The organism is Bordetella sp. MIP270_01_BMS (genome assembly GCF_054958705.1).
Genome location: NZ_CM143297.1, coordinates 4134682 through 4192352, shown reverse-complemented (window position 1 = coordinate 4192352; position 57671 = coordinate 4134682). Strand labels below are relative to the sequence as shown.

General features: G+C 64.9%; 48 protein-coding genes, 1 tRNA gene and 1 other RNA gene (2 of these 50 only partly in view). 15 read left to right on the top strand and 35 right to left on the bottom strand.

Features of this window, described 5'->3' with window-relative positions; genetic code table 11:
• Together ACV17W_RS19680 and ACV17W_RS19675 are read right to left on the bottom strand one after the other, a co-directional pair.
• Window positions 1–10: the beginning of an alpha-ketoacid dehydrogenase subunit beta gene (locus ACV17W_RS19680; protein ID WP_462594048.1), read on the bottom strand. 1034 nt of this gene lie to the left of the window's left edge; the window shows 10 of its 1044 coding nt (coding positions 1–10); its start codon is at window positions 8–10; its stop codon lies beyond the left edge, outside the window.
• Between the two features lie 2 nt (window positions 11–12).
• Window positions 13–1245, bottom strand: a complete 1233-nt coding sequence (locus ACV17W_RS19675) for a thiamine pyrophosphate-dependent enzyme (protein WP_462594046.1) — start codon at window positions 1243–1245, stop codon at window positions 13–15.
• A gap of 236 nt (window positions 1246–1481) precedes the next feature.
• Here ACV17W_RS19675 and ACV17W_RS19670 point away from each other — a divergent pair, with 236 nt between their 5' ends.
• Complete coding sequence (locus tag ACV17W_RS19670; RefSeq protein WP_462594044.1) at window positions 1482–1865, top strand: RNA-binding S4 domain-containing protein; 384 nt, start codon at window positions 1482–1484, stop codon at window positions 1863–1865.
• A gap of 29 nt (window positions 1866–1894) precedes the next feature.
• On the opposite strand, the gene ACV17W_RS19665 is transcribed toward ACV17W_RS19670, so the two are convergent.
• Together ACV17W_RS19665 and ACV17W_RS19660 are read right to left on the bottom strand one after the other, a co-directional pair.
• Window positions 1895–2602 (bottom strand): class I SAM-dependent methyltransferase, encoded by a 708-nt coding sequence (locus tag ACV17W_RS19665; RefSeq protein WP_462594043.1) that lies wholly within the window; start codon window positions 2600–2602, stop codon window positions 1895–1897.
• A gap of 100 nt (window positions 2603–2702) precedes the next feature.
• On the bottom strand, window positions 2703–3203 hold the full coding sequence (locus ACV17W_RS19660; RefSeq protein WP_462596591.1) for an MgtC/SapB family protein: 501 nt from the start codon (window positions 3201–3203) through the stop codon (window positions 2703–2705).
• Window positions 3204–3389: 186 nt separating this feature from the next.
• Between ACV17W_RS19660 and ACV17W_RS19655 the strand changes: the two genes are divergently transcribed.
• The 5 genes from ACV17W_RS19655 (at window position 3390) to ACV17W_RS19635 (ending at window position 8164) form a co-directional block, all read left to right on the top strand.
• A tRNA-Pro gene (locus ACV17W_RS19655) sits at window positions 3390–3466 on the top strand.
• Window positions 3467–3636: 170 nt separating this feature from the next.
• A complete protein-coding gene (locus ACV17W_RS19650; RefSeq protein WP_462594041.1) occupies window positions 3637–4470 on the top strand; it encodes a response regulator transcription factor in 834 nt (277 codons plus the stop codon).
• Window positions 4467–6365 carry a sensor histidine kinase gene (locus tag ACV17W_RS19645; RefSeq protein ID WP_462594040.1) on the top strand — a complete coding sequence of 633 codons (1899 nt, stop codon included), beginning with the start codon at window positions 4467–4469 and terminating at the stop codon, window positions 6363–6365. Before ACV17W_RS19650 ends, ACV17W_RS19645 begins: the two co-directional genes overlap by 4 nt.
• A 129-nt stretch (window positions 6366–6494) precedes the next feature.
• Window positions 6495–7229 carry a GGDEF domain-containing protein gene (locus ACV17W_RS19640; protein WP_462594039.1) on the top strand — a complete coding sequence of 245 codons (735 nt, stop codon included), beginning with the start codon at window positions 6495–6497 and terminating at the stop codon, window positions 7227–7229.
• Complete coding sequence (locus tag ACV17W_RS19635; protein WP_462594038.1) at window positions 7229–8164, top strand: AMP-binding protein; 936 nt, start codon at window positions 7229–7231, stop codon at window positions 8162–8164. The genes ACV17W_RS19640 and ACV17W_RS19635 overlap by 1 nt, the downstream gene beginning before the upstream one ends.
• Before the next feature lie 41 nt (window positions 8165–8205).
• Here the strand turns inward: ACV17W_RS19635 and pgaD are convergent, their stop codons facing one another.
• The 4 genes from pgaD to pgaA are packed head-to-tail and all read right to left on the bottom strand — an operon-like array spanning window position 8206 to window position 14480.
• A complete protein-coding gene (gene pgaD / locus ACV17W_RS19630; RefSeq protein ID WP_462594037.1) occupies window positions 8206–8655 on the bottom strand; it encodes a poly-beta-1,6-N-acetyl-D-glucosamine biosynthesis protein PgaD in 450 nt (149 codons plus the stop codon).
• Complete coding sequence (gene pgaC / locus ACV17W_RS19625) at window positions 8652–9986, bottom strand: poly-beta-1,6-N-acetyl-D-glucosamine synthase (RefSeq protein ID WP_462594036.1); 1335 nt, start codon at window positions 9984–9986, stop codon at window positions 8652–8654. The genes pgaD and pgaC overlap by 4 nt, the downstream gene beginning before the upstream one ends.
• Window positions 9983–12004: a poly-beta-1,6-N-acetyl-D-glucosamine N-deacetylase PgaB gene (gene pgaB, locus ACV17W_RS19620; protein WP_462594035.1), complete on the bottom strand. Its 2022-nt coding sequence runs from the start codon at window positions 12002–12004 to the stop codon at window positions 9983–9985. Before pgaB ends, pgaC begins: the two co-directional genes overlap by 4 nt.
• Window positions 12005–12014: 10 nt before the next feature.
• A complete protein-coding gene (pgaA, locus tag ACV17W_RS19615; protein ID WP_462594034.1) occupies window positions 12015–14480 on the bottom strand; it encodes a poly-beta-1,6 N-acetyl-D-glucosamine export porin PgaA in 2466 nt (821 codons plus the stop codon).
• Between the two features lie 316 nt (window positions 14481–14796).
• Here pgaA and ACV17W_RS19610 point away from each other — a divergent pair, with 316 nt between their 5' ends.
• The 3 genes from ACV17W_RS19610 (at window position 14797) to ACV17W_RS19600 (ending at window position 17715) form a co-directional block, all read left to right on the top strand.
• Window positions 14797–15771, top strand: a complete 975-nt coding sequence (locus ACV17W_RS19610; RefSeq protein WP_462594033.1) for a Bug family tripartite tricarboxylate transporter substrate binding protein — start codon at window positions 14797–14799, stop codon at window positions 15769–15771.
• On the top strand, window positions 15768–16970 hold the full coding sequence (locus tag ACV17W_RS19605) for a metal-dependent hydrolase family protein (RefSeq protein ID WP_462594032.1): 1203 nt from the start codon (window positions 15768–15770) through the stop codon (window positions 16968–16970). The genes ACV17W_RS19610 and ACV17W_RS19605 overlap by 4 nt, the downstream gene beginning before the upstream one ends.
• Before the next feature lie 145 nt (window positions 16971–17115).
• Entirely contained in the window at window positions 17116–17715 is a 600-nt protein-coding gene (locus ACV17W_RS19600; RefSeq protein ID WP_462594031.1) for a nitroreductase family protein, read from the top strand.
• A gap of 26 nt (window positions 17716–17741) precedes the next feature.
• Here ACV17W_RS19600 and ACV17W_RS19595 read toward each other — a convergent pair whose 3' ends face one another.
• Window positions 17742–18752: a helix-turn-helix transcriptional regulator gene (locus tag ACV17W_RS19595; protein WP_462594030.1), complete on the bottom strand. Its 1011-nt coding sequence runs from the start codon at window positions 18750–18752 to the stop codon at window positions 17742–17744.
• 171 nt (window positions 18753–18923) lie between these two features.
• On the opposite strand from ACV17W_RS19595, the gene ACV17W_RS19590 reads away from it, so the two are divergent.
• Both ACV17W_RS19590 and ACV17W_RS19585 read left to right on the top strand, forming a co-directional pair.
• Window positions 18924–21143, top strand: coding sequence for a TonB-dependent siderophore receptor (locus tag ACV17W_RS19590; protein WP_462594029.1), 2220 nt, complete (start codon window positions 18924–18926; stop codon window positions 21141–21143).
• Entirely contained in the window at window positions 21143–22120 is a 978-nt protein-coding gene (locus ACV17W_RS19585; protein ID WP_462594028.1) for an alpha/beta hydrolase, read from the top strand. Before ACV17W_RS19590 ends, ACV17W_RS19585 begins: the two co-directional genes overlap by 1 nt.
• Here ACV17W_RS19585 and pstB read toward each other — a convergent pair.
• The 5 genes from pstB to ppk1 all read right to left on the bottom strand — a co-directional run bounded on the left by pstB (window position 22096) and on the right by ppk1 (window position 28152).
• Window positions 22096–22863, bottom strand: a complete 768-nt coding sequence (gene pstB / locus ACV17W_RS19580) for a phosphate ABC transporter ATP-binding protein PstB (RefSeq protein WP_462594027.1) — start codon at window positions 22861–22863, stop codon at window positions 22096–22098. The two genes, ACV17W_RS19585 and pstB, sit on opposite strands and share 25 nt — an antisense overlap.
• A gap of 40 nt (window positions 22864–22903) precedes the next feature.
• Complete coding sequence (gene pstA / locus ACV17W_RS19575) at window positions 22904–23761, bottom strand: phosphate ABC transporter permease PstA (protein ID WP_462594026.1); 858 nt, start codon at window positions 23759–23761, stop codon at window positions 22904–22906.
• Window positions 23762–23781: 20 nt separating this feature from the next.
• Window positions 23782–24798 carry a phosphate ABC transporter permease subunit PstC gene (pstC, locus tag ACV17W_RS19570; RefSeq protein ID WP_462594025.1) on the bottom strand — a complete coding sequence of 339 codons (1017 nt, stop codon included), beginning with the start codon at window positions 24796–24798 and terminating at the stop codon, window positions 23782–23784.
• A gap of 104 nt (window positions 24799–24902) precedes the next feature.
• Entirely contained in the window at window positions 24903–25943 is a 1041-nt protein-coding gene (pstS, locus tag ACV17W_RS19565) for a phosphate ABC transporter substrate-binding protein PstS (protein WP_462594024.1), read from the bottom strand.
• A 136-nt stretch (window positions 25944–26079) separates the two neighbouring features.
• Window positions 26080–28152: a polyphosphate kinase 1 gene (gene ppk1 / locus ACV17W_RS19560; protein WP_462594023.1), complete on the bottom strand. Its 2073-nt coding sequence runs from the start codon at window positions 28150–28152 to the stop codon at window positions 26080–26082.
• Between the two features lie 177 nt (window positions 28153–28329).
• On the opposite strand from ppk1, the gene ppx reads away from it, so the two are divergent.
• Window positions 28330–29817, top strand: coding sequence for an exopolyphosphatase (ppx, locus tag ACV17W_RS19555; protein WP_462594022.1), 1488 nt, complete (start codon window positions 28330–28332; stop codon window positions 29815–29817).
• Window positions 29818–29866: 49 nt separating this feature from the next.
• On the opposite strand, the gene ACV17W_RS19550 is transcribed toward ppx, so the two are convergent.
• The 5 genes from ACV17W_RS19550 to ACV17W_RS19530 all read right to left on the bottom strand — a co-directional run bounded on the left by ACV17W_RS19550 (window position 29867) and on the right by ACV17W_RS19530 (window position 35945).
• Entirely contained in the window at window positions 29867–30667 is an 801-nt protein-coding gene (locus tag ACV17W_RS19550) for a GNAT family N-acetyltransferase (protein WP_462594021.1), read from the bottom strand.
• A 366-nt stretch (window positions 30668–31033) separates the two neighbouring features.
• Complete coding sequence (gene glmM / locus ACV17W_RS19545; protein ID WP_462594020.1) at window positions 31034–32377, bottom strand: phosphoglucosamine mutase; 1344 nt, start codon at window positions 32375–32377, stop codon at window positions 31034–31036.
• The gene (gene folP / locus ACV17W_RS19540) at window positions 32374–33216 is read right to left on the bottom strand and encodes a dihydropteroate synthase (protein WP_462594019.1); all 843 of its coding nucleotides are present in this window, start codon (window positions 33214–33216) and stop codon (window positions 32374–32376) included. Before folP ends, glmM begins: the two co-directional genes overlap by 4 nt.
• Before the next feature lie 16 nt (window positions 33217–33232).
• Window positions 33233–35119 carry an ATP-dependent zinc metalloprotease FtsH gene (gene ftsH / locus ACV17W_RS19535; RefSeq protein WP_462594018.1) on the bottom strand — a complete coding sequence of 629 codons (1887 nt, stop codon included), beginning with the start codon at window positions 35117–35119 and terminating at the stop codon, window positions 33233–33235.
• 193 nt (window positions 35120–35312) lie between these two features.
• Complete coding sequence (locus tag ACV17W_RS19530) at window positions 35313–35945, bottom strand: RlmE family RNA methyltransferase (RefSeq protein ID WP_462594017.1); 633 nt, start codon at window positions 35943–35945, stop codon at window positions 35313–35315.
• An 18-nt stretch (window positions 35946–35963) separates the two neighbouring features.
• Here ACV17W_RS19530 and ACV17W_RS19525 point away from each other — a divergent pair, with 18 nt between their 5' ends.
• Window positions 35964–36575: a YhbY family RNA-binding protein gene (locus tag ACV17W_RS19525; RefSeq protein ID WP_462594016.1), complete on the top strand. Its 612-nt coding sequence runs from the start codon at window positions 35964–35966 to the stop codon at window positions 36573–36575.
• 57 nt (window positions 36576–36632) lie between these two features.
• Here the strand turns inward: ACV17W_RS19525 and ACV17W_RS19520 are convergent, their stop codons facing one another.
• From ACV17W_RS19520 to ACV17W_RS19510, 3 genes are all read right to left on the bottom strand, one after another.
• Window positions 36633–36953: a hypothetical protein gene (locus ACV17W_RS19520; RefSeq protein WP_462594015.1), complete on the bottom strand. Its 321-nt coding sequence runs from the start codon at window positions 36951–36953 to the stop codon at window positions 36633–36635.
• A 31-nt stretch (window positions 36954–36984) separates the two neighbouring features.
• Entirely contained in the window at window positions 36985–37461 is a 477-nt protein-coding gene (greA, locus tag ACV17W_RS19515; RefSeq protein WP_462594014.1) for a transcription elongation factor GreA, read from the bottom strand.
• Window positions 37462–38187: 726 nt separating this feature from the next.
• Complete coding sequence (locus ACV17W_RS19510) at window positions 38188–39510, bottom strand: solute carrier family 23 protein (RefSeq protein ID WP_462594013.1); 1323 nt, start codon at window positions 39508–39510, stop codon at window positions 38188–38190.
• 234 nt (window positions 39511–39744) lie between these two features.
• Here ACV17W_RS19510 and ACV17W_RS19505 point away from each other — a divergent pair, with 234 nt between their 5' ends.
• Window positions 39745–40383, top strand: a complete 639-nt coding sequence (locus tag ACV17W_RS19505; protein WP_462594012.1) for a histidine phosphatase family protein — start codon at window positions 39745–39747, stop codon at window positions 40381–40383.
• A 100-nt stretch (window positions 40384–40483) separates the two neighbouring features.
• Here ACV17W_RS19505 and ACV17W_RS19500 read toward each other — a convergent pair whose 3' ends face one another.
• The 3 genes from ACV17W_RS19500 to carA all read right to left on the bottom strand — a co-directional run bounded on the left by ACV17W_RS19500 (window position 40484) and on the right by carA (window position 45890).
• A complete protein-coding gene (locus tag ACV17W_RS19500) occupies window positions 40484–41242 on the bottom strand; it encodes an SDR family oxidoreductase (protein ID WP_462594011.1) in 759 nt (252 codons plus the stop codon).
• Window positions 41243–41482: 240 nt separating this feature from the next.
• The gene (carB, locus tag ACV17W_RS19495) at window positions 41483–44725 is read right to left on the bottom strand and encodes a carbamoyl-phosphate synthase large subunit (protein ID WP_462594010.1); all 3243 of its coding nucleotides are present in this window, start codon (window positions 44723–44725) and stop codon (window positions 41483–41485) included.
• Window positions 44726–44735: 10 nt separating this feature from the next.
• Window positions 44736–45890 (bottom strand): glutamine-hydrolyzing carbamoyl-phosphate synthase small subunit, encoded by a 1155-nt coding sequence (gene carA, locus ACV17W_RS19490; protein ID WP_462594009.1) that lies wholly within the window; start codon window positions 45888–45890, stop codon window positions 44736–44738.
• A 177-nt stretch (window positions 45891–46067) separates the two neighbouring features.
• On the opposite strand from carA, the gene tal reads away from it, so the two are divergent.
• Entirely contained in the window at window positions 46068–47021 is a 954-nt protein-coding gene (gene tal / locus ACV17W_RS19485) for a transaldolase (protein WP_462594008.1), read from the top strand.
• A gap of 91 nt (window positions 47022–47112) precedes the next feature.
• On the opposite strand, the gene ACV17W_RS19480 is transcribed toward tal, so the two are convergent.
• The 10 genes from ACV17W_RS19480 to ACV17W_RS19435 form a co-directional block, all read right to left on the bottom strand.
• Complete coding sequence (locus tag ACV17W_RS19480) at window positions 47113–47640, bottom strand: carboxymuconolactone decarboxylase family protein (RefSeq protein WP_462594007.1); 528 nt, start codon at window positions 47638–47640, stop codon at window positions 47113–47115.
• Window positions 47641–47687: 47 nt separating this feature from the next.
• Window positions 47688–48476, bottom strand: coding sequence for an ABC transporter permease (locus ACV17W_RS19475; protein WP_462594006.1), 789 nt, complete (start codon window positions 48474–48476; stop codon window positions 47688–47690).
• A gap of 102 nt (window positions 48477–48578) precedes the next feature.
• Entirely contained in the window at window positions 48579–49388 is an 810-nt protein-coding gene (locus tag ACV17W_RS19470; protein ID WP_462594005.1) for an ABC transporter ATP-binding protein, read from the bottom strand.
• On the bottom strand, window positions 49381–50421 hold the full coding sequence (locus ACV17W_RS19465; RefSeq protein WP_462594003.1) for an ABC transporter substrate-binding protein: 1041 nt from the start codon (window positions 50419–50421) through the stop codon (window positions 49381–49383). The genes ACV17W_RS19470 and ACV17W_RS19465 overlap by 8 nt, the downstream gene beginning before the upstream one ends.
• Window positions 50422–50478: 57 nt before the next feature.
• A complete protein-coding gene (locus ACV17W_RS19460) occupies window positions 50479–51774 on the bottom strand; it encodes a CaiB/BaiF CoA transferase family protein (protein WP_462594002.1) in 1296 nt (431 codons plus the stop codon).
• 22 nt (window positions 51775–51796) lie between these two features.
• Complete coding sequence (gene recR, locus ACV17W_RS19455) at window positions 51797–52405, bottom strand: recombination mediator RecR (RefSeq protein WP_462594001.1); 609 nt, start codon at window positions 52403–52405, stop codon at window positions 51797–51799.
• Window positions 52406–52423: 18 nt separating this feature from the next.
• Complete coding sequence (locus ACV17W_RS19450; RefSeq protein WP_462594000.1) at window positions 52424–52750, bottom strand: YbaB/EbfC family nucleoid-associated protein; 327 nt, start codon at window positions 52748–52750, stop codon at window positions 52424–52426.
• A 63-nt stretch (window positions 52751–52813) separates the two neighbouring features.
• On the bottom strand, window positions 52814–55288 hold the full coding sequence (gene dnaX, locus ACV17W_RS19445; RefSeq protein WP_462593999.1) for a DNA polymerase III subunit gamma/tau: 2475 nt from the start codon (window positions 55286–55288) through the stop codon (window positions 52814–52816).
• A gap of 128 nt (window positions 55289–55416) precedes the next feature.
• Window positions 55417–55514: signal recognition particle sRNA small type (gene ffs, locus ACV17W_RS19440), an RNA gene on the bottom strand.
• Window positions 55515–55678: 164 nt separating this feature from the next.
• Window positions 55679–57671, bottom strand: the 3' portion of a protein-coding gene (locus ACV17W_RS19435) for a UvrD-helicase domain-containing protein (protein WP_462593998.1). Its footprint extends 1448 nt past the window's final position; the window shows 1993 of its 3441 coding nt (coding positions 1449–3441); its start codon lies off the right edge, out of view — the gene reads right to left on this strand; the stop codon is at window positions 55679–55681.

The window sequence follows — 57671 nt, the reverse complement described above, 5'->3', positions numbered from 1 at the left end:
CGTCAGCCATGGTCAGACTCCCAGCTCTTGCCTCTGCCGGCGCAGATGTTCCGGCATTTCTTTGTAGACGTCTTCGAAGATGCTGGCGGCGCTGGGCACGTGGCCATCCACCAGCGTACCGTGGCTTTCAGCCTCTTTCTGGGCCGCCAGGATCTCGGCTTCGAGCTCCGTCTTCAAGGCCTCATGCTGGGCATCGGACCACAGGCCCGATGCCACCAGGTACTTCTTGAACCGGGCAATCGGGTCCCCGAGCGGGAAGTGGCTCCAGTCGTCGCCTGGGCGGTACTTGGACGGGTCATCCGACGTAGAGTGGGGACCGGCACGATAGGTGACCCATTCGATCAGCGTGGGGCCCAGATTGCGGCGCGCCCTCTCGGCTGCCCAGCTCGACGCCGCATACACGGCCAGGAAATCGTTGCCATCGACCCGCAGCGACGCGATGCCGCAACCCACGCCGCGCCCGGCGAAGGTGGCGCCTTCGCCTCCCGCAATGGCCTGGAACGTTGAAATCGCCCACTGGTTGTTCACCACGTTCAGGATGACGGGGGCCCTGTATACATGGGCAAACGTCAGCGCCGTGTGGAAATCGGCCTCAGCCGTGGCGCCATCTCCGATCCAGGCCGAGGCGATCCGCGTATCGCCCTTGATGGCCGATGCCATGGCCCAGCCGACGGCCTGGATGAACTGCGTCGCCAGGTTGCCCGATATCGTGAAGAAGCCGGCCTCGCGCTTGGAATACATTACCGGCAACTGTCGACCCTTGAGCGGGTCGCGCTCGTTGGACATCAGCTGGCACATCATTTCGACCAGCGACACCTCGCGAGTCAGCAGAATGCTTTGCTGCCGGTAAGTGGGAAAACACATATCGCCCGGCTCAAGCGCCAGCGCGTGCGCCGAGCCGATGGCCTCTTCGCCCAGGCTCTGCATGTAGAACGAGATTTTCTTCTGCCGCTGGGCCGTGAGCATGCGCGCATCGAAAAGGCGCGTTTTCAGCATGGCCCGCATGCCGGCACGCAAGGTGTCGGGGTCGAGCTGCGGCGCCCAGGGGCCTTGCGCCCGGCCGTCGTCGTCGATGACGCGCACCAGCTGATACGCCATCGCGCCGGTATCGACGGCGGCGACATCAATAGGTAGTTTGGGAATTTCGCCAGCCGGCGATAAATGCAGATATGAGAAGTCGGTCTTGCAACCCGGCCGCCCGGTGGGCTCGGGGACGTGCAGTTTCAGCGGGCCGTATTGGCTCATGGTTATGTCTCCACGCTTGATCGTGTCATGCGTTCTTGCTTTGCAAAGGCCTGGTGCTGGAGGTAACCGCGCATTCGGCCGCTACCGGAGTGCGCGCGGGGTAAGTGCAGCGCCTCTGGCTGGAAAGCAGATTAGCACAAGCGCCGGACGTCGCGCCGCCCGTGAACGGGTGGATGTCCGGCGCCGTTGCGCATGTTGAAACACCACGACGGCAGTGCTGCGGCTAAAATCCGGGCATGGCGGACAAGATGCGACTCGACAAATGGTTATGGGCTGCGCGCTTTTATAAAACTCGCAGCCTGGCCGTACAGGAAATCAACAAAGGGCGGGTACTGGTCAACGACCAAGCCGCCAAGCCGGCGCGCGACATTGCGATCGATGACCTCATCACCGTGCGCAAAGAAGATCCGCCCGTGCACGTCTACGTGCGAGCGCTTTCCGCGGTGCGCGGGCCGGCCCCGGTAGCGCGCCAGCTGTACGAAGAAACCCTGGAGAGCATTTTTTCGCGCGAGCGGGCCGCCGAAATGCGGCGCCTGGCGCCCGAGCCGTCGCAGACCATAGCCGACGGCCGGCCCACCAAGCGAGATCGCCGGCTCATCGGGCAGTTGCGCGGCAAATAGGGTTCGTGTCCGGCGTATCGCGACTTCGCTCAAGGCGCCGTGGCAGAAACCACCAGACTGCGTCCGTACAGCGATTGGGCGCTGCCCGCCTGACGCCAATACTCGCGCTCGGCAGGCGACCGGGCGCGCGCGGCGCGTTTTCGGCAATAGAGCTTGCCCGGCCAGGCCAGCAGGCGTTCCATGGCTCGGCGAGGTTTCGGCTCGCGCACTTCGTGCAGGGTTATGTTCGTGAACCCGTGGTGATCCAGCAGCAGATGCAACTGGGGGAACGAAAACGGGAAATACGTGATGTATTCGCCCCGCTTCTTGCCCACCATGGGACTGAAGCCGGAATGAAAACCGCGCAGCAGGAACTGGCCGCGCGAACCGGCGAACCACGTGTTCGGGGTCGTGATGATCACGGTGCCGCCGGGGCGCAGCGCCTGCCGGAATCCCTTCAGCAGCAGGCCCGGGTTCGTCACCAGGTGAATCGCTTCGCCGCACACGATGGCGTCGTAACGGCAGTCCAGCGGTGGCAACGGCTCATCGAGGTCGTGCTCCCGCACCGATCGATAGAAATCAGTGGCTTGCGGAAACTCCCATAGGCCCAAGCCATCCAGTTGTACCTGCGGGGCGTGCCTGGACAATTGTTCGCCCAACCAGCCCTGGCCGCACGGCGCGTCCAGGATCCTATGGGCACGGCGTTCCCGCAGGATTTCAAGCACGACAGGATGATGGGGCTTGGCGCGGTGGGTCATGGGCCTGGAGCCGTGAGCCGGAAGAATCGTGCCGCGGCGGCGCCACGGTTCGCGCACCGCAGACCGCGTTCGCGCACCCCGCGATCGAGCTGGGCCGTTTTCAAGATTCTTCGGCCTTGCGCTGCGCTTCGATACGTCTTTCGAACCGCCTCAGCGCGGCCAACACGAACAGGGCTATCAAGGCGCTGAGCACCGCGGTAGCCTCGCGCCCCATGCCGGCAGCCACGCCGATTGCCGCTGTCATCCAGATACTGGCGGATGTGGTCAGGCCGTGTATCTCGCCTTCGCCGCTCAATTTGATGATCGCGCCGGCACCCAGGAAGCCGATGCCGGCGATCACGCCTTGCAGCACCCGGCTCAGGTCGTCGACCTCCATGCCGCCCTGCAGGGGCACCAATACGAACATGGCGGCGCCCAGGGCCACCAGGATGTGTGTGCGCAGCCCCGCCGCCTTGCCGCGGCGCTCGCGCTCGTAACCCAGCAGCCCCCCGAGCACGAAGGCTGTGCCCAGGCGAAGCACAATCCGCGTCGCCTCGGCCACGTCGGGGATATCGCTGAATTCGCTGTAGACCGTGGTCCAGATCTCTTGCCAGACAGTCATGCGTAGGTCTCCCGGAATGGCGATGCCCAGCCGCGTCATCAAACCGCCCGCGATGGACATGCAAGCCATCATATCGGCTTGCAAGTCGCGTGCCTGTATCAGAAATAACATGGTCGGGTGGTCTGGCCTGGCATGCGGCGCGACCTGGGGTACAATGCCTCCCCGCTGCTAGTGATAGCGGCTCGTCGGGGCGTAGCGCAGCCTGGTAGCGCATCTGCTTTGGGAGCAGAGGGTCGCGAGTTCGAATCCCGCCGCCCCGACCAAAAATTTCAAGGGCTTACAGATGGAAATCTGTAAGCCCTTTTTGTCGTGCCTGGAATTCTTTCCGAGCCGGGGTCGGCCCCACAGGCGACCGCACACACTGATAAAAAAACAAGACCCGGGCGTGCGATGGTGTTGGACGCATCACCCAGTCACCACGGAGTCTTGAACGATGATCTGTACAAGCACGCGACATCATGTGCTAATTGTGGACGATAATCCGGATGAATTGAAGCTTTTGGTCGAATTATTACGCGGCGAGAATTTTCGGATCACGCTGGCGTTTGATGGCCACCAGGGCTACAAGCGCGCGGTAGCGGTAGCGCCAGACCTGATCATCATGGACTTGCGCATGCCGCATACCGACGGGTTCACCGCGTGCCGCCTGTTGCAACACAATCCGGCGACGGCGCACATCCCCATCTTCTTCCTGTCGGCCACGCGCAGCCTTGAAGAACGCCTGAGCGGCCTGCAGGACGGTGGCGTGGATTTCGTGCTCAAGCCGTTCGATCCTGCCGAGGTGCTGGCCCGCATCCGCATCCACTTGAAGCGCTCGGCGTCGGGCAGCGCGCCGCCAGTGGCGCAGGCCCCCGCGGCGCGCCAGCGGCTCAGCGCCGAGCAGGTCATCGTGAACGCCGCCACCAGCTATCTGGCGCATTGCCTGGCGGCTCCGCCCCATCTGCAGGAACTGGCTCGCAAGGTGGGTACCTATGAAAAGAAACTTTCGCAGGCGTTTCGCAAAGTTCTTGGTAAAACGGTATTTGAATACGTGCGTGATGAGCGGCTGCATATGGCGCAGGGGCTGCTCGACGACACGACACTGAGCATCACCGATATCGCCGCCGAGACCGGCTTTTCAACCCCGGCAAATTTCGCAACGGCGTTTCGCAAGAAGGCCGGCATTACCCCAACCGAGTATCGCCAACGCATCGCCCGCCACGATGAACCGGACGATCACGAGGCGAATCCCCCATCGATGTCACCGCAGCACAGGGGTCCGCAATGATCGCGGGCGTTTCCGCGCGCGGCGCGACCGGCGCCCTGACCGCGTTGGATGCCATGATGGGATCTGCGCTGCAGGACACCCTTGCCGCCAGCACGATGCCATTGGCGGTGCTGGCTCAAGGCATGTTCGTAGGCGCGTTCGTGACGCTGGCGGGCATAGCCGCGCTGCGGTGCTTGCTGACCCGCTCGCGCCGGTATGCCTGGCTGGCGATCACCTCCCTGTGCGCCGCGGGCTTCCAGATCACGCTCGGCCATCCCGGCATTCCCGCGCCGCTGGACCAACGCTGGCTGCACTTCCCCGCGACCGAGGCGCTGGCGGGCGCCACCCTGGCCATCGCAACGATCGGACTGGCGAGCAGCGCCGCGCCACGCCGCACGGCATGGCATGTCAGAGTCCGGACGGCCGCCTTCACGGCAGCGGGCATCGTCCTGCTGAACTTGATCGCGCTGTGGCTACCCTATACCGCCGGACAACTGGCTTTGATGCTGGCCGCCGGCGCGTGTGGGTGCTTCGCCCTGCTCGGGGCCCGGTTGCATGATACGTCGCCCCTGGCCGGTCCGCTGGTCTGGACCTCTGTATCTGCGTTGGTACAGCTGCTGCTCCGCCTGGACGGAATAGCAATGTTCCTGCCGCAGCCGCCGGGCGCCGATGCAGCCCTTCCGACGCTGGAAGCCGAATATCTGGTGAGTGGGCTTGCCAACCTGGCGGTGCTCGCCATTTGGCTGCGCTACCTGGGCCGCTACCAGCCCGCGGCGCCGGTCTGGCTCGAGCACTTGCCGGACGGGAAAGAGGTATCGACCAGCGGTGAGCTTGCGCGGCAGACCGCGGCACTGATGCAGGAAGTCGCCAGCGTGCGCGCGACCATGCAGCAGCGGGTACAGAGCTTGAGCTACGTGGCGCACGACCTTCGCGCCCCGCTGGCGACCATCATGGGCTACGTGCGTCTGATGCGCAACAGCGCCGCACCCGTGCGTGCTGATTACCTCGACGCCATCCAGAGATCGGTCGATTTCCAGGTGTCGCTGATCGACGACATTCTCGAATACTCCAAAGCCGAACTCTCTCCGCTGTACCTGGCGCCCGTGGACACGCATCTGCCGGGACTGCTGAGCGAAGTTGCCGCCAACGGGCGCATGCTGTGCCATTCGGAATCCATACGCTTTGCATACGTAGCGCCCGACCTGCTGCCCGCTCGGATAGAGGTGGATGGCCGCAGGCTGCAACAAGTGCTGTTGAATCTGTTGTCGAATGCGGCGAAATTTACACCCAGGGGAAATATCAGCCTCATCGTCGACGCGCAGCCGGACCGCGCCTCGAAGCACTGGCGCATGAGTTTCTGCGTCAAAGACGAAGGCACCGGCATCGACCCGGCCGATCAGGACAAAATATTCGAGGCCTATGCGCAACTCGAGCGATCGCAGGGCGGCGTGGGACTTGGCCTGCTGATTTCGTCGCGGATCGTGGAGAGCATGGGCGGCAAGCTCGAGGTGAACAGCCTGCCGGGCCAGGGCAGCGAGTTCAGTTTTGAACTGGACCTGCCGGAAACCGACGGTACACTCGTGCCGGCCCGCGCGCATGCCGACGCGGAACTGGAAGCCGAGGCGCAGTACGCCTGGCTGGACGCGCCGCCGGCCGCGGCGCGCCTGGAACTTGCCATGCTGGTGCGCGACGGGCGGTTGACCGACATCGAAGACTGGCTGGCCAGGGCAGTGCAATGGCATCCCGGATTCGATGACTACTACACCGAAGTTCGAGACGCGGTGCAGGCGCTGGACTTGGCGCGCCTGGAAAAGCTGGCGCTGCTCGACTCCGACACCGGCTGCCGTCGGAATAATGAGCACGGGCGCCGTCCGCCCGAAAAAATCCGGCCGAGCAATGGTTTTGATCGGGCATAAAAAGTGCGCGAAAGCGCCGCAGCCCACACTTAGGATGGCCGTGGCGGCTCAGACGCCACGCCATCCGAGGCCGCACGGCAGCAACCGTTGCGGCAAACCAAATTCGCGCTCAGGACGGCAGGGGACACCATGAATCAGCACCCGCGACACGAACCATTCATTTCGCCGCCGCAGGCGACCATGCTTGCATCGCTGGGCTCGCAGGCGGCAGGCCTTGCGCGTGATCCGCGCCCTTCGACGGGCGACGCGGCGCCCGACGCGGCAGGCGCCGCCATGCTGGCGCGGATACGGCAGCTTGAGTCGCAGAATCGCCGGCTTAAACGCCTGAGCATCACCGACGAACTCACCTCCGCGTACAACCGCCGCCATTTTTCGGCCAGCTTTGCCACGCTGGTCCACGCGCCGTCCACGCCCTTGCCTCGCACAGCCGCCCTGGCGCTGTGTCTGTTCGACATCGACCATTTCAAAGCCTACAACGATGCCTTCGGGCACCCCATGGGGGATTCGGCGCTGCGGGCCGTCAGCATGGCGGTCCGGGCGTTGTTGCGGCGGGAATCGGACAGGTTGTTCCGCTTCGGCGGAGACGAATTCGGCGCCTTGCTGCTGGTTTCCGCGCCGGCGCGGGCTGAGGAATTTGCCCGCCAATGCCAGGCCGCCATCAGCGCGCTGAAGATCTCGCACCCGCAGGTGCCCGGATCGCAATTGAGCGCCACCTTCGGAGTGGCATGGCATCCGGCACCGGCGCGCTGCGGCCTGAGCGCACAGCAACTCTACTCGGCAGCCGACAACACTTTGTATGCCGCGAAACAAGGTGGAAGAAACCGTGTGCTCATGCGCATCATGCAGGACGCCGAGCGTGCCTGATGGCAGTACAGCCAGGCCTTCAGCGTCCTCGACCCATGCGCTTCGAATTCAAGACAGGCACTTTCACCCACATCCGTCACTCTCCCGAAACGATCGCTTTGGCCGGCGAGGGGGAGACGGTGAACTGGCAGTCGCTGCGCTCCGACACCTGGGACTGGATGCGGCGCGCGCGCGCCGCCGGGGCTCGGGAAGACCGCGCATTGGCCATACTGGCCTACCACCGGGCTTCGTTCGTCACGGCCGTGCTCGGCTGCGTGGCTCTGGGGGTGCCCTACGTGCCGCTGGATTGCCGCGACTCGGTGTACCAGATCCGGCGCAAGGTCGACATCGCGCGCGCGTCACTGGTTTATGACCCGCTGCAGGACAGGTTCATCGAGGGCCTGGCCGACCTGGAGCCGATGCGGGAAAGCGGCGTGGGCTGCATCCTGTTCGCCACACACGAAGAGGGAGAACCGTTGGGCGTGCAGCTGGGGCGCGACAGCATTGCGCTGCTGGCCAACTGGCTGCGCCACGGCGCCGGATTCGGCAGCCAGCCGGCATTCATGGCTTGCCTGCCCTGCAACGCCGGTTTTTCACTCCTGACGCTGCTGGGCGCGATGGAGCTTGGCGGCACCTACGTCATTCCGCCTTCGGATACTCACGCCACGGGAACCGGACTGGCCGAATACCTGAGTGCTCATGGGGTGAATATCCTTGCCGCCGCGCCGTCATTCCTGTGCGCCCAACTGGTGCAGCCGGGCTTTGACGGTGACAATCTGACGCAGCTCAACACACTGTTGCTGGGCGGCGAACCGTTCAGCCGCAAACAGCTCATTGCATTGCGGAACGCCTTCGCCCAGACGCGCATCATCAATACCTACGGATACGCCTCGGTCACCGGCTTTGCGACCTGGGGGCCGATTGACGAAGCCCTGGGCAAACTGACCGTGCGTTGAAGGCCCCACGGGTGCCGCGGGACAGCCGGCACACCGATGAATCAGGCAGCGTCAGATACAAGCACCAGCCGGGATGCGGGCGCCTCGACCGCGTGGATGATGCCGTCCGGGTCATGGTGCACGACGCCCATCGGGCACTCCTGCAATTGCTTCAGCTGCGCTGGCGACGCGCAAAATCCCAACAGGCATTGCCAGTCCTGCAGCGGACCCGAGGCGGTTCGGCGGCACAGCCCGCCGTAGCGCGCCCGGTTGTAGCGGGCCCAAGCCACCAGAACCACGCTGGCGAAAATCGCGCTCGCAAGATAGATCAGCAAGGTGCGCACCGTGGGCAGCAACCTGGACCATGCGGCGGGCGCTAAGCCTGCGGGGCCATCTTGCAGAACGCCGTTGATTCCGGCGGCGATCAGATAGCAGAAGCCGATCCACGCAAGCACGGTGAGGGTGCGGTCCACGCACAGGGCAAGGAATGAACGTTGGGTACGCAGAATCATGATGTAGGCGCCTTGATGCCACGATCCGGACTGACCCAGCGCGCCCGGCGCCGGCGGATCATGAGCATGACTTTGGGGAAACTGACCACGGTGGTGAACAGGTTGATCATCCAGAAGATGAACGGATACCAGATCACCCAGAACAACTCGCGTGGCAGTCCGGGCTCGTAGCGCCGGTCTACCACCAGGCTGACCACGAATTGCAGCAAACACACAATGGCCAGCACCAGACCCGTGAATGCAGGCGGGACGAAACTCGCGACCACCAATGCGTTTGGCATGGGCAGCAAGAGGCCGAGCAGGCCCAATGCCGTGAAGAAGGCGAAAGCGAACGCCCAGAATGTAGACAGGCAATACTCGGCCATCATCGCCCACATGCGGCGGTGCTCCCATCGCCAGATGCCAGTGACGTTCTTCAGGAACACTTCGGCGCCGCCACGAGCCCAGCGCAAGCGCTGCTTCCACAAGCCGGCAAGCGTCTCCGGCATCAAGATCCAGCACAGCGCGCGCGGCTCATAGAACACCGACCAGTGGTCACGCTGCAGTTTCCAGCTGATGTCGATGTCTTCGGTGACCATGTCCAGGCTCCAGTACCCGACGCGGTCCAGGGCCGAGCGACGGAACGCCGCCACGGCCCCCGAGACCGTGAACACCTGCCCGTAGACGCGTTGCGCGCGTTTGATCAAGCCGACAATGGACGAGAACTCGCCCACCTGGACGCGGCCTATCAGAGTGGAACGCGTGCGTATGCGCGGATTGCCGGTCACTGCGCCCACCCTCGGATGGCTGACCAGCGGGGACACCAGGTACGCCACGGCGTCCTTGTCCAGCAAGACATCGCCGTCGATGCAAACGAGATATTCACTGCGCGCGCTCAGGGCGCCCACGCGCAAGGCCATGGCCTTGCCCTGATTCGCCGCCAGGTGGATGACGCGCAGGCGGTCATGTTCCAGCGCCAGGGCATCCAGCATGGCCGCGGTGCCGTCGCTGGAACCATCGTTGATGGCAATGACCTCGAGCTTGCGATAGCGCTGATTCAACACGGCCAGCAAGGTCTGCGCACCGTTGTCGGCCTCGTTGAAGCAGGGCACCAGCACCGATATCAGCGGCTGGCCCGGAAGATCGGGCGGTGGCGTCCCCGGCCCCCACGGCCAGTGCCTTTCCCACTGAAGCCAGAAGTAGATCCCCCCCGTCATCCACAGAATGGACATGAACAGCGGATAGAAGAAAACGAATTCCAGCAGTATCTCGCTGGCCAGCGCCAGGGCGAATCCTACGGGCAAGCCCGTCACCAGGCACAGCGCCAAGAAGGCAATCAATCTTTCAATCATCGCAACGGATACCAAGAGTCGGAAATGGCCGGCCGGATCTCTTCCAGCGTCGGGTGGTCCTGCACGAAGTCGTCGGGGTAATAGCCGAAATTACGCGCGCCGCGCAATTGAAGACGCTGCATCCAGCCCGCAATCACTTCCGTATCGATCGGGCTGGACTCGGCGCCGTCGGTCGCGGGCCGCCAGTCGCGCGTCTGCAGCTCAAACACGGTGCGGCGCAGCGCCCCGGGCCGCTGCGCCACGATGTCGACCATGCGGTCCAGCCACTGCATGTCCTGCCCCGCCGACACGTCTTCCATGTAGGGCATGGCCATGGGCGCAGTCCAGTCGTAGGCGGCCAGGAAATCGTCGAGATTCTGGGCGAACCAGGCTTCACTCTGCGGGTCCATGATGGGCGCCGCGAAAATATTCCGCGCCGTCAGGATGTGCGGCCCGCGTATCGCCCGGACTGTGCCGGCCAGGTCCAGGGTGAAGTCCACCAGGTAACGGCTCTTGAAGCGTGTCCACCGCTGCATGGCGTCGGCGTCACCGCGGATTTCGCCTATGCTGGCCGGCAGGCCGGCCGCCTGGTACGCGGCCAGCGCGGCGGGGCCCGCATCTTCGAAGTCGGTCAACACCGCATCGTCGTGGAACAGGATGCCATCGAAGATGGCCTGCCGTGAAAGGTCTTCGTAGATCTCGGTGATGCGCTGGCGGGCGACGGGGTCGAACGGCGACAGGCGCTGGTACTGATCGGGGTCAGGCGCGGCCGTGTCACTGTCCGGGCTCCAGCGCGTCACGCGAGGCACGGAAGGGTCCAGGTCGAAACTGAGCACCGGCAGCCAGGCGTACACCTGCACATGCGCCCGGTTGCGCAACTGCCACGCCACCCGGTTGAACATATCGGCCCGCACCGGCAGCCACCGATTCGGAAAATACAGTTCCCTGGCAAGGCCGTCGCCAGTGGGGTCGGCAAAAGCCTGCAGGAACACTGTATTGATCTGCATATCCCGTATGCGCTGCACCAGCTCGCCCAGATTGCGGTCGGCCTGCGCCGGATCTGGGTCGTAGACATAATCTATGTCTACATGCGCGACGCGCATCAGCGGATACGCTTCGATGCCAGTTACCGAATTCGCGAACGATGAAGCGCCGGGGTCGCTGGAGATCAGCAGCCTGGGCGTGGACATCAGCCCCTCGACGTGGGCCGCCCCGTCTTCCAGCGTCATGCCCATCTGGTAGCCGTGATCCGCGGCGATGGCGAGCGCAGTGCCGCTCTCGGCCCCGTAGGGCCACACCCAGGCACGCGGCGGCTTGCCGGTGGCGCGCTCGATTTTCCCCGATACCACGGCGATATCGCGAGTCATCCGCGCCCGGTGCGCCGCTTCCGACTCATAGGTCTGCGTCGCCGGGTCAAACAGGCGGATCGCCGCCGCAGGCTCTGTGTTGCCTTGCGGATTCGCCAATGCGCCGAAGTGCAGGTCGTTCGTATGGGCCGCGATCTCCACCAGTCCCGAGCGCGACAACTCGCCCACATCTTTCCAGTTGAGGAAGCGCTCGCGCTCGACTGGCAGGCCGCCGAAATCGACAGGCTGTCCCTCGGGCGTGTCCATCCACCTGCCCACGGGCGCCACGACCGCCGGCCAGTTGAAGGCTCGGAGAATCGGCAGCAACCGCGTGAGCGAACTGCGATAGCCGTCGTCGAACGTCAGCAGCACGGCCTTCTCGGGCAGCTCGCCTTTGCCGTCACGCGCAGCCAGGATCTGCTCAATGGTCACCGGCTGGTAACCATTCTCGCGCAGCCAGGTGAACTGTTGCACCAGCCGGTCGGTGCTGACGCTGAGGAATCGCTGGTCAGGGTCGGTGTCCTCGACATCGTGGTAGCCCAGCACGACGAACTGATTGGCCGGCCACGGTTGCTCGGTGCGGGACAGCGGGCGTTCATCGGGCGGCACGAACACTGGAATGTCGCGCGCGCATGCGGATAGCGCGGCCAACGCGCAGAACACTGCCCACCACCTGAGAAAATGGAATCGCATGATCGCCCTGCTAGAACCGGAAAGAAAGATCGAAAACAACGCGCACTTCGCGTTCGCGGTCGCCATCGTAGGGACGGCTGATCGCCGTCGCGGTGGCGCCCAGCGCGAGCACATCGTTCACTTGCCAGCGTTGCCCATAACTCAGCAACGCAATGCCGCCGCTGCCGTAGTCGCGCTGCGTATACAGCCCGCCCCCTACGCCGATGGTCTGGGTCCAGGCCGCCTCGTATCGCCGATGCAGCAGGTGGGTCAGCTGCAAAGTGGGTAGCACAGTCAAGTCGGCCCGAGGATTGAAATAGGGAGCGTCCTGCCGGCTGTTGCGCGACACCGATAGATCCATTCCCAGATCGAGATTGAGCGTGGGCGTGGTGTACAGCCGTTCACGTCCCAGCAGGCCGATCGCCACGCGATTGTTCCCATCGCTGAAATGCATGCCTGTGGCAGACAGCGCCCATTCGCGCCGCTCATCGCCGCGCCAGCGCACATAGGCGTTGACGCTGTTGGCGGATATATCGTTGGTCAGTGCACGCAGCGGGGTCTCGCGCGACCGCCACTCCACCCCTCCGCCCACTTGCCAGGTATCGTTCAGGTCCAGCGCGCCGGACAGCCGCAAACCCGGTTTGGTGCCGAACCCATAATTGTTGGCCGATGCTTCGGCTTCCACCGTCACATCGCGGGCGCGCCATTCCACGCCGCTGCGCGCCCAGCGGTAATGGCCCTTGCCTTCCTCGAAGTCGCCCGTCGCGTAACCGGCGCCTGCGAACACGCGCCAGTTCTCAGAGATAGGCGGCGAATACAGGACCGATTCGATCGACATGCCGCCATCGCCGGCGACCGCGCTGTCGTTGGCAATGCCTCGCGTGCCGGAGACCTGAAGTTCGGCTTTGTCATGCACCTCGACCGCGCGTGCCAGCTGCTGGGCCGCCACGTTCTCCGGAAACCGGGTGATGACATCCTGGCTGAGCAGCCTGGCGTGCCGCCATTCCTGAAGTTCGAGCGCCGCATAAGCCTGCCCCATTTCTACAGACAGGTTGCGCGGCGCCAGGGTTTCGGCGAGCTTCAGTTCACGCTCGGCCTCGCGCGGCTTCGCGCGCGCCAGCAAGGCATCCGCGCGAGCGGCCCGCAGCCCGGCATTGTTGGGAGCCAGACGCACCATCTCGTCGTACTTGGCCTGCGCCGCCAGTGTATCGCCCGCCAGCAACCGGCCCTGCGCGCCCACCCGCACTGCCTCCAGGTACAGATCGTTCGGCATGCGCTCTTCCTGCCCTTTGTAGTACAGCCAGGGATCGTGGTCGGTCTGCGCATGTTCGATGATGGCCTCCGCTTGATCGCGCTGCTCAGCTTCGGCTTGCGCGTAGAACAGGCCAGTCTGAGTCGCCAGGCGGTCGCGGCCTTCATCCGACTTGGCCTGCGGGTCGGACAGCACACTGTTGAACAGTTCCGCGGCGATCTCAGGCTCACGCAACGCCAGGTAGGCATTGGCCACATCGTTCATGACATAGCGTGGCACTGGCACATGCTCGGCGCGCAACGATTCGTACGCGTCCACCACTTCGCGCATGCGGCCGCTGATATACAGCACCCGCAAGCGGTCAATGCGCGCACGCTGTACATCGCCCCTGGCATCCGGCCCCAGTGGCGTCCAGGCGGCGATCTGCTCATCCAGCACCGCGACGGCGCGGTTCGCCACGTCGTATCGATGCGCTTCGCCACGCGACCCCAGGCCGGCCATGCGCACGAGTTCCGCCGCGTAATCGCCTTCGAGCCGGCGCAGCTGCGCGGCGGTGAACAGATCGGCACGGCCACGGGCCACCCGCAGCGCCGCTTCGGCAAGGCGTGCCCGCTGCAATGCGAAGACATAGGCGCGTACGATGTACGCGCGTCCGGGAGCAAGCCTGTAGGCATGGTCTACCTGCTCCAGCGCCGCGAAATGCTGGTGGTCGCGCGCGTAGGCATAGGCCAACGCCAGGCGCCGGTCGGGGTTTCCTGGCGCGCGCTTCACAAGGCCCTTGCCCAGCTCGATGGCCTGCGCTATTTCGCCGGCGTCCGCAAGCACCATGGTTTCACCCAGCACGAACGCATCGTCCTGCGGATAAGGCTGTGCGCCCTTGCGGTACATCAGCAGCGCCTGGTTCCATTGCTTTTCATCGCGGTAGGCGCGTGCCACGGTCGCGAGCGCCTCCGCGGGCAACGGGTGCTGCACCGCCAGCGATTCATAGACCTCGATGACTTCGGCGCTGCGACCCGCTCGGCCAGCAATGACGATCAGGTCGACGATCGCCCGAACGTCCTGGGGGTCCAGGCTGACACGTTGTCGCAGCATTTCCAGCGCCGGCGGGTAGATGCCCTCGCGTGCCTGGATAATGAGCGCATCGTATTCCGGATCCGTCGCGGCCGATGCCTGCGAAGACGCCATCGCGCATGCCGCCAGCCCGTGCAGCATGGCAACGAGCGGAAATGCAAAGCGGCGATTCAAACCAACTCGTTGTGATGCCATACCAGTGTCTTTGCGCAGTCATGGACGACGTTGAGGGGGCAGAGCGAGGGCACAGTATGGATAGCGCCCAAACCGCTCACTTTTGCGCCACGGCCAATAGGTTTTGAACGAACGGAAAACGTTTGGTCCGTGCTGGCAGCGCGATGAAGGCTGCCATGGGTTGGTGCATGGCCTGCCCCATGCCGCGAGTTCCGCACCGGGTTTACCCTAGGAGCCGCGTAAAAAAACACACACGCGCATTGCGCCATGCATAATCGCGTGCATTCACAACCATCCATACCTTGAAGGACACCCCATGCGCGTTCTCTCGCGTTTCATCGTGGCGGCATGCTTGGCCGCCGCCTGCATCCCGGTTGCGGCAGCGAAAGACTATCCGGATCGCCCTCTGAACCTGGTGGTTCCATATGGTCCCGGCGGCACGTCGGATCTATTGGCCCGGATCATCAGCGAGCGACTGCCGTCAGTCCTCGGGGGACAGCCGGTGATCGTCGAGAACCGGGCCGGCGCAAGCGGTACGATCGGCACGGCCCACGTCGCGCGATCGGCAGCCGACGGATACACGCTGCTGCAAGCCTTCACCCCCGAGATCGCCATCGTGCCCGCACTCCTGCGCGCCCCGCCCTACTCGCCCTTGAAGGATCTGGCGCCCGTCCTGCAGGTGGCCGAATATCCCCTCGTGCTGGTAGCCCACCCGGCTTTCGAAGCGCAAAGCGTGGATGACTTGATCCGCCTCGCCAAGGAGCAGCCCGGCAAGATCGCGTTCGCTTCCAGCGGAAATGGAAGCCCCGCTCACCTGGCCTTCGAAATCATCGAGCAGCGCGCGGGCATCGACCTCGTACACGTGCCCTACAAGGGCGCAGGCCCAGCCCTTGCCGATGTATTGGGCGGCCACGTCCCGGTCTATTTTTCGTCTATCGCGGCGGCGCTGCCGCACATCCGCGCCGGCAAACTGCGCGCCCTGGCCGTGTCATCCGCCAAGCGGGCCACGGCGGCGCCCGACATTCCGTCGGTGGCCGAGTCGGGAGTACCGGGTTTCGACCTGGTCACGTGGAATGGCATCTTCGTTCCGACCGGCACGCCTGCCGACGTGATCGAGACGCTCAATGCCGCCATCACGAAAGTGTTCCAGATGCCCGAAGTCCGGGACAGGCTCACCAAGGAAGGCGCCAGTTTTGCTCCGAATCGCCCTGAGCAGTTCGGCTCGTTCGTGAATAAAGAAGTGCAGCGCTACGCCGATGTGGTGCGCGACGTCGGAATCGACAAGGAATGAAGACGATGGGTACCCTGATCACCGGCGTAAACATCCACACTGGCCTCACGTCATCCCTGATCCATGACGGCTACATCTGCATAGGCGATGATGGACGTATCGAAAGCGTGGGAGCAGGAACGCCTCCGGCCAACGGCGGCGGCTATCAGGTGTTCGATGGCGAGGGAGCCACTGCGATGCCCGGGCTTATCGACATGCACACGCATATCATGGGGGCCACGGCCGACCAGGCGCGCGACGGCCTGGACACCACCCGGGTTGCCGTGGCACAGGCCATCCATGGCATGAATAACCTGCAACGGGCCATACGGCGCGGCATCACAACGGTGCGCGACGCCGGTGCGGCCACCGACGGCATCTTTGCCTTGCAGGACGCCGTCGAGGCAGGCCGCATTCCCGGCCCTCGATTCGTGGCATCGGGCAGCGCGCTCACCATGACGGGCGGACATGGCCATCCCTCGTTCGCGATAGAAGCCGATGGAGAAGATGGCCTGCGCCGCGCTGCGCGCATGCAGCTGAAGGCAGGTGCAGAATGCATCAAGCTGATCGCCTCGAGCGGGGTGGCTGCGCCGTGCGGCTGCGTGGCGGGGCTGCAGCTGAACTTCAGGGAGATGGCAGCCGCGGCCGACGAGGCGCGGCGGGGCGGCTACCATACGCTGGCCCATGCGATTCCGGCAGCGGCCGTGCGCGAAGCGCTCGATGCCGGCGTCGACTCGATCGAGCACGGCATCTTTCTGGACGAAGACACCGTGCGCCTCATGAAACAAGCGGGGGTCCACTACACCCCCACGCTGGCGATTTTCGAGCGTATCTCGCGCGGTGCGACGCCAGGCCATTACCCGCCTCATATGGTAGAAAAGGCCAAGCCCTGCGTCGAACCGCACAAGCGGTCCTTCCAGATGGCGGTCGAGGCAGGAATCCCCATACTGGCCGGCAGCGATTCGGGTAATTGGGGTTGGACGCTGGGCGACCTGGCCGACGAACTGGTGTTGATGAACCGGTATGGACTTCCAGCCGAACGCTGCATAGCGGCCGCTACGGTGACTGCCGCCGCGTTCTTGAAAAAAGCCGACGATATCGGCGCACTGGAAGCCGGACGCTATGGCGATGTGCTGCTGGTGAACGGCAACCCTCTCGAAGACCTGCGCGCCCTGTACGAAGTCAAGGCGGTATTCAAGGCCGGGCAGCAGTTTGTGTAGCGCAGAGCGCACGCGGTGCGCTCCTCGATTAGCACCATCAGAAGAACAATCCGTTCCACGGCTACACCCCGTTTAGGGGTGTTCCCGCCTGGGCATGGCAGTTAGAATTCTTCCACGTTATCTACCTACTAGATGGAAGACACTGATGAGCAATGCATTTATCGACGCGCTCAAGAAGCGCCGCACCCAATACGCACTGGGCCGCAACGTTTCTGCCTCTAAAGAAGAACTGCTGACCCTTATCCAGGAAGCCATCAAGCACAGCCCTTCATCTTTCAATTCGCAGAGCTCTCGCGCCGTGGTGCTGTTCGGTGCCGAAAGCGAAAAACTGTGGCGCATCGCGGTTGACGAAGTACGCAAGGTGGCCCCGGCCGAGGGCTTTGACAAGACCGAAGCCAAGCTGGCGAGCTTCGCCGCCGGCGTGGGAACCGTGCTGTTCTTTGAAGACCAGGAAGTCGTGCGCGGCCTGCAAGAGCAATTCGCCCTCTACGCAGATAACTTCCCGGTGTGGTCCGAGCAGGCCGGCGGCATGGCTCAGCTGTCGGTGTGGACCGCCCTGGCCAACGCCAACGTGGGCGCCAGCCTGCAGCACTACAATCCTTTGATCGACGCGGCCGTGGCGCAGGAATGGAATATTCCCGCCTACTGGAAGCTGCGCGCGCAGATGCCCTTTGGCTCGAATGAAGCCGAATTCGGCGACAAGAGCTTCATGGACGACGCCGAACGCTTCCGCGTCGCCGGCTGACGGGTCGCGCCTTCGGCGCAGATGACCTATGCGCGACGCCCGACCCGACCTGGTGACACGCCGTATTGCTGGCGAAATGCCGTGGCGAAATTGGCCGGGCCGGAATAGCCGGCGATCCACGCCGCCTGGGCCACGCTGACGGCGTCGCGTTCCAGGGCCAGTCGGGCGCGCTCCAACCGGGCCTCACGCAGATACGCGAACACGGTCTTGCCCCATACTGCCCGGAAATGACGTTGCAGCGTGTTCGCGCTAAGGCATGCACGCCGGGCGATCTGTTCCAAGGACATACTGTCGGCCTCGCCGCTGGCGAGCAGGTCGCGCACCTGCTCCATGCGCGCGCGCTCGCGTGGTCTCAGGCCAGGCGGCGCACGCAGCGGCACCCCTCCCTGCAGGCAGGCAAACGCTTCAACCGCCAGGTCAAGCGACCGCGACTCCTGGTACAAGCACATCAGCGATTCGTCCAGCGATGGCGGAGTCAGCATTTGCTCGGCCAGGGCGACGGCCTGTACCGACGCGATCCATTCAACGATCGACAGATGCCGACGCAACAAAGCCCTGCAAGGTGCGAGATCTTCAGCAAAGCGGCGTTGCAGCCATTCTTCGCTGAAGGTCAGGCTGATGGTCCGCTCGACCTCGCCCCGACGCGACTGCCGGACGAAATCTGTGGGCTCTGCCACCGCCACCATGACACCGCACGCCCGGCCATCGGATCGCGCGGCCAGCAGGACGCGCCGGCCTCCGAAACTGACGTCGGCCTTGCCGCCGATTGTCAGGGCCACGCGCAACCCCGGACGCAGCACTGCGCGCACCGCCACCCCCTGCAGATCGCGGGCATCCACGCGATGCAGGATCAGGCCTTCGGCCAAGGGCTGAGTGTCGACCAGGCCTTCAAACATGGCCTGGCTTGCGCCTGCCGCGGTCACGGCGTATTGCGCGGTGCCATGCCGCGCCTGCAGCTGCAGCGCCTTTTCGTCCAGCAAGACAGGGGTACGGCGGAACGGAGCGCCGTTTTCCTTATGGGCGGATGGATGAGTCATGCGGAAATGAGGATAGAGCAAAGCTTTATGAGAGGCGCGCAAAATTTACGCAGGCACTGTGCTGACATAATTGCGGATGCTAATGAAACTAGCAATCATTCTTATTAAACCACAGTAGGCGCGCCGTGGCCTTGCTCCGTTCGCGCCACTCGCGCATCCGGAGAAGTCGGCATGTCCACGCCTGTCAGCTCGCGCCCCTGCGTCGGCGCGCTCGTCACCCTTGCCCTGTCGGGCACGGCCCTCGCCCAAAACGCACCACTGCCCCAGGACCCGGCCGTTGTGCAAGAGCTGTCGGCCGTCCAGGTACTGGGCACAGCCGAGGAAGAAATTAAGGAATCGCTGGGCGTGTCGGTGATCACGGCCGAGGAAATCCAGCGGCGGCCGCCCACTAACGACCTTTCGGACATTATCCGCCGCGAGCCCGGCGTGAATCTAACCGGCAACAGCGCCAGCGGTGCACGAGGCAACAGTCGGCAGATCGACATTCGGGGCATGGGTCCGGAAAACACCCTGATTCTCATCGACGGCAAGCCCGTGGAATCGCGCAACGCGGTGCGCTACGGGTGGAACGGCGACCGCGACACGCGAGGCGACAGCAACTGGGTGCCCGCCGAAGAGGTCGAGCGCATCGAAGTGATACGCGGGCCCGCCGCCGCGCGCTATGGCTCCGGCGCGATGGGCGGGGTGGTCAATATCATTACCAGGCAGCCTACGGACGGAGTCAGCGCGTCCGCCACCTACTACTTGAACCAGCCCGAAGACAGAAAAGAAGGCAACACCAATCGCGTGAATGTGCGGCTGTCGACACCCATGAGCGATACGCTCAGCATGCGCATCTATGGCAACTACAGCAAAACCAATCCCGATGCGCGCGACATCAACGCCGGCCGCGCCACTCCTGCCAGCAATGGCAACCCGAGTACGGCGGGGCGGGAAGGCGTCATCAACCAGGATTTGAACGCGCTGTTCGCATGGCGGCCCGATACGCGCAACACGGTGGAACTGGAAACGGGATTGAGCCGCCAGGGCAACCTGTTCGCGGGCGACACCATGAACAACGCCAGCAATGACTATACCGACAGTCTATATGGCAAAGAGACCAACGCCATGTATCGCCAGAATGTCGGACTGACGCATCGAGGCGATTACAGCTGGGGAACATCGCGCGCGACACTGTCGTACGACTACACCCGGAATTCGCGGCAGCAAGAGGGCCTGGCTGGCGGCCCCGAGGGGGCGCCCCAAGACATGGGCCGCCAGACGGCGCGTTTGCGCAATGTGCGCGCGGCCGGCGAAGTCAACGTGCCGTTCAGTCTCGGGTGGAAGCAGGTAGCCACCATCGGCGTCGAAGCGCTGCACGAATCGCTGGACGATCCGTCGGCCATGCGCCAGGAATACTCCGGCACGGGCGGCGTCATCGGCAATACGGCCGGCAGCGGTCGCCCCACCCGCACCAGCCAGGACAGCTACGCACTGTTTGTCGAAGACAACATCGAGGCAGGATTGCGCACCACGCTGACGCCGGGCGTCAGGCTTGACTACAACAGCGAATTCGGCAACAACTGGAGCCCCAGCCTGAACGCTTCGTATGCAGCCACCGATTACCTGCGGCTGAAGGGGGGTATCGCGCGCGCTTACAAGGCACCCAACCTGTATCAGTCGAACCCGAATTATCTGCTATACAGCCGGGGCAACGGCTGCCTGCGATCCGAAACCAATTCGGGCGGCTGCTATCTGGTGGGCAATCCGAATCTCGAACCTGAAACCAGCGTGAACAAGGAAATCGGCTTCGAGTACGACCCGGGCACCTGGCGCGCCAGCGCGGCGTACTTCCGGAACGACTACAAGAACAAGATAGTTGCCAGCAACGACTTCGTCTACCGTTTGCCCAACGGCGCCCGCGTACTGCAATGGGCCAACAGCGGCAAGGCGGTGGTGGAAGGGCTGGAAGGCAACCTGTTTGTTCCATTGTCGCCGGCACTCGACTGGAACACCAATTTCACCTATATGCTGCAGTCCAGGGACAAGAGCACGGGCGAGCCCTTGAGTGTCATTCCGGAGTACACGATCAACAGCACGCTCGACTGGTTCTACACGCCGCAATGGTCGTTTCAGGCCAACCTTACCTACTACGGCAAGCAGAAAGGTCCCTCGACGAACCTGCGCACCGGCGAGCTCCTGGAAGGCGACGGCCGGCAAACCCTCAGCCCCTATGCGCTGGTGGGGCTGAGCGTGGGGTACGAGCCGAACAGCAATCTACGCTTCCGCGTTGGCGTCAGCAATCTGTTCGACAAGCGCTTGTACCGCGAGGGTAATTCCACCGATGCCGGCGCGGCCACCTATAACGAGCCGGGCCGGGCCTACTACGCCACCATGACGGTGCGGTACTGATGCGCTCGCTAACGCGCCTGAGTGCAGCGGCACTGCTGGCCTGCGCGCTGCCCACCCATCCGCAGCCCGTGCTCGACACCGGCATGACCTCCGCGCAGGCGCGAACCCGCCTGGGGCTGTTGGGCCTGGCACAGCAGATCGTGCTGTCGAGGGGAGACGGCTTGCGCGCGGTACGGGTGAACATCATCGTGCCTCCCGGTGAGGCGCCTGCCTCAGGCTGGCCGGTGCTCTATTTGCTAGACGGCAATGCCACGCTGCAGGCGCTGGCCGACGGCGGCAAGCCCTTTGCCGCGGTGCTGGTCGGCATCGGGTACGACGTCGACGCGCGGCTGGACGTCGTGGCGCGCACCTGGGATTACACACCCGAGCCGCCCGCGAGCCTGTCGCCCGAGGGGCGCGACCCGCGTCAACCCAACCGCCGCAATGGCGGGGCCGACGCGTGGCTCGCCTTGATCGAACAGCGCATCAAACCGCTGGTGACGGCCGCGGCGCCCATCGACGCTACGCGGCAGACGCTGTACGGGCATTCCTATGGGGGGCTGTTTGTACTCCATGCGCTACGCACGCGGCCCGAAGCCTTCCAGCGTTACGTCGCGGCCAGCCCGTCGTTGTGGTGGCATGAACCGTATATGGCGGATCGCCTGGCCGAGCTGGATACAGCCGATTGCTGCGCGACAGTGCCGCGACATCTGTACTTATGGGTAGGCGCCGATGAACGCTGGCGGCCAGCGCCGGCGCTGGGCAGCCCGCTTGCAGCACAAGAACGGCAGCCGCCCGGCGCCGGCGGCTCACGGGCCGCCGATCTGGCCCGCGCATTGGACGGCAGGCAGGGACTGCGGGTGCACTATCGCAGCTACGCCGGCCTGGGCCATGGCGCCATGCTGCCTGTTTCGGCGCGCGATGCAGCCCTTGTGGCGGCGGGGCAGCCCGCGCAGGCCGCCCCGCAGGCGGGTCAGCCGAAGCGCCCGGTGATGTAGTCTTCGGTTTCTTTGCGGCTGGGCTTCACGAAGATCTGGTCGGTGGCGCCGAATTCCATGAGCTCGCCCAGATACATGTATGCAGTGAAATCGGAACAACGCGCCGCCTGCTGCATATTGTGGGTCACGATGACGACGGTATAGTCGTTCTTCAGTTCGGCGATCAGCTCTTCGATCTTGGCGGTGGAAATCGGGTCCAGTGCCGAACAAGGTTCGTCAAGAAGCAGCACTTCCGGCTTGATGGCCACGCCGCGCGCGATGCACAGGCGCTGCTGCTGCCCGCCCGACAGGCTGTTGCCGCTTTGGTGCAGTTTGTCTTTCACCTCGCCCCACAAGGCGGCCTTGGTCAGCGCCCATTCGACGCGCTCGTCCATTTCACCCTTGGACAGGCGCTCGAACAGGCGCACGCCGAAGGCGATGTTGTCGTAGATGCTCATGGGAAACGGTGTGGGCTTCTGGAACACCATGCCGATCTTGGCGCGAATCAGCGAAATATCGGTCTTGGAGGTGAGCAGGTTCTCGCCATCGAGCAGGATTTCGCCTTCGGCCCGCTGGCCGGGATACAACTCGAACATGCGGTTGAAGGTGCGCAGCAACGTGGACTTGCCGCAGCCCGAAGGGCCGATGAAAGCCGTGACCTTGTTTTCCTGGATCGACATGTTCACATTGCGGATCGCATGGAACTTGCCGTAGTAGAAGTTCAGGTCTTTGACTTCGAGTTTGGCTTTGGCGGTTTTTTCCATTGACTTTTCCGAGGCCGGTGCGCGTGGCGCCGGCATGCAATCACGATTTGCGGAACAGGTTGCGGGCCAGGATATTGATGCCCAGCACAAGTAAGGTAATGAGCGTGGCGCCGGCCCAGGCCAGGTTGTTCCAGTCCTGGAACGGGCTGGCCGCGTATTGATAGATGACCACCGGCAGGTTGGCCATGGGCTGATTCATGTTCAACGACATGAACTGGTTTGACAGGGCGGTGAACAGCAACGGCGCGGTTTCGCCGGAAATACGGGCGATGGCCAGCAGGATGCCCGTGATGATGCCGGACTTCGCGGCCCGGTAGCAGACCAGCGTGATCATGCGCCACTTGGGGCACCCGAGCGCCGCCGCGGCTTCGCGCAGGCTGTTGGGCACCAGCATCAGCATATTGTCGGTGGTGCGCACCACCACCGGTATGACCAGAATGGCAAGTGCTAGGGCGCCGGCCCAACCGGAATAGTGGCCTACCTGGGCCACGTACACGGCATAGATGAACAGCCCGATGATGATGGAAGGCGCCGACAGCAGCACGTCGTTCAGGAAGCGGGTCGCCGGAGCCAGCCATCCGCGCTGGCCATATTCGGCCAGGTAAGTTCCTGCCAGTATGCCGACCGGCGTGCCCAGCAGGGTACCCACACCCGCCATCATCAGGCTGCCGACGATGGCGTTGATCAGACCACCCTGCTGCCCGGGCGGAGGCGTGATTTCAGTGAACAGCGTCAGCGACAGCGCGGGCGCGCCCTTGAACAACAAGGTCAGGATGATCCAGAACAACCAGAACAACCCGAACAGCAGCGCCGCCAGCGAGATGGTCAGCATGACCCGGTTGACCAGGCGACGCCGGCGGTAAATGCCGTTGTTCATGTTGAGTACGGAATCAGGCATGTTTTTTTCTTGATGCGGGTTCAGGTCTTGAGGCCTTCCGCCTTGGACAGGCGGATGAGCAGCACTTTGGAGAACGCCAGTACCACGGTGGTGATCAGGAACAGGATCAGCCCGAGTTCGAGCAAGGCCGACTTCTGCATGCCGCCGGCTTCGTTGAACTCGTTGGCCAGCGCAGACGCGATGGAGTTGCCGGGCGAAAACAGAGAATCAGGCCAGCGGAAGGCGTTGCCGATGACGAAGGTGACCGCCATGGTTTCGCCCAGTGCGCGCCCCAGGCCCAGCATGATTCCGCCTATGACCCCAGATTTGGTATAGGGCAGCACCACGCGCCACATGACTTCCCAGGTTGAACTGCCCAGGCCGTAGGCCGATTCCTTCAGCATGGCCGGCACCAGTTCGAACACGTCGCGCATGACGGCGGCGATAAACGGGATGATCATGATGGACAGGATCAGGCCCGCGGTGAAGATACCGATGCCGAACGGCGGACCGGCGAATATGCCTCCGATGACGGGCAGGCCGCCCAGGGTGGCGATAAGCCCCGGCTGCACATACTGCTGGAAGATGGGCACGAAAACGAACAGGCCCCACATGCCGTAGATGATGGACGGAATGGCTGCGAGCATCTCGATGGCTGTGCCCAGCGGACGACGCAGCCAGGCCGGCGACAGTTCGGTCAGGAAAACGGCGATGCCGAACGACACCGGCACGGCGATCACCAGCGCGATCAACGAGGTAAGCAGCGTGCCCACGATGGGCACCACGGCGCCAAAATGCTGCTGTACGGGGTCCCAGTCGTTGGTCCACAGGAACGACAGTCCATATTCGGATAGCGATTCCCGGCTGCCATAGATCAGCGACGCCATGATGGCGGCCAGCAGAATGAAGACCAGAAAAGCGAACAGCCGGGTAAGGTTCTTGAACAGCGCATCCATGAGCGCGTTTTTGCTTGGCTTCATAGGCGTGGGCGTGCCGGAGGTGACGGATTTCGTCGCGGGGGACGGGTGCAACACCGTATTATCCATTACCGCGCTCATGGATGAACTTTCCTTGGATGGGCATCTGGGGAAGACGCCGCCCGGGCCGGGCGGCATGGCGCGCAGGCCTCTAGGCCCGCGCGCCGTACGACTGATTACCGCAATTACTTCCAGATCGCCTGGCCGTCAGCGCTCTTGATTTCGCCCCAGGCGGCGCGGATTTCCTCCGTGACCGAATCGGGCAGCGGCACGTAGTCCAGCGCGGCGGCCGATTCCTTGCCGTTCTTGAAGGCCCAATCGAAGAACTCCAGCACGGCGCGGCCTTGCTCGGGCTTGTCTTGCAGCTTGTGCACCAGAATGAAGGTGGCCGCGGTCACGGGCCACGATTCGGCGCCAGGCTCGTTGGTCAGCACCACGCCCATGCCGGGCGCGCTTTTCCAGTCGGCATTGGCAGCCGCGGCGGCGAATGCGGATTGCTCGGGCTGCACGAACTGGCCGTCTTTATTCTGCAGCTGGGTCCACGACAGCTTGTTCTGCTTGGCGTAGGCATACTCGACGTAGCCGATCGAGTTCTTCAGCTGGCCCACATACGCGGCCACGCCTTCATTGCCCTTGCCGCCCTGGCCGGTGGGCCACTTCACGGCCTTGCCCTCGCCTACCTTTTCCTTCCATTCGGGCGATACCTTCGACAGATAGTTCGTCCAGCCGAAGGTCGTGCCCGAACCGTCCGAGCGGTGCACGACGATGATGTCGGTCGACGGCAGTTTCACGTCGGGGTTCAGCGCCTTGATGGCCTCGTCATCCCACTTCTTGACCTTGCCCAGGAAGATATCGGCCAGCACGGGGCCCGACAGCTTCAGCTCGCCCGGCTTGATGCCCTCGACGTTGATGACCGGAACGGTGCCGCCGATGACGGCGGGGAACTGCAGCAATCCGCTCTTTTCCAGGTCTTCAGCCTTGAGGGGGTCGTCGGAAGCGCCGAAATCGACGGTCTTGGCCTTGATCTGTTGCTGGCCACCGCCCGAACCGATCGACTGGTAGTTCACGGCATTATTGGAGGCGGCTTTGTAGTCGGAAGCCCACTTGGCGTAGATCGGGTAAGGAAACGAGGCGCCGGCGCCGGTGATGTTGGCGGCCTGCACGGCGAAAACGGCGCTCGCCAGCGCGGCGCCCAGGGAAATCTGCTTGAAGACACGGTTGAACATTCAGGTTCCTTCTGTGCTCGTTGAGGAAGTCGTGGCGGGCTGGTAGGCGCCCGTCTGCACATCGACGAAACAAATCTTAGAAGCCCAACATGACAAGACCGTGACAGTCACATACCGGAATTCAAAAAAGGGGCCACTACCCCAGACGCTTCTGGAGGAAGTCGTGAACATTGAAGGGCGCGCGGCGGTTGCGCACTCTGGCATACGTGCCGTCGGGCTGTTGCTGCCAGGCGAGCTGGTTGTCGCGCAGGGCAAAAGTGAAAGCCTCGTCGATGACACGCTTCTTGAGCGCCTTGTCATAGATCGGGAATGCCACTTCCACGCGCCTGAAGAAATTGCGGTCCATCCAGTCGGCCGACGACAGGTAAACGATTTCCTGGCCGTCGGCATAGAAGTAGAACACCCGGGAGTGCTCGAGGAAGCGCCCCACGATCGACCTGACGCGGATGTTGTCGGACAGGCCCGGCACGCCCGCCCTCAGGGCGCACAGGCCCCGCACGACGAGGTCGATCTTCACGCCGGCCTGGCTCGCCTTGTAGAGTTCGACGATGATCTGCTCTTCGAGCAGCGAATTCATCTTGGCCAGGATGCGCGCCTTGCGACCGGCCTTGGCGGCACGGATCTCGTCGCGTATGTGCGCCATCATGCTGTCGTGCATGGTGAAGGGCGACTGCAGCAGCGCCTTGAGGCTGCGGCGAGCTCCAAGCCCGGTCAGTTGCGTGAAGACCTGGTCCATATCTTCGCAGAGCCGCGGGTCGGCGGTCAGCAGGCCGAAATCGGTGTAGAGACGGGCCGTGCGCGGGTGGTAGTTGCCCGTACCCAGGTGCGCATAGCGGCGCAGGCGGCCCTTCTCGCGGCGCAGCACCAATGCCATCTTGGCGTGCGTCTTATGGGCAACGACCCCATACACGACATGAGCCCCCACCTCTTCCAGCCGGGCGGCCCAGTTGATATTGGTCTGCTCATCGAAGCGCGCCATCAGCTCGACCACCACCGTGACCTCTTTGCCGGCACGCGCGGCCGCCAGCAGGATCTGCATCAGTTCGGAGTCTTCGCCGGTGCGATAGATGGTCTGCTTGATGGCCATGACGTCGGGGTCGAGCGCGGCCGCGGTCAGGAAGTCGATGACCGGCTGGAACGACTGATACGGGTGGTGCAGCAGGCGGTCGGCCGCTGCGACGGCCGCGAACAGCTCGGCGGGCTTGTCGGCCACCGTATCGAAGGGGGGCGGCACCGCCCCATGATGCGGCGGAAACAGCAAATCAGGCCGGGTGCCCGCGTTGCACAGCTGCATCAGGCGCGACAGGTTCACCGGACCGTTGACCCGGTAGGTATCTTCGGCCGTCAGCGAAAACTCACGCTGCAGGTAGGCCTCCAGGTCGGCGGGCGTGAGGCGATCGATTTCCAGGCGCACCGCGGCGCCGAAGTTGCGCTGCGAAAGCTCGCCCTGCAGGGCGTGGCGCAGATTGGTGACCTCTTCTTCGTCGACGAAGAGGTCGCTGTTTCGCGTCACCCGCCACTGGTAGCAGCCCAGCATTGCCAGCCCGGGGAACAGCTCGCCCACGAATGCCCTGAGCAGTGAAGTCAGCAGCACGTAGCCTTCGGGCTTGCCCGAGATCTCGGGCGGCATCCTGATCAGCCGCGGCAGCGCCCGCGGCGCCTGCACCACGGCGATGGAGGCCTGCCGGCCGAAGGCATCAGCCCCCGACAGCGCCACGATGAAGTTCAGGCTCTTGTTGTAGACCCGCGGAAACGGATGGGCCGGGTCCAGACCGATGGGGGTCAGCAGCGGCATGACGTCGCGCTTGAAGACCTCGTGCGCCCATCGCTGCTGCTCGTCATTCCATTCCGATGCGTGATGCAGGGCGATGCCTTCCGCGTCGAGCCGGGGCAGGATGTCATTGTTGAGCAGGCTGTACTGGCGTTCGACCAGCGCATGCACCTTCTGCTGCACGCGCTCGAAGGCCTCGGCCGGCGTGCGGCCATCGGGCCCCACCAGGGCGGGGTTCTGCCGCTGCTGTTCCTTCAGGCTGGAAATACGGATTTCGAAGAATTCGTCGAGGTTCGAACTGACTATGCACACGTAACGCAGCCGCTCGAGCAGCGGAACCTGGGGGTTTTCCGCCATCGCGAGCACGCGTTCGTTGAACTTCAATAATGAAAGTTCGCGGTTCAAGAACGGACGCTCTACAGACGGACGAGTCGACATACGGAGTTCCATGCAGACAGACGAAGGCCTGGTTTTACTGCAGTCACGTGACGCTTCCATGACAGTGCAGCGCAACCCCCAAGCGTACGACAAATCGGGGGGGCGCGGCAGGCCCGCCAAGCGCTGTCATATCGGTTCTCTATAATCGGCCCACTTACAGCCTTACCGACTCCCCGCATGAACCACCTTCTGGCCGCCATAGACCTGGGCTCCAACAGTTTTCGCCTTTCGATCGGGCGAGTCGTCGAGCAAGGCGGCGCACAGACCATTTACCAGATTGACCGGCTGAAAGAAACCGTCAGGCTGGCGGCCGGCCTGGACGAAGACAAGCGGCTGGGTGAGCCCGCCGTCGAACGCGCCGTAGCGGTACTTGAACGCTTTGGAGAGCGCCTGCACAGCTTCCATCCCAGCCGGGTTCGCGCGGTGGCCACCAATACGTTCCGGGTCGCCCGCAATACGGCCGAATTCCTGCCCCGCGCCCAGGCCGCATTGGGATTCCCCATTGAAGTCATCGCCGGGCGCGAAGAAGCCCGGCTGATTTTTTCCGGAGTGGTGCATACGCTGCCGCCCTCCTTGAACCGTCGGCTGGTGATCGACATCGGCGGCGGCTCGACCGAAGTGATTATCGGCAAGGGTTTCGAACCGGGGTTGATGTCGTCGCTTTATATGGGGTGCGTGAGCTACAGCCGGCAATTCTTTCCCGATGGCGTGGTCGATGCCCACCAGATGAAGCTGGCCGAACTGGCGGCTCGCCGCGAAATCGAAGTCATTGCCAAGCAATACCGCAAAGCCGGCTGGAAAGAAGCCTACGGATCGTCGGGCACCGCCAAGGCGCTGTATGCCATTCTGACCGAATGCGGTTTTTCCGATCGCGGCATCACCCGGATCGGGCTGAAGCGCCTGAAAGAACGCATCATCCGGTCGGGCCGTGTCATTCCCCATGAACTGCCCGGCATCAAACTGGAACGCGCCGACGTGCTGCCCGGCGGCTTGGCCATCATGAGCGCCCTGTTCGACGAACTGGGCATCGAAGTCATGCACACCGGCGACGGCGCCCTGCGACTGGGCGTGCTGTATGACCTGCTGGGCCGCGATGCCGCGCATGACAAACGCGACGAGACGGTGCGGCAATTCATGAAACGCTACCAGGTGGATCTCAACCAGGCCCAGCGGGTGCGTCAGGCGGCCCTGGGTTTCTTCGATTCCATCTATCCGCCCGAAGAAGGCCGCACCGAGCTGCGGCAGGCGCTGGGCTGGGCCTGCGATCTGCACGAAGTAGGGTTGTCCATTGCGCACAACGGCTACCATAAGCACACCGCGTATGTGCTGGACAACGCCGACATGCCCGGCTTTTCCCGCGTCGACCAGCAATTGCTGTCGTTGCTGGCGCTGGGCCACCATGGCAAGCTGTCCAAGGTAGAGCCTCTGGTTCACGAGCGCAGCGAATGGGCCGCGATCCTGTGCCTGAGGCTGGCGGCACTGCTGTTGCGCCGCCGCGCCGATATCGCACAGATGCCGCTGAAAGTCTCGATCCGCGACACGTCCATCGTGGTGCGCATCGACCGGGCCTGGCTGGCCAAGCACCCACTCAGCGACTTCACCCTGCGCGCGGAAGAAGCAGAATGGCGCAAGGTGGGCTTTTCATTCGAGCTGCTCGAGTTCTAGCGGCTGGCGGTGCTTCTGCATCGCCCCTCGCGCGCCGCGCAGCCTCCCGTCAGGCCATTTCAGGGGCGGCCACGTCCAGCCCGAAATGCCTGCGGTAGCGCTCATCCATCTCTTCCATGTCGAGCAGCACCGGGAAATCGGCGGTATTGAAGTCAGGGTCCCAGGCGGGCTCGCCGCAGATGCGCGCGCCCAGCTTCAGGTAGCCTTTGATCAGCGGCGGCACCCTGGCCGGCAAAGGCATGGCCTGGCGCTCGACCGGATATCGATGCAGCGGCTTCACGCGCGGCTGGCCGGGGCTTTGGAGGTGTCCGGCCACGTTGCGCCAGACCTCAGCGGCGGTGACGCCATCGTCGCGCAGACTGACGCTGGCGCACCCGAGCATATATCGGTAGCCGCCACGCTGCATGAATGTCGCCAGACCGGACCACAGCAGCATGATGACCGCGCCGCTGCGATGGTCTGCATGGGTACAGGAGCGCCCGACTTCCACCAGGTTGTCACGCAGGTGGTCGAGATCGGAAAGGTCGAACTCCGACTCGGAATAGTAGCCGCCTGCCTGGCGCGCCTTCTCGGGCGTCATGATGCGATAGGTGCCTACGACTCGGCCTGTCTCGAGCTCGCGCACCATCAGGTGTTCGCACCAGGGATCGTAGCGGTCTTGCTCGATGCCGTCTTGCGCATGGGGAAACATCACACCCATGCTCTCGGTAAACACGGAATAGCGCAGGCGCTGGACCTCTTCGATCTCTTCGGGCGTGGAAGCCAGCCCCACGACCAGGATAGGCACCTGCGACCCAGTCCACGGCTCGGCCCGTGCGGGCCTGGAAGCAATACGTGCTAATTCGAGCATGACGCGGAAAACTCCTCTGGTTTGCCGCCAGTGTGGAGACTGGATGTGTCAGGTTTCTTACACAACTGTGACATGACCGTGAAGTTTACGCCGAACGCGCGGCGCCCACATCGGCACCGGGGCGATGAAGCCCCGCCCTGTGGATGCGTGGGTAGCGTTATGGGCGGCCAGTGGGCGCGCGGCAGTGCGGGGCATGTAGCGACGCGCCGGCGCGCGGCCGGCGTAAAGATGCGAGCGCGTACCCGTTGCCGGGACGCCATGGCCGACGCCGAGGGCCGCGGGCGACTTCGCAGCCGAGGCCGGCCGAAAGTTTCGGACCCAATCGGTGCAATGCCCTGGCCGGAACAAGCGTCGGCCGAACGGCGTTCAGGCCAGGCTGGCTGCCAGCTTCTCGGCGCAAGACGCAGCCAGGCCGGCCTCTTCGGCTTCGACCATGAGGCGCAGCTTGGGCTCGGTACCCGAAGCGCGGATCAGCACCCGCCCTCTTCCGGCCAACTCGGCTTCGACAGCCTTGGTGGCGGCCGCCAGGCCGGCATGGGATTTCCAGTCGGTGCCCGGGGCGAGGGGCACGTTGATCATCTTCTGCGGGTACATGCGCAGGTCGCCCAGCCAATCGGCCAGCGTGGACTTGCTGCGACACAGCGCCGTCAGCACTTGCAGCGCCGCAATGATGCCGTCGCCCGTGGTGTGGCAATCGAGACAGATCAGGTGCCCCGAACTCTCGCCGCCATAGAGCCAGCCCTTGGCCTGCATTTGCTCGAGGACATAGCGGTCGCCGACCTTGGCGCGTTCGAATCCGACGCCCAGCCGCTGCATCTGCAGCTCGAAGCCGTAGTTGGTCATGAGGGTGCCCACGACACCCGCCACCGGGCCGCGGCTCATGCGTTCGCGGACCACGGCGTACAGCAGTTCGTCGCCGTCGTAGATGCGACCCGAACTGTCGACCATCTGCAGGCGGTCGGCATCGCCATCCAGTGCGATGCCCAGGTGGGCGCCGCGTTCGCGCACCGCGCGCGCCAGCGATTCCGGGTGCAACGCGCCCACGCCGTCGTTGATATTGAACCCGTCGGGCGACACTCCGATGGCATGGACTTCGGCGCCGAGCTCGCGGAACACATGCGGCGCCACGTTGTAGGCTGCCCCGTGAGCGGCGTCGACCACGATCTTGACGCCATTGAGGTCGAGGTCGTTGGGAAAGGTGCTCTTGCAGAATTCAATGTAGCGCCCCTGGGAATCCTGCATGCGGCGGGCGCGCCCCAGGGCTTCGGAACCGACGCAACCCAGCGGTTCATTCAGGGCGGCCTCGATCTCGGTTTCGGTCTCGTCGGGCAGCTTCATGCCGCTGGCCGAGAAGAACTTGATGCCGTTGTCCTGGTAGGGGTTGTGCGAAGCGCTGATGACGATGCCCGCTACCAGCCGCAGGGCCCGCGTCAGGTAGGCCACCGCCGGTGTTGGCACGGGGCCGGCGAGCAGCACGTCGATACCCGCGGCCGACAGCCCGGCCTCGAGCGCCGATTCAAGCATATAGCCCGAAATGCGCGTGTCCTTGCCGATGACGACTTGCGGGCGGCTGCCGCCTCGACCACCGTGCTGCCGCGCCAGCACGCGGCCGGCCGCGTAGCCCAGCCGCAGGGCGAAGGCAGCGTTGATGACTTCGCCGCCGACCTCGCCGCGTACGCCGTCAGTTCCGAAATACTTGCGTTGTGTCATGCTCGTATGGCTCCGTGTTCGGCCGCCTGCCACACCTTCAAGGCGTCAATGGTGGCGGCGACGTCGTGTACCCGCACGATGGAGGCGCCACGCGCCACGCACGCCAGGGCACCGGCGATGCTGCCGGCCAGGCGTTCGGCGACCGGCTTGCCGGTAGCGTCTCCGATCATGGTTTTGCGCGACAACCCCGTCAAGAGGGGGTAGCTGGACACCCGCAGGCTGGAAAGCCTGCGCAGTAGTTGATAGTTGTGCTCGGCGGTCTTGCCGAACCCGAAGCCCGGGTCGAGCACGATGCGGCGAGGGTCGACCCAGGCGGCGCGCAGCCGCTGCGCGCGCGCGCCGAGAAATACGCCGATCTCGCCCAGCAAGTCGGAATACTCGGGCGATTGCTGCATCGTGCCGGGCTCGCCCTTCATGTGCATGATGCACAGGCCGCAGCGCGACCCGGCCACGGCCTCGATGGCGCCGGGCTGGCGAAAACCGTAGATGTCGTTGATCATGTCGGCGCCGGCATCGAGCGCCGCGCGCATGACCTCGGGTTTGAAGGTATCAACCGACAGCGGCACGCCGCAGTCGCGCAATGCCTCGATGACGGGAAGCAGCCGCGTCAGTTCCTGCTGCGCCGGCACGGCCGTGGCGCCAGGCCGGGTCGATTCCGCACCCAGGTCGAGTATGTGCGCGCCCTCGGCTATAAGCCGGCGGGCATGCGCCACCGCCGCGTCGGCGTCGGCGTGCTGCCCGCCGTCGGAAAACGAGTCGGGCGTGATGTTGACGATACCCATCACCAACGGGCGCTCAAGCTCGAGCTCGAAGCGCCCGCACAAAAATGTGTTGGCCATAAAAAAGCCGTGGGTATCAAACCGCCGCTGGCGTGCTGCCGCCCGTGGCCAGGCCGGCAGGCGGGGTATCGGGCGCATCCGACGGCCCTTCGGGCGTCTTGGGCGGACGAGGCGGACGACCCGAAGTGATGTCGTTGATCTGGTCGGCGTCGATGGTTTCCCATTCGAGCAGCGCCTGCGTCATGGCTTCGACCATTTCGCGGTTGTCTTCCAGGATCTTGCGCGCCACGTTGTACTGCTCGTCGATGATGCGGCGGATCTCGGCGTCGACCTTCTGCATGGTCGCTTCGGACATGTGCGTGGTCTTGGTGACGCTGCGGCCTAGGAACACTTCGCCTTCGTTCTCGGCATACACCATGGTGCCCAGTTCGCTGGTCATGCCGTAGCGCGTGACGATGTCGCGCGCGATGGCCGTGGCACGTTCGAAGTCGTTCGAGGCGCCGGTGGTCATCTGGTTCATGAACAGTTCTTCGGCGATACGGCCACCGAACAGCACGGCGATGGTGTTCAGCAGGCGCTCCTTGTCCATGCTGTAGCGATCGCTCTCGGGCAGCTGCATGGTGACGCCCAGCGCACGGCCGCGGGGAATGATGGTGACCTTGTGCACCGGGTCGGTCTTGGGCAGCATCTTGGCCACGATGGCGTGCCCCGACTCGTGGTAGGCGGTGTTCTTGCGCTCTTCTTCGGGCATGACGATCGAGCGGCGTTCGGCGCCCATGATGATCTTGTCCTTGGCCTTTTCGAAGTCCGACATATCTACCGTACGGCCATTGCGGCGCGCGGCGAACAGCGCGGCCTCGTTGACCAGGTTGGCCAGGTCGGCGCCCGAGAAACCGGGGCAGCCGCGCGCCAGGATGGTGGCGTCGACGTTGGGCGACAGCGGCACCTTGCGCATGTGCACGCGCAGGATCTGTTCGCGGCCGCGGATGTCGGGCAGCGGCACCACGACCTGGCGGTCGAAGCGCCCGGGACGAAGCAGCGCGGGATCGAGCACGTCGGGCCGGTTGGTGGCGGCGATGACGATCACGCCCTGGCCGGACTCGAAGCCGTCCATTTCGACCAGCATCTGGTTCAGCGTCTGCTCACGCTCGTCGTTGCCGCCGCCCAGGCCGGCGCCACGCTGGCGCCCGACCGCGTCGATTTCATCGATGAAGATGATGCAGGGTGCGTGCTTCTTCGCGTTTTCGAACATGTCGCGAACGCGGGCCGCACCCACGCCGACGAACATTTCGACGAAATCGGACCCCGAAATGCTGAAGAACGGCACCTTGGCCTCGCCGGCGATGGCCTTGGCCAGCAGCGTCTTGCCGGTACCGGGAGAACCCACCATCAGCACGCCACGCGGGATGCGCCCGCCCAGCTTCTGGAACTTGGTGGGGTCGCGCAGGAAGTCGACCAATTCCTGGACGTCTTCTTTGGCTTCATCGCAGCCGGCCACGTCGGCAAAGGTGATCTGGTTGGTGTTTTCGTCGAGCATGCGAGCCCGCGACTTGCCGAAGCTGAACGCGCCGCCGCGCCCGCCTCCCTGCATCTGGCGCATGAAGAACACCCACACGCCGATGAGCAGCAGCATCGGGAACCACGACACGAAGATGCTCATGAGCAACGACGGCTCTTCGCGAGCCTTGCCGGACACATCGACCCCGTGCTTGAGCAGGTCGGACACCATCCAGATGTCGCCCGGGGAGGTCAGCGTGTAGGCACGGCCGGTGTCGGGCGTGACGTAAAGCACGTCGCCCTGCACATCCACCTTGCGGATGCGGCCAGCCTTGGCGTCCTCCATGAATTGGGTGTAACTGACGCCGTCCTGGGTCTGTGCCCGCCCGTCGAACTGTTTAAATACCGTAAACAGGACGAGCGCGATCACCATCCAGACCGCGACTTTGGAAAAAGAATTGTTCAAGGTCGATCTCCTGCTTTCGATTCCGACCGGCGACCGCCCCGCTCGTATGGCACAGTCACAAGTATGTCAATAGCTCATTCTACCCTGTGAGAGCAGATTCCGTCTGGCGCCCGAAGGGCGCTGATACATGTTGGAACTGGGTGGTGCTGGGCCTCGACAAGATTGGGGTAAGGACTGCGGAACGCACCGGCCGTTACTTCAGATCGCGGGCGACCAGGAAGGTTTCCGAGGACTTGTCCCGGGACGCCTTGGGCTTGCGTTCCACCACCCGCCGGAACCGTGTCTTGTAGGTCTGCACGATCTGGGAAAATCCGCTGCCGTGAAAGGCCTTGACGATCAGCGCCCCGTTGGGCTTGAGATGGTTGCACGCAAAGTCGAGAGCCAGTTCGCACACATGCTGGATGCGGGCGGAATCGGCGGCGCCGACGCCTGACAAGTTGGGGGCCATGTCGGAAATTACAAGATCGACGGGCTGCTGGCCCAACATTTCTTGCAATTGTTGCAAAACCGCGTCGTCACGAAAGTCGCCCTGCAGAAATTCGACGCCGACCACGGGTTCCATTGGCAGCAGATCCAGCGCGATGATGCGGCCGTCGACAGCGCCGCTCGGGCCGGCCAGGCGCTCACGCGCCACTTGCGACCAGCTGCCCGGCGCCGAGCCCAGGTCGACCACTACGTCGCCCCGGCGCATCAGTTTTTCAGTATCGACTATTTCGATCAGCTTGAACGCCGCCCGGGCGCGATAGCCCTTTTGTTGCGCCAGCTTCACATAGGGGTCGTTGATGTGCTGGTGAATCCAGTCTTTAGAGAATTTCTTTTTGGCCATTACCGTACAATTCCAAGCATGCCTATATTAGAACTCACCTCACGCGAGCGCAGCGAATTGCGCTCGGCCGCCCATCCTTTGCGCCCGGTCGTCCTGATCGGCGACAACGGGCTGACCGACGCCGTACTGAAAGAAATCGACCGCGCCCTGACCTCTCATGGGCTGATCAAGGTGCGCGCCGGCGGCAACGACCGCGACGAGCGCGAAGCCATGCTGGCCAGCATCTGCGACACGCTCTCGTGCGCCACGGTGCATCACCTGGGCAAAATGCTTATCTTGTTCCGCCCGCTGCCTGGTAACGTGGCGCAGCAGCCGGAAGGCGCGCCTGCCCGGCGCAAGGCTTCCGAGCCGCATACACCCAAGAAGATGGCCGCCGAAGGCAAGACCTTGACCAAGCCGCGTTCGGCCCCGGCACGCAAGACTGCCGGCGAACCTGCCAAGCCGGGGCGCGCCACCTTGAACGACGCCGGTCGTCCGATGCGCCCCAGCACCAAGAAATCCGCCGGCAGCGCGCCGCATGGCATACCACGGCGTACCGGCAGCGCCTTGAGCCTGCGCGCCGGCTCGCGTAGCGGCGTCCAGCGCACCGCGGCCGCCAGCCGCAGGGCCGCCAAGGCAACCAAAAGGTAATACCCGCCGGCCAGCTCGTGCAACGCGCGGGTCCGGCCCTGCGCGGCACTGGCCGCTTCAAGCGCGCGGCCACGCATGCAACAGCGGCCGGCAGCCGAAATATTCCGGGCCGGTGCCCACCGCCCTCAGCGAAACGGTGCGGCGCCCTGCGCCCGACAACGCCTGGCCATGCGGCAGGCGGTTAAGAATCAGTATAAATACCGCGCCCCCCAGCCCGCCGAAGGCGAGCACCCGGAACGGAAAGGAAACAACCCTGGCCGCGTCGACGGCGTGCAGCAAGCTGAACAAGGCTGGCGCGACGAGGGCGCCGATGCACCTGAGCGTACCGCACCAAAGTGCCGCGCTGAGGCGGACCAGGACGCGGGCCGGATCGGGCATCGTTCGGTTCCCGGGGGGCGACGGCGTCGGTTCAGATATAACGGACGCCGAGGACTTCGTACTCGCGCACACCCGACGGAGCCTTGACTTCAACCACATCGCCCTCGGATTTGCCGATCAGGGCACGGGCAACGGGACTGGACACCGAAATCAGGTTCGACTTGATGTCGGCTTCGACGTCACCCACGATCTGGTACGAGAGGCGGTCGCCGGAGTTCAGGTCTTCGATTTCGACCGTGGCGCCGAAGACGGCGCGGCCTTCCGCGTCGAGTTCCGCAGGGTCGATGATGTGCGCATTGGAAAGCGTGCCCTCGAGTTCGGCAATGCGGCCTTCGATGAAGCCCTGACGTTCGCGGGCCGCATCGTATTCGGCATTTTCCGACAGATCACCCTGGGCACGGGCCTCGGCGATGGCGTTGATCACTGCGGGGCGCTCGATGGTTTTCAGCCGATGCAGCTCGGCCCTCAAGCGCTCGGCCCCGCGCGCGGTCAAAGGAATGGCAGACATGTCGTTTCCCAAACAAAAAGTAGAAAACGCCCCGAATGGAGCGTTTCGGTAAAAGGTCGCTGTCAGGCTTGTGGCCTGCGCCGCCGTAGCGGGCAAGCCGATGTAACGTGCAAGAGGGTCGAACAGGCGGGGAACGAAGTCGGACCCGATATTCTGTGGTTCCCGACCATCCGCTCTGATCGGCCTGTGCCCGGACATCGGCTTGGCTGCGACCAAAACAAAACCCCGGCTCGGGTCGGAACCGGGGCAAACAAGCCTCATTGTGGTCAAAATCCGCAGGAAATGCAAGCCGTTCAGGAAAGTGTCATTTGACGAAAGTTGACCGCAGTAAAGGGCGGATTAGCGACACCGAAAAAATGGGGACGGACAACCGGCTCGGGGCGGATGGGATGCCGCATCGGCGGGGTTGTCCACGGCGTGGTGCCGCGATCAGCACTGCGCGCGCCTGGGGCGAAAGCGGCGTACCTGCCGGGGCTGCGCGGCGGAGGAGTTCCCCCAATGCCGACAACGACTGCCGGCCAGTGACTCGCATGCATCGAGGTCGCCGCCAGACGGCAATCCGGCCTGCCCGAAGGCGACAGCCCGGAGGCGGTCTCACCTGTACCGAAGGCCGCCGTTGTGCGGCGCAACCGCGCCCACGCGGGAGGCCGCCGCCAGGCGGCAACTTCGACTGCCTGCACGAACGGCCGCCATACGGCGGCCGTTCGTGCAGGCACGCCGAGGTGCTCAGATGACCCTGCGGCCGCTGCGCTGGAGCAAGGCGTACAGGATGATGGCGCCGAACGTGGCGGTGCCGATGCCACCAAGCATGAAGTCGCCCAGCTTCAGCGTGAAATCGCCTGCGCCCAGCACCAGAGTGACCGCGGCGACGATCAGGTTGCGGTTGTCGCTGAAGTCGACCTGGTTCACGACCCAGATACGCGCGCCGGCCACGGCGATCAGGCCGAACACGACGACCGACATACCGCCCAGCACGGGACCCGGGATGGTCTGGATCAGCGCGCCGAATTTCGGAGAGAACCCCAGCACGATGGCAATGAGGGCGGCCACGACGAACACCAGCGAAGAATAAATGCGCGTCACCGCCATGACGCCGATGTTTTCGGCATAGGTGGTGACCCCGGTACCGCCCACCGCTCCCGACACCATGGTGGCGACGCCATCGCCCACGAAGGCGCGCCCCATGTATTTGTCGAGGTTCTGCCCGGTCATGGCACTGACGGCCTTGATATGCCCCAGGTTCTCGGCGACCAGGATGATCGCGATGGGCACGATCAGGCCCATGGCTTCAAGACGGAATTCGGGCGCCGTGAACTGCGGCAGGCCGATCCATGGCGCCTGGGCAACGCCCGAGAAATCGATGGGTGCGCCCAGGCCCAGGCCGTTTGCGCACACCGCGTAGATGACACACGCAAGCAGCAGCCCCACCAGAATGAGCAGGCGTTGCACCGTGCCCCGCGTATAGACGGCAATGCCACCCACGCAAAGAATCGTGACGATGGCCATGGTGGCATCGAAGCTGGAAGCGCCCATGGCGCCCTTTGCGGCGATGGGCGCGAGATTGAGCCCGATGACCGCGACGACCGATCCCGTGACGACCGGCGGCATCAGCGCCTCGATCCAGTTGGCGCCCCCGCCAGCCCGCGCATTGGCCATCCAGACCAGTACGCCGATCAGCGTATAGGCCAGGCCGCACGCAATAATGGCGCCCAGCGCCACACCCATATTGAGATTGGGCCCAGAGCCGGCATACCCGGTCACGGCCACGACGCCGCCGATAAAGGCAAAGCTGGACCCCAGGTAGCTGGGCACGCGCCCGCCCACGAACAGGAAGAAGATCAGCGTGCCGATGCCCGACATCAAGATGGCGACGTTGGGATCGAAACCCATGATCAGCGGCGCGAGCACGGTCGACCCGAACATGGCCACGACGTGCTGGGCGCCCATGGCGATGTTCTTCGGCCCCGACAGGCGCTCGTCCGGCGCAATGATGGCGCCAGGCACCGAATCATCGGCAAGTTTCCAGCGCGGGAAATAAGAGTTGGACATGCGATCCCCTGTAATTCATTGATCAGGAATTATTGATGCGGGGCGAAGTGTAGGGGTCGGCGCGTTCCGGAGCAATACGGTGATGCCCGCGCAGCGAGTAAGCTGCCCTGCCCCCGCCTCGCGGGCGCCCATGGGCGGGGCTCGAGCAGCCTCGCGCCGGGCGCGTTAAGCTGCGTGTTTCGCGCCACATCCACCGAGCCCGTCACGGCGGGCGCCTACAGACAGAATGCCCGCATGACTGAAATATGGTTTATCCGCCACGGCGAGACCGCCTGGAATCGCGAACGCCGCCTGCAAGGCTGGCAAGATATCGCCTTGAATTCCCACGGGGTCGAGCAGGCAGCGCAGCTTGCCGCGCAGCTGAGCACCGCGCCGGCTTCCTTCAGTGCGCTCTACAGCAGTGACCTCCAGCGCGCCAGCGGCACGGCCGAGCCTCTGTCGGCGCAATTGGGCCTGCGCATGCGTACCGAACCGGGGCTGCGCGAGCGCGGTTTCGGGGTGCTGGAGGGCCTTGAGCTCGACCGCCTCGACGAACTGGCCCCCGAAGCTTCTGCTGCCCGCAAAAGCCGCGACCCGAACCTTCCGGTCGAGGGTGGAGAATCGCTGGGGCAGTTCCAGTCCCGCGTCATCGACACGGTAGCCGACCTGGCCGAGCGCCACAGGGGCGAACGCATTCTGGCGGTGACGCACGGCGGAGTGCTGGACATCATCTGGCGCCGCGCCAGCGGCGTACCGCTGGACGGCCCCCGCCCGGTGCCCCTGCTGAACGCGAGCATCAATCGCGTAGCCATCGACGGCCGCGCGTGGCAGGTGCTGGATTGGGCCGACGTCGCTCACCTGGGTGTGGAGTCGGCCAGCGACGTGGTGCCCTGACCCGATCCGCCCCGCCCCTGCGACGGCGGCGTGACCGCTCGGGCCGGGCGACGCGCGCCGGCGCCGTCAGCGCCCGCCATGGCCACGCCGAGCGGCGAAGTCACCGCCGCGGCTTGCGGGGGGCATTGCGGGCCGCGAGGTCGTAGAGCGCATTAGGAAGAAGGCGCATCAGGCGCGCCACGATGCCCATTTGCCACGGAATGACCGTGTATGACACGCCCCGCTCGATGGCAGCCTGCGCCCGGGCCGCAAATGCATGGGCTTCCATCAGGAATGGCATGGCATACGGATTGGCAGCCGTCATGGGGGTCTTGATGTAGCCGGGCGCGATGGTCACCACCTTGATACCCGCACCGCCAAGCTCCAGCCTCAGGCTTTCGCAATAGCTGATCACGGCTGCCTTCGACGCACTGTATGCGCCCGCGCCGGGCAGCCCGCGTATGCCCGCCACACTGGCGATGCCCACCAGACGCCCCGCGCCAGCCCGGCGCATGGGGTCGATGAAGGGCTCGAATGTGGCGACCGTGGCCAGCAGGTTCGTATCCACGATCGCCTTGAACACCGGGAAATCTTCGACATGCTCGGTGAGCGTACCGGCACTGATTCCGGCGCTGGCGATGACCACGTCCACCCTGCCCTCGCAATGTGCCAGAAAGTCATGGGCGGCGGCGTGCAGCGCGGCCCGGTCGCACACGTCAAGCGCATAGCAGCGGTGGTTGCCCGGCAGGGCGTCGGCGAGCTCGCGCAGCACGTCGCCCCTGCGGGCCACGAGGCCCAGCCGCGCCCCCGATCGCGCATAGCTTTCGGCCAGGGCGCGGCCCAGGCCGCTGGAAGCGCCGGTGATGAATACAGAGTTCATGGCTCAGTTCGCTGGAGCGTTCATAAAGACAGGTGGGACTGCATGATAGAGCCTCGCACGCACAGCTGGCACCTGCCGTGGCCGGGCGGCTGGCCCGCGCAGCCTCCACGACGCCGCTGAGCCCGCCGCTCGCCCCAACCTGCCGCGAAAAAAAACAGGCCCCGAAGGGCCCGTTCTGGTGCGCGGCCGTGGTGAACACCCAGGGTCGCGCAATGTCGCCGGCACGGCGACCAGCGTGGTCTACTGCGTGACCAGGCTGGCGTGCAGCTCTTGCAAGGGGTACACCTGCAGACCGAGGCCTTGGCGCAGGTACTGCATGCCCTCGACCGCCGCGCAGGCGCCCGCGATGGTGGTGAAGAACGTGACGCGCGCCGCCAAGGCCTGCGTACGGATGGTGCGCGAGTCGGCGATGGCGTTGCGGCGCTCTTCGACGGTGTTGATCACCAGCGAGATCTCGCCGTTCTTGACCATATCGACGATATGCGGGCGGCCCTCGGTAACCTTGTTGACCACCTGGACAGGGATGCCCGACGCTTCGATCTGCGCCGCCGTGCCGCGAGTGGCCACCAGCTTGAAGCCCAGGTTGTGCAGGCCACGCGCCACTTCGACGGCACGGACCTTATCCTGGTCTTTCACGCTGATGAAAGCGGTACCGTTTTCGGGCAGGCCGACGCCCGCCGCCATTTGCGACTTGACGAAGGCTTCGCCGAAGCTGGTGCCCACGCCCATGACTTCGCCGGTGGACTTCATTTCCGGGCCCAGGATGGTGTCCACACCCGGGAACTTCACGAACGGGAACACCGCTTCCTTGACCGAGAAATACGGCGGCACGACTTCGCGAGTGACACCCTGGTCGGCCAGGGTGCGACCAGCCATGGCGCGCGCAGCGATCTTGGCAAGCTGCAGACCCGTGGCCTTGGATACGTAGGGCACCGTGCGCGAGGCGCGCGGATTCACTTCCAGTACGTAGACATCACCGCCCTGGATGGCGAACTGCACGTTCATGAGGCCGTTGACGTTCAGCGCGCGGGCCATCATGGTGGTCTGCCGCTTGATCTCGGCAATGACTTCGGCGGAAAGCGAATACGGCGGCAGGCTGCAGGCGGAGTCGCCGGAGTGCACGCCGGCCTGCTCGATGTGTTCCATGACGCCCCCGATGAACACGGTGTCGCCATCGGACAGGCAGTCGACGTCGACCTCGGTGGCGTTGTTCAGGAAGCGGTCGAGCAGCACGGGGGAATCATTGCTGACCTTCACGGCCTCGCGCATATAGCGTTCGAGATCTTGCTGCTCGTGCACGATCTCCATGGCCCGGCCGCCCAGCACGTAACTGGGCCGAACCACCAGCGGGTAGCCGATATCGGCGGCGTGCGCCAGGGCTTCGCCCTCGGTGCGCGCGGTGCGGTTCGGCGGCTGCCGCAGACCAAGTTTGTTGAGCAGCTTCTGGAAGCGCTCGCGATCTTCGGCCACGTCAATGGATTCGGGGCTGGTGCCGATGATGGGCACACCGTTGGCTTCAAGCGCGCGCGCCAGCTTGAGGGGGGTCTGGCCGCCATATTGCACGATCATGCCCACCGGGTTTTCTTTGTGGACGATCTCGAGCACGTCTTCAAGCGTCAGGGGCTCGAAGTACAGGCGATCGGACGTGTCGTAATCGGTGGAGACGGTTTCGGGGTTGCAGTTGACCATGATGGTCTCGTAACCGTCTTCACGCAGGGCAAGCGCTGCGTGCACGCAGCAATAATCGAATTCGATGCCCTGGCCAATGCGGTTGGGACCGCCGCCCAGCACGATGATCTTCTTGCGATCGGTGGGCTGCGCCTCGCATTCGTCTTCGTACGTCGAATACATGTAGGCGGTACGCGTGGCGAATTCGGCCGCGCAGGTATCGACGCGTTTGTACACGGGCCGCACATTCAGCTGATGACGCAGCTTGCGGATCTCGGATTCGGAAGAATCGAGCAGGAAGGCCAGACGACGGTCGGAGAACCCCATGCGCTTGAGCTGCCACAGCGTGGGGTAGTCGAGATCGGCCAGTGTCTTTTGCTCGAGCGCGAGCTCGATATCGACGATTTCTTTGATCTGGGCAAGGAACCAGGGGTCGATGCGCGTGATGTTGTGCACTTCATCGAGGGTGAAACCCTGGGCAAAGGCGTCGCCCACGTACCAGATGCGCTCGGGACCGGGTTCGCCGAGTTCGACCTGCAGTTTTTCGCGGTCGGTGGTTTTCTGGTTGAGGCCGTCGACGCCCACCTCGAGGCCGCGCAGGGCCTTCTGGAAAGATTCCTTGAACGTACGGCCGATGGCCATGACCTCGCCCACCGACTTCATCTGGGTGGTGAGGCGTGAGTCGGCCTGAGGGAATTTCTCGAACGCGAAGCGCGGCACCTTGGTGACCACGTAATCGATCGAAGGCTCGAACGAAGCAGGCGTGGCGCCGCCGGTGATTTCGTTGCGCAGCTCGTCGAGCGTATAGCCCACCGCCAGCCGCGCCGCGACCTTCGCGATGGGAAAGCCGGTGGCCTTGGAGGCCAGGGCCGACGAACGCGACACACGCGGGTTCATTTCGATGACGATCATGCGACCGTTATCGGGATTGACGGCGAACTGTACGTTTGAACCGCCGGTATCGACACCGATTTCACGCAGCACCGCGATGGAGGCGTTGCGCATGATCTGGTATTCCTTGTCGGTCAGCGTCTGGGCTGGCGCGACCGTGATGGAATCGCCGGTGTGAACCCCCATGGGATCGAGGTTCTCGATGGAGCAGACGATGATGCAGTTGTCGGCCTTGTCGCGCACGACTTCCATTTCGAATTCTTTCCAGCCCAGCAGCGACTCTTCGATGAGCAGCTCGCTGGTGGGCGAGGCTTCGAGGCCGCGACGGCAGATGGTTTCGAATTCTTCGGCGTTGTAGGCAATGCCGCCGCCCGAGCCGCCCATGGTGAAGCTGGGGCGGATGACAGCCGGGAAGCCCGACGTGCCGGTTTCGGCAGCGATGCGGCGCTGCACTTCCCAGGCTTCGTCCATGCTGTGGGCGACACCGGACTTGGCCGACTCGAGGCCGATGTCGGTCATGGCCTGCTTGAACTTCTGGCGGTCTTCCGCCTTCTCGATGGCGTGCTCGTTCGCCCCGATGAGCTCGACCTTGTGCTTGGCCAGCACGCCGTGACGCGCGAGGTCGAGCGCGCAGTTCAGTGCGGTCTGCCCGCCCATGGTGGGCAGCAGCGCATCGGGCTGCTCGCGTTCGATGATTTTCTCGACCGCCTGCCAGGTGATGGGCTCGATGTAGGTGACATCGGCAGTTTCCGGGTCGGTCATGATGGTGGCCGGATTGCTGTTCACCAGGATGGTGCGAAAGCCCTCGGCCTTGAGCGCCTTGCACGCTTGCGCGCCGGAATAGTCGAACTCGCAGGCCTGCCCGATGATGATGGGGCCGGCGCCGATGATGAGGATGCTTTTTATGTCTGTACGCTTGGGCATGATGCGATGTCTATTTCTGGCCGGCCATCAGGCTGATGAATTTATCGAACAGCACGATGATGTCGTGCGGGCCCGGGCTGGCTTCAGGATGGCCCTGGAAGCAGAAGGCAGGACGGTCGGTGAGCTCGAAGCCCTGCAACGTACCGTCGAACAGCGAGATATGGGTGACCCGGGCGTTGGCCGGCAGCGAATCGGCGTCGACGCCGAAGCTGTGGTTCTGGCTGGTGATGTACACGCGCTTGGTCTGCACATCCTGTACGGGATGGTTGGCGCCGTGGTGGCCGGTTTTCATCTTGGCCGTCTTGCCGCCTATGGCCAGACCCATGATCTGATGGCCGAGGCAGATGCCGAACACCGGCAGCTTGCGCTCGAGGAACTCGCGCGTGGCGGCAATGGCGTAGTCGCAGGGTTCGGGATCCCCCGGACCATTGGCCAGGAAGACGCCGTCGGGGTTGAGCTTGAGCACGTCTTCGGCAGGCGTCTGGGCCGGCACCAGCGTGATGCGGCAGCCGCGATCGGCCAGCAGGCGCAAGATGTTGTACTTGACGCCGAAGTCGTAGGCGACGACGTGGAAGCGGTCCTGGCCCGGCGTGCCGAAGCCGCGCCCCAGTTGCCAGGTGCCTTCGGTCCAGTTTTGCGGCGCCTTGACCGACACCACCTTGGCGAGGTCGACCCCGGACATGCCGGCGTAGCCGCGCGCCAGTTCGACGGCGCGCTCGGCGTCGTCGCCGGCCAGGATGCAGGCGCCCTGGGCGCCGCTTTCGCGCAGGATGCGGGTGAGCTTGCGAGTGTCGACGTCGGCGATGGCCACGACGCCCTGGGCCGCCAGGTACTCGGGCAGCGATTGGGTGGCGCGGAAGTTGGACACGCGCGAGGGGCAATCGCGCACCACCAGCCCCGAGGCCAGCACGCGCGCGGACTCAACGTCTTCGAGGTTGACGCCGGTATTGCCGATATGCGGATAAGTCAGTGTGACGATCTGGCCGTTGTAGCTGGGATCGGTCAGGATTTCCTGGTAGCCGGTCATGGCCGTGTTGAACACGACTTCGGCGACCGTATGCCCCGGCGCACCTATGGACACACCCCGGAAAATGGTACCGTCCGCCAGAGCCAGAATTGCAGGAGGGTAGCGGTTGGCACCCTCGGGAAAAAGTTGCGGCAGCACAGTAAACCCCGGTTTCAGAATCGATGATCAAACCTTGGAATTATACTCTGTAAGGGCATTTTTCCCGGGGAACCGCGCCAAATAAGGCTGAGCGCCGAGGTTTCCGGGTCGAAACGCGCCCATCGGTAGTGATACCCTAGCCCTGTCTTCAACCTACGTCTTTCGTGATCTGTCCCCATGTCCAGCCAGCTTGAAGCCTTGCGTCGCCATACGACCGTTGTCGCCGATACCGGCGATTTCGAAGCCATGCGGACCCTGCGTCCCACCGACGCGACCACCAATCCGTCTTTGATCTTGAAAGCGGTGCAGAAAGAGGCTTACCGGCCGCTGCTGGACCAGGTGGTGCGCGATCATCGCGGCGTGTCGCTGGCCGAATTGTCCGACCGGCTGCTGGTGGCGTTCGGGCGCGAAATTCTGAATATCGTGCCCGGCCGGGTGTCCACCGAGGTCGATGCGCGCCTGTCGTTCGACACGCGGGCCACGGTGGAGCGCGGCCGCGGGCTGATCGCTCTGTACGAAGCCGCCGGCGTGCCCCGCGAACGGGTGCTGATCAAGGTGGCGTCCACCTGGGAAGGCATACAGGCCGCGCGAGTGTTGCAGGCCGACGGCATCCGCTGCAACCTGACCCTGCTGTTCTCGCTGGCGCAGGCCATCGCGTGCGCCGATGCCGGCGTGCAGCTGATCTCGCCGTTCGTGGGCCGCATCTACGACTGGTACAAGAGGGCCGCGGGCGCCGATTGGGTCGAGACCGAGCGTGCAGGTGCGAATGACCCCGGCGTGAAGTCGGTGACCGAGATCTTCCATTACTACAAGCATCACGGCATCACCACCGAAATCATGGGCGCGAGCTTTCGCAATGCCGGTCAGATCCGTGCGCTGGCGGGTTGCGACTTGCTGACCATCAGCCCCGAATTGCTGGCGGAGCTGGACAGCACGCCCGGCGACCTTCCCGCCTGCCTGGTGCGCAACCCGGATGCATCCGGAGTGCTCCCGCGGCGCACGGCCGACGAAGTGTGGTTCCGCACCGAACTGAATGCCAATGCCATGGCCACCGAGAAACTGGCCGAAGGCATCCGACTGTTCTCGGCCGACGCACTGAAGCTCGACGCCCTGCTGGGCGGTGGCCAGTGAAATAGAACGCTTGCGGGGCGGCGGCCCGGCCGCCTTTGCACCGCCCGGACCTGCGCGTCGCGAATCGCGGCCAGGCCCGGGACACCGGATGTCAGCGTTCGTCGTGCGAATGCACCTGCAGGGCTTCCAGAAAGCGCGACACCATGTTGTACGCGGCCACGGTCGCAGTCAGCTCGACCATGAGCTTGTCGCTGCCGACGGCCTGGCGCGCGGCGTCGAACACCGGCTGGGGCACCTGCACGTGGCGGGTCATGGCGTCGGTGTAAGCCAGCACGGCGCGTTCGACCTCGCTGAACTGGTCTGAAGATTCCCACTGGGACAAGGCGTCCAGCTGGGCCTGCGTAATGCCTACGCGCAAGGCTATGGGGGCATGCTGGTCGGCCTCATAGGGCGCGCCATTGATGGCCGCCACGCGCATGATGACCAGTTCACGCAGGTCTCCAGGCAGCGTGCTGAGCTGGCGGATCGAGGTCAGGTAGTTCAGCCATCCACCGGCCACTGCCGGGCTGTGCAGCAGCATCTGGTACAGGTGCAGCACGCTGCCGCGCTCGGCGACGATGCGATCGACCAGGGGTTTGGCTTCGGGGTGATTCAGATCAGCATAAGACAGGCGCGCCATGCGGCAGACTCCGGAAAACAGCGGCCCGGACCTGGGCCGCCCTAGGTTCAGATTTTTTCAGTTTCGCCCGATTTGGGCTGCCATTTCATCAGGCGCCGCTCGCCCAGACCCACGATATAGTCGAGCAGCAGCGCGAAGGCGGTCAGTACGACGATGCCGGCAAACACCGTGTTGACGTCGAAGGTGCCTTCAGCCTGCAGGATGAGATAGCCCACCCCGCTGGCCGAGCCCAGGTATTCACCCACCACCGCGCCAACGAAAGCCAGGCCCACCGAGGTATGCAGGCTGGAAAACACCCAGCTGGTGGCCGAAGGCAGGTACACGTGGCGCAGCAACTGGCGGCGCCCCGCGCCCAGCATGCGGGCGTTGTCGAGCAAAGTGGGGCTGACTTCACGCACCCCCTGGTACACGTTGAAGAACACGATGAAAAACACCAGGGTGACGGCCAATGCCACTTTGGACCAGATGCCCAGGCCGAACCACATGCCGAAGATGGGCGCCAGGATGACGCGCGGCATCGAGTTGGCCGCCTTGATGTACGGATCGAGAATGGCGCTGGCGGTGTTGGACAGCCCGAGCCACAGGCCGAAACCCAGGCCCGATATGGTGCCGATGAAGAAGGCCAGGACGGTCTCGGTCAGGGTGACCCACAGGTGCCGGTAGATGTCGCCGTTGGTGATGAACCATGCCCAGATCCGGCCCCACACTTCGAGCGGCTGTCCAAAGAAGAAAGCGATTTTCGGGTCGCGGGTTGCCACATGCCAGACAACCAGAATGACCACCAGCAACAAGACCTGCCAGAAACGCAGGCTGGCCGAACCAGTTTTGATCTTCATATCTGTTTTCCAAAGCGCCAGGAACCGGCCGCGGCCGGACCACCCGGGTGCGGGCGCAACCCGCCGGCCCCCACTTCCGCCCGCTCGCGCAGGGACGCCATCTCAGGCACGTTTCTGCTGGGCATAGCCCTTGAGCACTTCTTCGCGCAGTACTGCCCAGATGGCCGCGTGCAGTTCAACAAAGCGCGGGTGCGTGCGGACTTCGGCCACGTCGCGCGGACGCGGCAGGTCGATGGCAAATTCACCGATGGGATGCGTGCCGGGGCCGGCCGACAGCACCACCACCCGATCGCTCATGGCAATGGCCTCGTCGAGATCGTGCGTGATGAACAGTACGGCCTTGCGCTTGGCCATCCAGAGCTCGAGCACTTCGTTCTCCATCAGCTGGCGCGTCTGAATGTCGAGGGCCGAGAACGGTTCGTCCATCAGGATGATGTCGGGATCGCGTATCAAGGTCTGCGCAAGCATGGTGCGCTTGCGCATGCCTCCGGACATCTGGTGCGGGTAACGATCCTCGAACCCGCCCAGGCCTACGCGCCGCAGCCATTCGCGGCCGCGCTCTTCGCATTCTGCGCGCGGCACCCCGGCGAACTCGAGTCCCGCCATGACGTTGGCCAGGGCGCTGCGCCACGGCAGCAGCGCCTCGCCCTGGAACATGTATCCGGCGCGTGTGTTGATGCCGGCAAGCGGCTGGCCAAACACCTTTACCTGCCCCGACGAGGGCGCCAGCAGGCCGGCCCCCACGTTCAGCAGCGTGGACTTTCCGCAACCCGTGGGCCCCACGACCGACACGAATTCTCCGGGCGCAATGGACAGGCTGGTGTCCTGGACGGCGGTATAACGGCTGCCTCCGCCGTCGCGGGACACGAAAGTGCAGGTGATGCGGTCGAGCGACAGTGCGGCTTCAGCCATTGGGATACTTCTGGTTGGCGCGCCGCGCGAACTCGTTGGTCCAGGATTTGGACGGGTCGATTTTCGCGGCGTCGAAGCCTTTCACGTACGCGGCCAGCGCGCGCGTGGCGGTCTCGGCCCCGTCTTCAGGAAAGACGCCATCGGGCGACAAGCCTTCCATGCTCTTCTCGATGGCAGCCTTGTACACATCGGGATCGCCCAGCAGGTACTGCGTGGGAACCGCCTTTGCGATTTCTTCCGCGCCGGCCTTCTGGATCCATTTATCGGCGCGCACGATGGCGTTCGTGAGCGCCTGCACCGTGTTCGGGTTGGCATCGATGAAGGCCTGCGGCGCATACAGGCTGCCGGCCGGCATGTTGCCGCCAAAAATTTCCTGGGTGTCTCTCAGCGTGCGGGTGTCGACGATGATGTCGATATCGCCAGGCATGGACAGCATCGAGACCACCGGGTCGGTGTTTGAGAGAGCGTCGATCTGGCCGCTGCGCAACGCGGTGACGGCGCCAGCGCCGGCGCCCACGCCGATAATGGACACGGCGCTGTCATTCAGGCCATGCTTGGACAGGAAGAAGCTGACCACCATGTTCGTGGACGAGCCCGGCGCAGTCACGCCGATTTTCTTGCCCTTCAGGTCGGCGGGCCCTTTGTAGTCGGGCATGTTTTTCTTCGACACGCCAAAACCGATCATGGGAGCACGGCCCTGCAGCACGAAACTGCGATACATCTGCCCTTTCGATTGCATGTGCAGCGTGTGTTCGTAGGCGCCGGACACGACATCGGCGCTGCCGCCGACGACGGCCTGCAAGGCCTTCGAGCCCCCGGCGAAATCGGCGATGCTGACTTCCAGGCCTTCGTCTTTGAAGTAACCCTTGACCTCGGCGATCGTCAGCGGCAGGTAATAGATGAGGGCCTTGCCGCCCACGGCAATCTGCACGCTTTTCTTTTCGAGCTGCTGCGCCCGGACGACGGCGGGAGCCATGCTCACGGCACCAGCTGCACCTGCCAATTTGAGCAAATCACGACGTGTGACTGACATTGGGAGTCTCCTTTGCCGCGCGTGCGGCCTGTGACGGGGATGCGGCCGGGCCGGCCGTCATTCTGGCTTTGGGCAAGCGCGGGCTGGCGATTCTGGCGATGTGGGCAGACCGATAGCGCCGGTCCGGGCCAGTTCGGCGATTGCCGCAGAATCATACCCCAGCGTTCTCAGCACATCTTCGGTATGTTCCCCTAGTCGCGGGCCCAGCCAGCGGGTGCCGCCCGGGGTTTCGGACAGGCGCGGGACGACCGCCGGCAGCTTGACCGGAGTGCCGTCGGGGAAGCGATGCTGCTCGATCATGCCCCGCGCGATGAACTGCGGGTCGGCGAACATGTCGGCCACGCTGTAGATCTTGCCCACCGGAACGTCGGCGCCGCGCATCACTTCGAGCGCCTGGTCGATGGTTTGCGTACTGCACCACGCCTGGATGGCGCCGTCGATTTCGTCGGCCCGGCGCGCCCGGCCGTCGTTGCGCGCAAGTTGCGGGTCGTTGGCCAGGTCGTCGCGGCCGATGGCGCGCATCAGCCGGTTGAAGATGGCGTCGCCATTGCCGGCAATGACCACGTTCTGGCCATCGCGCGTGGTGTACGTATTGGACGGCACGATACCGGGCAGCGCGCCGCCCGTACGCTCGCGCACGACACCGGCGACGTCATATTCGGGCACCAGGCTTTCCATCAGGTTGAACACCGATTCGTACAGCGCCACATCGACCATCTGGCCCTGGCCCGCCACGCATTGGGGCCCGGACTTGCCATTCCAGCGACCGCCGGTGGCATCGCGATGACGCAGGGCCATCATTGCGCCAATGACCGCATGCAGCGCCGCGATGGAGTCCCCGACCGAAATCCCGACCCGCACCGGCGGACGGTCGGGGTGGCCCGACACATAGCGCAGCCCGCCCATGGACTCGGCGATCGCGCCGAATCCGGGCGCGTCGCGCATGGGGCCGGTCTGGCCATATCCGGAAAGGCGCACCATGATGAGCGCGGGATTGAGCGCCCGAAGTTGGTCATAGCCCAGGCCCCACTTTTCGAGCACGCCGGGGCGGTAATTCTCGACCACGATGTCGGCATCGAGCGCGAGGCGCTGCGCGATGTCGCGACCCTGGGGATGCTTCAGGTTGAGTGCGATGGACTGCTTGTTGCGTGCCTGCACCGTCCACCACAGCGAATTGCCTTCGTGCAGATGCCGCCAGCTGCGGATGGGGTCACCTCCGCCCGTGCCATCGGGGCCGTGAGGGGTTTCAACTTTGATGACATCGGCGCCGAACTCGCCCAACATGCGGGCGGCGAAGGGGCCGGCGATCAATGTGCCCAGTTCGAGGACTTTGATGCCCTTGAGCGCGGACATGGGGTCTCCTTGGGTGGGGCGCCTAGGTGGACTTGCGTTCCATCAGGGCCCATGCAATGGTGCCCGCATCGACGTATTCGAGCTCTCCGCCCGCCGGCACACCGCGCGCCAGACGAGTGATCTTCAGCCCCTTGCCCGCCAGCACTTCGCCCAGGAAATGCGCGGTGGTCTCGCCTTCGGCGGTGAAGTTGGTGGCCAGAATCACTTCCTGGACCTGGCCATCGGTGGCGCGCTGGATCAGCCGCTCGAAATCGAGCTCTCTCGGCCCGATGCCTTCAAGCGGCGCAACCCGGCCCATCAGCACATAGTAAAGGCCGCGGTAGCCGTGGCTGGCCTCGATCATGTTCTGGTCGGCGGGAGTCTCGACGATGCACAGCAGCGACGTGTCGCGCTTGGGATTGGCGCAGGTGGCGCAGATTTCTTCTTCGGTGAAGCTGTTGCAGCGGGCGCAGTGGCGCAGGTTCTGCACCGCGCCCGCCAGCGCCCGCCCCAGCATGTCAGCCCCCTGCAGGTCGTGCTGCATGAGGTGATAAGCCATGCGCCGGGCCGAACGCACGCCCACGCCGGGCAGGCGGCGCAAGGCCTCGATGAGCGCAACCAGTGGCTCGGGTTCAGGCAGCTGGGGATCCATCGCGTTGCGGGCGGCGACTTAGAACGGCAGCTTCATGCCCGGCGGAATGGGCATGCCGGCGGTGACGCCCGCCATCTTTTCCTGCGAGGTGGCCTCGGCCTTGCGCAATGCGTCGTTGAACGCGGCGGCAACGAGGTCTTCGAGCATGTCTTTGTCGTCGGCCAGCAGGCTGGGATCGATGGCGACACGTTTGACGTCGTGGCGGCAGGTCATGGTGACCTTGACCAGGCCGCCGCCCGATTCGCCGTCAACGAGGATCTCGGCCAGGGCCTCCTGGGCCTTCTTCATGTTTTCCTGCATCTGCTGCGCCTGGCGCATCAGACCGGCGAGTTGTCCTTTCATCATGATGTTTGATTCCTTGGGTGAGGGAAAAATCTGAGGTTCAGTCGGCGACGGCGGCGGGGCCGGTCAGGCGGCCGGGTCGACGGCGCGCACCGAGCCCGGCACCACGCGGCCTCCGAAATCGGCCTGCAATGCCTGCACGAACGGGTCGACCGCCACGGCGTCTTCGGCGGCCTGCTGGCGGGCGGCCCGTTCAATCTGGGCCACCGCATGCGCCGTGGCGTCGCCGGTGGCGCCGACTTCGATTTCCAGCCGCAGGCCTCGTCCGAAATGTTCGCACAATACTGTCTGCAGGCGCACGCGGCTTTCGCTTTCGGCCAGGGTCTTGACGGCGACTCTCAGCACGACCGCATCGCCCTGGACGCCGGCCCATTCGCTCTGGCGCGCCAGCTCGGCCGCGAGGCCAGTGACGGGCAGGCGCGCCGCCAGGGCGGGCCATTCGGCAGGCGACATGGCGTCGAGACGCGCGGGAGCCTGTTTGGGGCGCCGCATGGGCCGCTGCGCCGGGGGGGCGCGTTCGGCAACCGGGGGGCCGGCGGTGGCCAGGGTTTCGAAGTCGTCTTCGGGATCGGCCGTGAATTCGCTGTCGGGCGCGTAACCGCCCTGCGCGTCGTCGGGAATGCTTTCATCCACCCAGGCGGGCGGGCCGTCGAGCGGCTCGGAGGCCGCAGCCGGCGCCCTTGCCAGCGTGGCGGCGGGCGTCACAGCCAACGCGGCCGTCGCGGGCTTGCCGGAACCGGACGCCGGGGTCGCACGAGGGGCGTCGATGGGCGCCTTCGCGAGGGCGGACGCATCGGCGCAGGCGCCATCGGCCACCGGATTGCCGGCCACGGGATTGCCGGCGCCGGGATCGAGCGCCACGGCACTGGCCGCCACGGCATTGGCCGCCACGGCACTGGCCGCCGCGTCACCGGCCGGTGACGCCTCGCGGCCGTCCGGCGCGTCGGGAGGCGGCGTGCCAGGCAGGTCTTCCCAGGGCGGGGTGTCGAGGGCAGACGTGGAGGCGGCCGCTGCGGTCGGCGCCACGCCGGGTGCCGCGGCGGACATGTGTGCAGGCGGGTTCGCGGCCCCGGCTGGCGATGCGATCTGTGAATCGGCCTCACTGAGTGCGCGACGGGTGGTCGAACTCGGTACGACGGCGGTCGCAGCAACTTCCGGGGCGCTTGCCGGCGCGGAAGGGGCGGACGCGCCCGCCTCCGCGGCAACGCCCTGCGCAGCGCGCGCCGTTGCCGAGGTCGCGGGGCCGGCACGACCGGCCAGCGCGGGTGCCGCGCCGGGGCGGGCGGCGGCTGAGTCGGCCGGGGCAGCGCCAGCCTCTGCCGCGGGAGGGCGGGCCGTCACCGGTTCGGAGCGGGACGGACCGTCGGTGCGCTCGGCGCCGGCTGCCAGACTGGGAGCGGCCTGGGACCGCATGCCCACGGCCGCTGCCGGTGGCTGCGCCGCCGTGGCCGGGCCCGCCTGGCCGCAGAGCGCCAGCATGCGCAGGCAGGCCATGATGAACCCGGCGTGCTCGTCGGGCGCCAGGGACAATTCGCCCCGGCTGTGCACGGCCACGGAATAAAACAAATGAACGGCGTCGGGATGCAACACCCCCGCCAGGCGGGCAATGTCGCCGGCCACCGGATCGTCGGCCGGCGTGGCGCCCGGCACACGCTGTTCGATGGCCACCCGCGACAAGAGCACCGCCAGGTCGGCCAGCGCGCCGGCATAGGACAGCCCGCGTGTGGACAGTTCGTCGGCGACCGCCAGCACACCGGTTGCGTCGCCGGCGGGCAGGGCTTCGAGCAGGCGGACCAGATGCCGCTGGTCGATGGTGCCCAGCATGCCGCGTACCGCTTCTTCGGTAAGGTTGCCGGCGCTGTATGCGATGGCCTGGTCGGTAAGCGACAGAGCGTCGCGCATCGAGCCGCCCGCGGCCTGTGCGATCAGGCGCAAGGCCGGAAGTTCGCAGCCCACGGCTTCGTCGGCCAGCACGGCCTGCAGATGGCCCACGATGGCCTCGGGCGGCATCTGCTTCAGGTTGAACTGCAGGCACCGTGACAGCACGGTAACCGGAATTTTCTGGGGATCGGTGGTGGCCAGGATGAACTTTACATGCGGCGGCGGTTCTTCAAGCGTTTTCAACATGGCGTTGAACGCATGGCCGGTGAGCATGTGGACTTCGTCGATCATGTAGACCTTGTAGCGGCCCGCGCCAGGCGCATACACGGCCTGCTCGAGCAGCTGGGTCATTTCGTCGACGCCACGGTTCGAAGCGGCGTCGAGTTCCAGGTAATCGACAAAGCGGCCCGCATCGATTTCAGTGCACGCTCGGCATACGCCACAAGGCTTGGACGTGATGCCGGTTTCACAGTTGAGCGACTTGGCCAGAATGCGCGACAAGGTGGTCTTGCCCACGCCCCGCGTGCCGGTGAACAGCCACGCATGATGCAGGCGCTGCGAATCAAGCGCATGCGTGAGCGCACGCACGACGTGGTCCTGGCCTACCAGGGTATCGAACGAGCGCGGCCGCCACTTGCGGGCCAGTACCAGATAAGTCATGGGCGGATTGTAGAACCAGTTGCGCGCGGCCTGCGCGCCGGAAATGCAAAGGGGCGCCGCAACCAGGGCGCGAATTGCCACAAACCCTGGCAATTCGTTCCGATTACGGCGCCCCTTTGGGGAAACCGGTAGGCGAGCCTTACTCCGGCACTGATCCTAAACGACTATGGCTGCTTCGTTCCCGACCTGACCAGGTTCACCGCCGAACCATGCGAAGGGGCCCGCCAACCTGGATTCTATCAGAGCGGGGAAAAGCCCGCCGACGGACTAGGTTGCGGGCCCGTGAAGACAATGGTCCGCCCCCCCGCCGCAAACGGAGGGGCCGGCTGGCGGGGGCCGGGTCTTTGCGCGGTCGCGCGTCACGGGGGTGCAGACAGTGCAAGTGCGGCGCTATACGTCGATCCAGAGCTCCGCGCGCGGGAAGTACAGCGCAGCGCGCGCGGGCCGGTTGTCCAGGGCGGTGACCTGTGCGCAGTAACGCTTCAGCTGGTCGATGTGGCGCTCTCGCATGCGCGCGGCGAAATGAGCCGGCGATTCGCCCGGATGCGGCCGGGCGGTTTTGTAATCGACAATCAGCCAGCCATCTTCGGTACTGAGCGCCAGATCGATGACCGATACCCGACCCGCGGCATCGATCAGCGGCCATTCGCGGCGCGCGCCCGATTGCGACAGCAGCCATCGGCCGCGCTCGTGATCGAGCGTGGCCAACAAGGTGTCGAGCACGGCCTGGGCTGCCTCGGGCGACTGCGCCGCTGGCAGGCCGGCCCGGGTAAGCTGCTTCTGGATGACAGGCAGGTAACGGCGCAGGGTGTCGGCAGGCCAGGCCGCCATGCCGTCATGGCCGATCCGGGCCAGCCACGCGTGTGCCAGCGTGCCGACCGCGGCATCGTACGCCGTCTCGAGCTGCCATGAAGGGTGCTCGGCGCCCTGCCCCAGCGTGCCTCCGATCGCGAACCCCGGCCCGCCCATGGCCGTATGCCGCGACGCCAGGTCTCGAATCGAATCGTCGGCCAGGCGTCGCAAGGGTTCGCCGCGCCTGGGGTCGGCAGGGTCGGCGGCCGCTGGCTGGGCGTCCTGCCAGTCGGCCGGCGGCGTCTTCTGGTGAGCGGGCAGCCAATCCCACAAGCGCCCGAGCAAACTGGCCGCTGCCGGCGGCTTGGCCTGCCCTGTGGCGCGATCGATCGCGACGTTGGCCACCAGGTGCAGCCGATGGCGAGCACGAGTCGCGGCCACATACAGCAGCCGGTCGGTTTCGTAGTCGGCCCGGCGTTTTTCGCGCAGGGCCAGATAGCGCGATATGGGATCGGCGTCTTTATCCGCGCGCGGCTTGACGGGGCCATACAGCACGCGTTGCCCGCTGTGCTCGAAGCTGACCAGCGGCGCGCGTTCGGCGCGAGGCGACTTGTGCAGCCCATAGAGGATGACGGTGTCGAACTGCAGCCCTTTGGACTTATGCATGGTCATGATCTCGACCACGCCACCATCGTCATCGCCCACCTCGGGCGAGGCGTACAGCCGGGCCAGGGCGGCATCGAGCCGCGCCGGATCCAGACCGCCGTGCGGCGCCAGCCGCTCGACCAGCATGAACAGGCTTTCCGCGTCTTCGGCGGCGCTGGCGCCCCCGTAGAGGGCCGCGCCGCCCAACCGGCGCCACAAGGCCTCGAGCCACGCCGCCAGCGGCATGGCGCCGCTGGCATTGGCGCCATCGAGCAGAATCGGGCCGACCTGACTGAGCCGCGCATACTCTTGGGGGGCGAGCACGCGTTGAGCGCGGCACGGCTCCGGCGCCGGGGCATCCCATAGCGGCAGGCTCTGCCCTGTGGGAACGGCATCGGCGGCGGGACGGGGCACGCGCAGCGCATCGGCCAGCAATACCGGAACCGGCGTGGCGAGATCGTGGCCGAACAGCGCGTGCAGCGAGCGCAGCGTCAGGCCGCACCACGGTGCGCGCAACACTGACAACCAGGCCATGCGGTCGCCCGGATGCGAGAGCGCCCGCAGCAGTTGCACCAGGTCTGACACGACATGACGCTGGGCCAGCGGCACCAGGTCGACGGCGCGGCAGCGGATGCCCGCCTGTGTCAGCCGGCGCACCAGCTGGCCCAGATGGCCGCGCGCGCGCACCAGGATAGCCACCGGATGCCGGCTGTCCGGGTCGCGCTCGGCCAGCGCGCGTTGCACCAGCTCCACCGTCAGCGCTTCAGCCGCAGCATCCGCGGCCGCGGCGCCGTCGGCGCTGAACGCTGCATGAAAGCAGACGGGCTCGCCGGGCAGCCGTGCATTGAAAGCCGCCGAATCGGTGTAGGCGATGGCGCCCGCGGCGGCGTCGTTACGCGGCGGCAGCAGCCCCCGGAACGTGGCGTTGACCCATTCCACCACGCCG

Coding starts and splice junctions, on each gene's coding strand:
- ACV17W_RS19675 (WP_462594046.1), bottom strand. CDS start 1,245: ATGAGCCAATACGGCCCGCTGAAACTGCACGTCCCCGAGCCCACCGGG.
- ACV17W_RS19670 (WP_462594044.1), top strand. CDS start 1,482: ATGGCGGACAAGATGCGACTCGACAAATGGTTATGGGCTGCGCGCTTT.
- ACV17W_RS19665 (WP_462594043.1), bottom strand. CDS start 2,602: ATGACCCACCGCGCCAAGCCCCATCATCCTGTCGTGCTTGAAATCCTG.
- ACV17W_RS19660 (WP_462596591.1), bottom strand. CDS start 3,203: ATGACTGTCTGGCAAGAGATCTGGACCACGGTCTACAGCGAATTCAGC.
- ACV17W_RS19650 (WP_462594041.1), top strand. CDS start 3,637: ATGATCTGTACAAGCACGCGACATCATGTGCTAATTGTGGACGATAAT.
- ACV17W_RS19645 (WP_462594040.1), top strand. CDS start 4,467: ATGATCGCGGGCGTTTCCGCGCGCGGCGCGACCGGCGCCCTGACCGCG.
- ACV17W_RS19640 (WP_462594039.1), top strand. CDS start 6,495: ATGAATCAGCACCCGCGACACGAACCATTCATTTCGCCGCCGCAGGCG.
- ACV17W_RS19635 (WP_462594038.1), top strand. CDS start 7,229: ATGGCAGTACAGCCAGGCCTTCAGCGTCCTCGACCCATGCGCTTCGAA.
- pgaD (WP_462594037.1), bottom strand. CDS start 8,655: ATGATTCTGCGTACCCAACGTTCATTCCTTGCCCTGTGCGTGGACCGC.
- pgaC (WP_462594036.1), bottom strand. CDS start 9,986: ATGATTGAAAGATTGATTGCCTTCTTGGCGCTGTGCCTGGTGACGGGC.
- pgaB (WP_462594035.1), bottom strand. CDS start 12,004: ATGCGATTCCATTTTCTCAGGTGGTGGGCAGTGTTCTGCGCGTTGGCC.
- ACV17W_RS19610 (WP_462594033.1), top strand. CDS start 14,797: ATGCGCGTTCTCTCGCGTTTCATCGTGGCGGCATGCTTGGCCGCCGCC.
- ACV17W_RS19605 (WP_462594032.1), top strand. CDS start 15,768: ATGAAGACGATGGGTACCCTGATCACCGGCGTAAACATCCACACTGGC.
- ACV17W_RS19600 (WP_462594031.1), top strand. CDS start 17,116: ATGAGCAATGCATTTATCGACGCGCTCAAGAAGCGCCGCACCCAATAC.
- ACV17W_RS19595 (WP_462594030.1), bottom strand. CDS start 18,752: ATGACTCATCCATCCGCCCATAAGGAAAACGGCGCTCCGTTCCGCCGT.
- ACV17W_RS19590 (WP_462594029.1), top strand. CDS start 18,924: ATGTCCACGCCTGTCAGCTCGCGCCCCTGCGTCGGCGCGCTCGTCACC.
- ACV17W_RS19585 (WP_462594028.1), top strand. CDS start 21,143: ATGCGCTCGCTAACGCGCCTGAGTGCAGCGGCACTGCTGGCCTGCGCG.
- pstB (WP_462594027.1), bottom strand. CDS start 22,863: ATGGAAAAAACCGCCAAAGCCAAACTCGAAGTCAAAGACCTGAACTTC.
- pstA (WP_462594026.1), bottom strand. CDS start 23,761: ATGCCTGATTCCGTACTCAACATGAACAACGGCATTTACCGCCGGCGT.
- pstC (WP_462594025.1), bottom strand. CDS start 24,798: ATGAGCGCGGTAATGGATAATACGGTGTTGCACCCGTCCCCCGCGACG.
- pstS (WP_462594024.1), bottom strand. CDS start 25,943: ATGTTCAACCGTGTCTTCAAGCAGATTTCCCTGGGCGCCGCGCTGGCG.
- ppk1 (WP_462594023.1), bottom strand. CDS start 28,152: ATGTCGACTCGTCCGTCTGTAGAGCGTCCGTTCTTGAACCGCGAACTT.
- ppx (WP_462594022.1), top strand. CDS start 28,330: ATGAACCACCTTCTGGCCGCCATAGACCTGGGCTCCAACAGTTTTCGC.
- ACV17W_RS19550 (WP_462594021.1), bottom strand. CDS start 30,667: ATGCTCGAATTAGCACGTATTGCTTCCAGGCCCGCACGGGCCGAGCCG.
- glmM (WP_462594020.1), bottom strand. CDS start 32,377: ATGACACAACGCAAGTATTTCGGAACTGACGGCGTACGCGGCGAGGTC.
- folP (WP_462594019.1), bottom strand. CDS start 33,216: ATGGCCAACACATTTTTGTGCGGGCGCTTCGAGCTCGAGCTTGAGCGC.
- ACV17W_RS19530 (WP_462594017.1), bottom strand. CDS start 35,945: ATGGCCAAAAAGAAATTCTCTAAAGACTGGATTCACCAGCACATCAAC.
- ACV17W_RS19525 (WP_462594016.1), top strand. CDS start 35,964: ATGCCTATATTAGAACTCACCTCACGCGAGCGCAGCGAATTGCGCTCG.
- ACV17W_RS19520 (WP_462594015.1), bottom strand. CDS start 36,953: ATGCCCGATCCGGCCCGCGTCCTGGTCCGCCTCAGCGCGGCACTTTGG.
- greA (WP_462594014.1), bottom strand. CDS start 37,461: ATGTCTGCCATTCCTTTGACCGCGCGCGGGGCCGAGCGCTTGAGGGCC.
- ACV17W_RS19510 (WP_462594013.1), bottom strand. CDS start 39,510: ATGTCCAACTCTTATTTCCCGCGCTGGAAACTTGCCGATGATTCGGTG.
- ACV17W_RS19505 (WP_462594012.1), top strand. CDS start 39,745: ATGACTGAAATATGGTTTATCCGCCACGGCGAGACCGCCTGGAATCGC.
- ACV17W_RS19500 (WP_462594011.1), bottom strand. CDS start 41,242: ATGAACTCTGTATTCATCACCGGCGCTTCCAGCGGCCTGGGCCGCGCC.
- carB (WP_462594010.1), bottom strand. CDS start 44,725: ATGCCCAAGCGTACAGACATAAAAAGCATCCTCATCATCGGCGCCGGC.
- tal (WP_462594008.1), top strand. CDS start 46,068: ATGTCCAGCCAGCTTGAAGCCTTGCGTCGCCATACGACCGTTGTCGCC.
- ACV17W_RS19480 (WP_462594007.1), bottom strand. CDS start 47,640: ATGGCGCGCCTGTCTTATGCTGATCTGAATCACCCCGAAGCCAAACCC.
- ACV17W_RS19475 (WP_462594006.1), bottom strand. CDS start 48,476: ATGAAGATCAAAACTGGTTCGGCCAGCCTGCGTTTCTGGCAGGTCTTG.
- ACV17W_RS19470 (WP_462594005.1), bottom strand. CDS start 49,388: ATGGCTGAAGCCGCACTGTCGCTCGACCGCATCACCTGCACTTTCGTG.
- ACV17W_RS19465 (WP_462594003.1), bottom strand. CDS start 50,421: ATGTCAGTCACACGTCGTGATTTGCTCAAATTGGCAGGTGCAGCTGGT.
- ACV17W_RS19460 (WP_462594002.1), bottom strand. CDS start 51,774: ATGTCCGCGCTCAAGGGCATCAAAGTCCTCGAACTGGGCACATTGATC.
- recR (WP_462594001.1), bottom strand. CDS start 52,405: ATGGATCCCCAGCTGCCTGAACCCGAGCCACTGGTTGCGCTCATCGAG.
- ACV17W_RS19450 (WP_462594000.1), bottom strand. CDS start 52,750: ATGATGAAAGGACAACTCGCCGGTCTGATGCGCCAGGCGCAGCAGATG.
- dnaX (WP_462593999.1), bottom strand. CDS start 55,288: ATGACTTATCTGGTACTGGCCCGCAAGTGGCGGCCGCGCTCGTTCGAT.